The 57076-nt window shown below is 63.9% G+C and carries 53 protein-coding genes (1 of these 53 cut by a window edge); 24 read left to right on the top strand and 29 right to left on the bottom strand.

Going from position 1 to position 57076, the window contains the following annotated elements:
- From PQQ53_RS25630 to PQQ53_RS25615, 4 genes are all read left to right on the top strand, one after another.
- Positions 1-222: the 3' portion of a tetratricopeptide repeat protein gene (locus tag PQQ53_RS25630; RefSeq protein WP_408327232.1), read on the top strand. It extends 1248 nt beyond the left edge of the window; the window shows 222 of its 1470 coding nt (coding positions 1249-1470); its start codon lies off the left edge, out of view; the stop codon is at positions 220-222.
- 53 nt (positions 223-275) lie between these two features.
- A complete protein-coding gene (locus tag PQQ53_RS25625) occupies positions 276-758 on the top strand; it encodes a glycoside hydrolase family 108 protein (RefSeq protein WP_408327145.1) in 483 nt (160 codons plus the stop codon).
- A complete protein-coding gene (locus PQQ53_RS25620) occupies positions 758-1450 on the top strand; it encodes a hypothetical protein (protein WP_408147493.1) in 693 nt (230 codons plus the stop codon). Before PQQ53_RS25625 ends, PQQ53_RS25620 begins: the two co-directional genes overlap by 1 nt.
- A gap of 287 nt (positions 1451-1737) precedes the next feature.
- The gene (locus tag PQQ53_RS25615) at positions 1738-2055 is read left to right on the top strand and encodes a DUF4148 domain-containing protein (RefSeq protein WP_408147491.1); all 318 of its coding nucleotides are present in this window, start codon (positions 1738-1740) and stop codon (positions 2053-2055) included.
- A gap of 325 nt (positions 2056-2380) precedes the next feature.
- Here the strand turns inward: PQQ53_RS25615 and PQQ53_RS25610 are convergent, their stop codons facing one another.
- The 6 genes from PQQ53_RS25610 to PQQ53_RS25585 all read right to left on the bottom strand — a co-directional run bounded on the left by PQQ53_RS25610 (position 2381) and on the right by PQQ53_RS25585 (position 9400).
- Positions 2381-2629 carry a hypothetical protein gene (locus tag PQQ53_RS25610; RefSeq protein WP_408327143.1) on the bottom strand — a complete coding sequence of 83 codons (249 nt, stop codon included), beginning with the start codon at positions 2627-2629 and terminating at the stop codon, positions 2381-2383.
- 252 nt (positions 2630-2881) lie between these two features.
- On the bottom strand, positions 2882-3928 hold the full coding sequence (locus PQQ53_RS25605) for a phytoene/squalene synthase family protein (protein WP_408327141.1): 1047 nt from the start codon (positions 3926-3928) through the stop codon (positions 2882-2884).
- A gap of 194 nt (positions 3929-4122) precedes the next feature.
- Entirely contained in the window at positions 4123-5007 is an 885-nt protein-coding gene (locus PQQ53_RS25600; RefSeq protein WP_408151777.1) for an amidohydrolase family protein, read from the bottom strand.
- 41 nt (positions 5008-5048) lie between these two features.
- Positions 5049-6950, bottom strand: coding sequence for a feruloyl-CoA synthase (locus PQQ53_RS25595; protein WP_408327138.1), 1902 nt, complete (start codon positions 6948-6950; stop codon positions 5049-5051).
- A gap of 114 nt (positions 6951-7064) precedes the next feature.
- Positions 7065-8516 (bottom strand): aldehyde dehydrogenase, encoded by a 1452-nt coding sequence (locus tag PQQ53_RS25590; protein ID WP_408327136.1) that lies wholly within the window; start codon positions 8514-8516, stop codon positions 7065-7067.
- A gap of 56 nt (positions 8517-8572) precedes the next feature.
- Positions 8573-9400 carry a p-hydroxycinnamoyl CoA hydratase/lyase gene (locus PQQ53_RS25585; RefSeq protein ID WP_408147479.1) on the bottom strand — a complete coding sequence of 276 codons (828 nt, stop codon included), beginning with the start codon at positions 9398-9400 and terminating at the stop codon, positions 8573-8575.
- 137 nt (positions 9401-9537) lie between these two features.
- Between PQQ53_RS25585 and PQQ53_RS25580 the strand changes: the two genes are divergently transcribed.
- The 7 genes from PQQ53_RS25580 (at position 9538) to tehA (ending at position 18115) form a co-directional block, all read left to right on the top strand.
- The gene (locus tag PQQ53_RS25580; protein WP_408151775.1) at positions 9538-10038 is read left to right on the top strand and encodes a MarR family winged helix-turn-helix transcriptional regulator; all 501 of its coding nucleotides are present in this window, start codon (positions 9538-9540) and stop codon (positions 10036-10038) included.
- Between the two features lie 339 nt (positions 10039-10377).
- Positions 10378-11625 (top strand): 3-(3-hydroxy-phenyl)propionate transporter MhpT, encoded by a 1248-nt coding sequence (mhpT, locus tag PQQ53_RS25575; RefSeq protein ID WP_408327135.1) that lies wholly within the window; start codon positions 10378-10380, stop codon positions 11623-11625.
- A gap of 70 nt (positions 11626-11695) precedes the next feature.
- On the top strand, positions 11696-12838 hold the full coding sequence (locus PQQ53_RS25570; protein WP_408327132.1) for a porin: 1143 nt from the start codon (positions 11696-11698) through the stop codon (positions 12836-12838).
- Between the two features lie 16 nt (positions 12839-12854).
- Positions 12855-14594, top strand: a complete 1740-nt coding sequence (locus tag PQQ53_RS25565) for a tannase/feruloyl esterase family alpha/beta hydrolase (RefSeq protein WP_408327128.1) — start codon at positions 12855-12857, stop codon at positions 14592-14594.
- Between the two features lie 396 nt (positions 14595-14990).
- The gene (locus PQQ53_RS25560) at positions 14991-16508 is read left to right on the top strand and encodes an ATPase domain-containing protein (RefSeq protein ID WP_408327125.1); all 1518 of its coding nucleotides are present in this window, start codon (positions 14991-14993) and stop codon (positions 16506-16508) included.
- Between the two features lie 6 nt (positions 16509-16514).
- Entirely contained in the window at positions 16515-16865 is a 351-nt protein-coding gene (locus PQQ53_RS25555; protein WP_408147469.1) for a response regulator, read from the top strand.
- 236 nt (positions 16866-17101) lie between these two features.
- On the top strand, positions 17102-18115 hold the full coding sequence (tehA, locus tag PQQ53_RS25550; protein WP_408147467.1) for a dicarboxylate transporter/tellurite-resistance protein TehA: 1014 nt from the start codon (positions 17102-17104) through the stop codon (positions 18113-18115).
- A 98-nt stretch (positions 18116-18213) separates the two neighbouring features.
- On the opposite strand, the gene PQQ53_RS25545 is transcribed toward tehA, so the two are convergent.
- The gene (locus PQQ53_RS25545) at positions 18214-18705 is read right to left on the bottom strand and encodes a DUF4126 family protein (RefSeq protein WP_408147465.1); all 492 of its coding nucleotides are present in this window, start codon (positions 18703-18705) and stop codon (positions 18214-18216) included.
- 248 nt (positions 18706-18953) lie between these two features.
- Positions 18954-19898 carry a class A beta-lactamase gene (gene bla / locus PQQ53_RS25540; protein ID WP_408151770.1) on the bottom strand — a complete coding sequence of 315 codons (945 nt, stop codon included), beginning with the start codon at positions 19896-19898 and terminating at the stop codon, positions 18954-18956.
- A 99-nt stretch (positions 19899-19997) separates the two neighbouring features.
- On the opposite strand from bla, the gene PQQ53_RS25535 reads away from it, so the two are divergent.
- Positions 19998-20876 (top strand): LysR family transcriptional regulator, encoded by an 879-nt coding sequence (locus tag PQQ53_RS25535; protein WP_408327122.1) that lies wholly within the window; start codon positions 19998-20000, stop codon positions 20874-20876.
- Here the strand turns inward: PQQ53_RS25535 and PQQ53_RS25530 are convergent.
- Both PQQ53_RS25530 and PQQ53_RS25525 read right to left on the bottom strand, forming a co-directional pair.
- Positions 20873-21121, bottom strand: coding sequence for a hypothetical protein (locus PQQ53_RS25530; protein ID WP_408327119.1), 249 nt, complete (start codon positions 21119-21121; stop codon positions 20873-20875). The two genes, PQQ53_RS25535 and PQQ53_RS25530, sit on opposite strands and share 4 nt — an antisense overlap.
- A gap of 70 nt (positions 21122-21191) precedes the next feature.
- Complete coding sequence (locus PQQ53_RS25525; protein WP_408147457.1) at positions 21192-21695, bottom strand: lecithin retinol acyltransferase family protein; 504 nt, start codon at positions 21693-21695, stop codon at positions 21192-21194.
- Between the two features lie 471 nt (positions 21696-22166).
- Between PQQ53_RS25525 and PQQ53_RS25520 the strand changes: the two genes are divergently transcribed.
- Complete coding sequence (locus PQQ53_RS25520) at positions 22167-22454, top strand: hypothetical protein (RefSeq protein WP_168667506.1); 288 nt, start codon at positions 22167-22169, stop codon at positions 22452-22454.
- Positions 22455-22459: 5 nt separating this feature from the next.
- Entirely contained in the window at positions 22460-23230 is a 771-nt protein-coding gene (locus PQQ53_RS25515; RefSeq protein WP_408327116.1) for a PP2C family protein-serine/threonine phosphatase, read from the top strand.
- A 32-nt stretch (positions 23231-23262) separates the two neighbouring features.
- Here the strand turns inward: PQQ53_RS25515 and PQQ53_RS25510 are convergent, their stop codons facing one another.
- The 9 genes from PQQ53_RS25510 to PQQ53_RS25470 form a co-directional block, all read right to left on the bottom strand.
- A complete protein-coding gene (locus PQQ53_RS25510; RefSeq protein WP_408327113.1) occupies positions 23263-24627 on the bottom strand; it encodes a sigma-54 interaction domain-containing protein in 1365 nt (454 codons plus the stop codon).
- A complete protein-coding gene (locus PQQ53_RS25505) occupies positions 24627-27683 on the bottom strand; it encodes a peptidase domain-containing ABC transporter (RefSeq protein WP_408327110.1) in 3057 nt (1018 codons plus the stop codon). The genes PQQ53_RS25510 and PQQ53_RS25505 overlap by 1 nt, the downstream gene beginning before the upstream one ends.
- A gap of 101 nt (positions 27684-27784) precedes the next feature.
- Entirely contained in the window at positions 27785-28537 is a 753-nt protein-coding gene (locus PQQ53_RS25500) for a peptidylprolyl isomerase (RefSeq protein WP_408327108.1), read from the bottom strand.
- Positions 28538-28573: 36 nt separating this feature from the next.
- Positions 28574-29947 carry a beta-barrel domain-containing protein gene (locus PQQ53_RS25495; RefSeq protein ID WP_408147448.1) on the bottom strand — a complete coding sequence of 458 codons (1374 nt, stop codon included), beginning with the start codon at positions 29945-29947 and terminating at the stop codon, positions 28574-28576.
- On the bottom strand, positions 29925-32549 hold the full coding sequence (locus PQQ53_RS25490) for an FHA domain-containing protein (RefSeq protein WP_408327106.1): 2625 nt from the start codon (positions 32547-32549) through the stop codon (positions 29925-29927). The genes PQQ53_RS25495 and PQQ53_RS25490 overlap by 23 nt, the downstream gene beginning before the upstream one ends.
- A gap of 269 nt (positions 32550-32818) precedes the next feature.
- Complete coding sequence (locus tag PQQ53_RS25485) at positions 32819-34279, bottom strand: efflux transporter outer membrane subunit (protein WP_408147538.1); 1461 nt, start codon at positions 34277-34279, stop codon at positions 32819-32821.
- A 318-nt stretch (positions 34280-34597) separates the two neighbouring features.
- A complete protein-coding gene (locus tag PQQ53_RS25480; protein WP_408147445.1) occupies positions 34598-34876 on the bottom strand; it encodes a hypothetical protein in 279 nt (92 codons plus the stop codon).
- 283 nt (positions 34877-35159) lie between these two features.
- Positions 35160-35594, bottom strand: a complete 435-nt coding sequence (locus tag PQQ53_RS25475) for a DUF4399 domain-containing protein (protein WP_408327103.1) — start codon at positions 35592-35594, stop codon at positions 35160-35162.
- A gap of 46 nt (positions 35595-35640) precedes the next feature.
- Positions 35641-36033 carry a DUF4399 domain-containing protein gene (locus PQQ53_RS25470; RefSeq protein WP_408147536.1) on the bottom strand — a complete coding sequence of 131 codons (393 nt, stop codon included), beginning with the start codon at positions 36031-36033 and terminating at the stop codon, positions 35641-35643.
- A gap of 470 nt (positions 36034-36503) precedes the next feature.
- Here PQQ53_RS25470 and PQQ53_RS25465 point away from each other — a divergent pair, with 470 nt between their 5' ends.
- Positions 36504-38525, top strand: coding sequence for an SUMF1/EgtB/PvdO family nonheme iron enzyme (locus PQQ53_RS25465; RefSeq protein WP_408327099.1), 2022 nt, complete (start codon positions 36504-36506; stop codon positions 38523-38525).
- Between the two features lie 78 nt (positions 38526-38603).
- Here PQQ53_RS25465 and PQQ53_RS25460 read toward each other — a convergent pair whose 3' ends face one another.
- Positions 38604-40766 carry a serine/threonine protein kinase gene (locus tag PQQ53_RS25460; RefSeq protein ID WP_408327096.1) on the bottom strand — a complete coding sequence of 721 codons (2163 nt, stop codon included), beginning with the start codon at positions 40764-40766 and terminating at the stop codon, positions 38604-38606.
- A 424-nt stretch (positions 40767-41190) separates the two neighbouring features.
- On the opposite strand from PQQ53_RS25460, the gene PQQ53_RS25455 reads away from it, so the two are divergent.
- The 7 genes from PQQ53_RS25455 to PQQ53_RS25425 all read left to right on the top strand — a co-directional run bounded on the left by PQQ53_RS25455 (position 41191) and on the right by PQQ53_RS25425 (position 45842).
- The gene (locus PQQ53_RS25455; protein ID WP_121323659.1) at positions 41191-41463 is read left to right on the top strand and encodes a hypothetical protein; all 273 of its coding nucleotides are present in this window, start codon (positions 41191-41193) and stop codon (positions 41461-41463) included.
- Between the two features lie 88 nt (positions 41464-41551).
- Positions 41552-41830, top strand: coding sequence for a hypothetical protein (locus tag PQQ53_RS25450; protein WP_408147438.1), 279 nt, complete (start codon positions 41552-41554; stop codon positions 41828-41830).
- Between the two features lie 183 nt (positions 41831-42013).
- On the top strand, positions 42014-42232 hold the full coding sequence (locus tag PQQ53_RS25445; RefSeq protein ID WP_408147436.1) for a hypothetical protein: 219 nt from the start codon (positions 42014-42016) through the stop codon (positions 42230-42232).
- Between the two features lie 710 nt (positions 42233-42942).
- The gene (locus PQQ53_RS25440) at positions 42943-43227 is read left to right on the top strand and encodes a DUF3303 domain-containing protein (RefSeq protein ID WP_408147434.1); all 285 of its coding nucleotides are present in this window, start codon (positions 42943-42945) and stop codon (positions 43225-43227) included.
- Positions 43228-43570: 343 nt separating this feature from the next.
- Positions 43571-44197, top strand: a complete 627-nt coding sequence (locus tag PQQ53_RS25435; protein ID WP_408147432.1) for a TetR/AcrR family transcriptional regulator — start codon at positions 43571-43573, stop codon at positions 44195-44197.
- Between the two features lie 104 nt (positions 44198-44301).
- Complete coding sequence (locus PQQ53_RS25430) at positions 44302-45534, top strand: YbfB/YjiJ family MFS transporter (protein ID WP_408327093.1); 1233 nt, start codon at positions 44302-44304, stop codon at positions 45532-45534.
- Between the two features lie 152 nt (positions 45535-45686).
- Positions 45687-45842 (top strand): DUF3309 family protein, encoded by a 156-nt coding sequence (locus PQQ53_RS25425; protein ID WP_168668593.1) that lies wholly within the window; start codon positions 45687-45689, stop codon positions 45840-45842.
- Between the two features lie 247 nt (positions 45843-46089).
- Here PQQ53_RS25425 and PQQ53_RS25420 read toward each other — a convergent pair whose 3' ends face one another.
- From PQQ53_RS25420 to PQQ53_RS25400, 5 genes are all read right to left on the bottom strand, one after another.
- Positions 46090-47499: a four-carbon acid sugar kinase family protein gene (locus tag PQQ53_RS25420; protein WP_408327090.1), complete on the bottom strand. Its 1410-nt coding sequence runs from the start codon at positions 47497-47499 to the stop codon at positions 46090-46092.
- Between the two features lie 12 nt (positions 47500-47511).
- Complete coding sequence (locus PQQ53_RS25415) at positions 47512-48810, bottom strand: ribulose-bisphosphate carboxylase large subunit family protein (protein ID WP_408151757.1); 1299 nt, start codon at positions 48808-48810, stop codon at positions 47512-47514.
- Complete coding sequence (locus PQQ53_RS25410; RefSeq protein ID WP_007178289.1) at positions 48807-49346, bottom strand: VOC family protein; 540 nt, start codon at positions 49344-49346, stop codon at positions 48807-48809. The genes PQQ53_RS25415 and PQQ53_RS25410 overlap by 4 nt, the downstream gene beginning before the upstream one ends.
- A gap of 92 nt (positions 49347-49438) precedes the next feature.
- A complete protein-coding gene (locus tag PQQ53_RS25405; protein WP_408327086.1) occupies positions 49439-51328 on the bottom strand; it encodes a TRAP transporter large permease in 1890 nt (629 codons plus the stop codon).
- A 62-nt stretch (positions 51329-51390) separates the two neighbouring features.
- The gene (locus PQQ53_RS25400; protein ID WP_408147424.1) at positions 51391-52416 is read right to left on the bottom strand and encodes a TRAP transporter substrate-binding protein; all 1026 of its coding nucleotides are present in this window, start codon (positions 52414-52416) and stop codon (positions 51391-51393) included.
- Between the two features lie 197 nt (positions 52417-52613).
- On the opposite strand from PQQ53_RS25400, the gene PQQ53_RS25395 reads away from it, so the two are divergent.
- Positions 52614-53669, top strand: coding sequence for a LacI family DNA-binding transcriptional regulator (locus tag PQQ53_RS25395; RefSeq protein WP_408147422.1), 1056 nt, complete (start codon positions 52614-52616; stop codon positions 53667-53669).
- 331 nt (positions 53670-54000) lie between these two features.
- Here the strand turns inward: PQQ53_RS25395 and PQQ53_RS25390 are convergent, their stop codons facing one another.
- Positions 54001-54621, bottom strand: a complete 621-nt coding sequence (locus PQQ53_RS25390; RefSeq protein ID WP_408327083.1) for a LysE family translocator — start codon at positions 54619-54621, stop codon at positions 54001-54003.
- A 406-nt stretch (positions 54622-55027) separates the two neighbouring features.
- Between PQQ53_RS25390 and PQQ53_RS25385 the strand changes: the two genes are divergently transcribed.
- On the top strand, positions 55028-55501 hold the full coding sequence (locus tag PQQ53_RS25385; RefSeq protein WP_121323672.1) for an Lrp/AsnC family transcriptional regulator: 474 nt from the start codon (positions 55028-55030) through the stop codon (positions 55499-55501).
- A 72-nt stretch (positions 55502-55573) separates the two neighbouring features.
- Here PQQ53_RS25385 and PQQ53_RS25380 read toward each other — a convergent pair whose 3' ends face one another.
- From PQQ53_RS25380 to PQQ53_RS25370, 3 genes are all read right to left on the bottom strand, one after another.
- The gene (locus PQQ53_RS25380) at positions 55574-56353 is read right to left on the bottom strand and encodes an alpha/beta fold hydrolase (protein WP_408327080.1); all 780 of its coding nucleotides are present in this window, start codon (positions 56351-56353) and stop codon (positions 55574-55576) included.
- A gap of 81 nt (positions 56354-56434) precedes the next feature.
- Positions 56435-56788 (bottom strand): DUF4148 domain-containing protein, encoded by a 354-nt coding sequence (locus PQQ53_RS25375; RefSeq protein ID WP_408151752.1) that lies wholly within the window; start codon positions 56786-56788, stop codon positions 56435-56437.
- 105 nt (positions 56789-56893) lie between these two features.
- Positions 56894-57076: hypothetical protein (locus tag PQQ53_RS25370; RefSeq protein ID WP_408151751.1), on the bottom strand; the 183-nt coding region annotated here is incomplete at its 5' end.

The raw sequence follows: 57076 nt of genomic DNA, 5'->3' as shown, positions 1-57076 counted from the left end.
GATCTGCGTGGCGCCTCGCGCAAATATGCAGAAGCGCTGGAACGCGATGCGGGTACGTTGAGCGCCCACGAGACGCAACTGGCGCGACTCGCCAACGCAGTAGAGGGCGGCAGCGCACCGGGGGCGCCGAGTCCCAATACGCGCACCCGACCCGTTTCGAATCCACGCCCAGCAGTTCCGTTTCAAGCATCACTTGAAGTACCACCCAACGCCGAAGCGTAACCGCAGAAGCACCCCATGTTCCTGTCGTAGATACAGCTGAAGAGGAGAAGTCGATGGACAACTTTGAAGACGCATTCAGGGCTCTGATCGGAAACGAAGGCGGTTACTGCTTCAATCCGGCCGATCCCGGTGGCGAAACGATGTGGGGCGTGACTGCTCGCGTCGCGCGCAGCCAGGGCTACAACGGCGCGATGAAAGATCTGCCGCTGGAAACCGCGAAGGAAATTGCCAAGCAGAAGTACTGGGATCCGCTGCATCTCGACGAACTCGATCCGCGCGTGGCCTTCCAGATCTTCGATGCGAACTACAACGGCGGCCTCGTGGTGTTGTGGATGCAAAAAGCGTCCGGTGCGAAGGAAGACGGCAAGTTCGGTCCGGGCACCCTGAATGCGGTCAAAAGCACCGACGCGATGAAGTTCGTCATGCGCTTCGCCGCCTATCGCCTGCGCTACCTGCGCAACCTTCACACGTGGCCTCACTTCAGCCGTGGCTGGACCGAACGGATGGCCGCGAATCTTCTTCTGGGAGCAGCATGATGGACTGGTCAAAAGTAGCGTCGAACATTGGCAGCACCGCCCCGCTTCTCGCCGGGCTCGTAGGCGGCCCGGTCGGACTGGGCGTGACGGCTGCCGCGGCGATCATTTCGCATGCGCTCGGCACGCCGAGCGATCCGGCCTTCGTCGAACCGGCGTTGAACGATCCCAGCGCGCTCGAAAAGATCAGGCAGGCCGAGAGTGCGAACTCTCTGCAATTGCAGCAACTAGTCGTGACCGCGGCCCAGGCGAGACTCGCGCACGAAACCGACATGGCGCGTATCGAAGCCGACGATCGGGCCAATGCGCGCGCGATGGCGACCAGCAATCGCGACTGGGTGCCGAAGGTACTCGCGATGGCGGTCACCACGGGCTTCTTCGGCATTTTGATGTTGATGGCGTTCCAGCCGTTACCGGGGAGCAACAAGGACCTCGTCAACGTGATCGTCGGCGCGTTGGGCACTGCGTGGATCAGCATCATCGGCTACTACTTCGGCACCTCGGTTGGGTCGATGCGGAAAACCGAACTGCTCGCCAAGCCTAGTGTGCCCATCACGCCGGATAGCGCGCTCACACTGCGCGAACCGGCATCGACACCGGCCGCGCGTGCGCAAGGCGGCCCGGCCCCGGTGCCGCACGAAGTGCTCCAGCCATTCACGCCGGGCGGACAAGGTCCGATTTTCTCGGGCAGTTGATAAGCCGTTCGTCACTGAGGCAAAGCACGCGGGGAGATCGCAGCTCGCTGCGTGCTTTGCGGGTTTGACTGTGCGTGAGTTTCGGTGGAATGCCGTGGCATGACGGCGTCGCCGGACTCCGGCGCCCGCACCGCCCCACGAAGTTCCCCGTTTTTGTCTCAAAATTCGCAACAAACAATACCTGAAGCGGTGATTACTCTGTCCAGATCGCAAAACTACAATGTAATCACTGACTACGAACAAGAACGTTCGCAGCAAGACAAAATCCGAACTGGAGGTAGTTCATCATGAAATCGCTCATTCAAGCTGTTGTTATCGCCACTGTGCTGGCCGCTCCTGTTGCTTCGTTTGCGCAGTCCAACCAGCCCGTGACCCGCGCCCAGGTGCGCGCCGAACTGGTCCAACTCGAAAAGGCCGGCTATCAACCGGGTCACGCCGACCCGCACTACCCGGCTGACGTTCAAGCCGCGCAAGCTCGTGTCGATGCGCAAAACGGCACCGCGCAAGCAGCGGCAAGTGGCTTCGGCGGTGTGTCGAGCGGCTCCTCGCAGTCGGGCCACGCTGTGACGGCCAACGGTCAGAAGTCGATCTACTTCGGCCAGTAAGGCGCCATCAAGCGGACAGTAAGCAGCCGATAGACGGCTGTTAGCCGATCGGCGGCATGATTGACCGGTTGTGCCACGCCGTCGTGCGTCGATCTGCCGCTCAGCGCGTTGTTGAGACGCGCTCCCCGATTCAAATGAACTGGCCCGCGGCCGGGTATCCCCGAGCGCGGGCCAGTTTTGTATTCGTTACCTCCGTCATCGGGCTCCCGGTGACTTCGCCCGGACCTTCACGGTCTGGGCGCTTTTTCAGCGCTTTCGGCACGCCGCTTTTTATTCGGCGCCCTGATGGTGCGCCCTCGTCAATATGGCAACACGGGCGACCACGTCAATCGCGCGCGATGAGATCGCCCACCTGACCACGGCCAGTGACCAGACAGCTCGACAGAAAGTTTTCTCCCTGACTGCTGGCTGCAATGTCTCCAAACCCCTTCTTCAACGCGTTCGATTTGACCAGCTGCGCGCCCTGGTGGCACGTGATGGTCCCGAGCTCTCCCGCCTGCGCGCGCATCAAGGCCCTATCCGCCATCAGATATCCAAGCAACAGCACCACGGCAATATTGAACGCTTGTCTCATGGGTCGCCTCCTCTTTAGAAGAGACTAACGCGAACCGGAGACGCACGGTCCTAGGGGTTTCCCGATTGATCGCTATTCAATGATGCAGATTAAATCGGGTAGTACTACCAGAGTTACTAGCATGTGGGATACGGCATCCGGCTTTGCGCAGTAAAGTTGACCTGGCGCTGCGCTCCCAGCCTGCCTCGCGCCCTGCCCGACTGGCGGCTATGCCGCGCAAGGCCGCTCATCCAGCAACATCTTCAGCGGCATTTACAGCTGCGCTTCGATCTGCCCGATGCGTTTTTCGATCGCCTTGCGCACCAGTCCGTTCGACGGCACCAGTAGCAGCGACGATGCGATGATCCGATACACCGTATTGCGCCGCACCTTGGAAACCTTCTGCGGATCGAGCCACGCGTCGTTATCGACCAGCAGCAACAGCGTCTCGAGGCCGATCAGAATCGGCCACAAACACGCGAGACGCAAACGCACGGAAAACGCCGGAATCGCCAGGGTGTAGTCCAGAGCCTCACGGAAATGATCGAGCGTCTTGCGCAGAAGCTCGATCAGCAGCGGCCGCGCACGCAGCGAATTGGCCGGCACCAGCAGGTCTCGCGCAGCGAGACCGTATTCGTCGAGCATGCTCTGCGGCAGATAGCAGCGGCCGATCCGCAGGTCCTTGCCGCAATCGCGCAGCACGTTGGTCATTTGCAGCGCCTTGCCGAAGCGCACACCACGGTGCGCCATCGTGCCGGGCTGCTCCTTCAGCGTGCCCGGCATGTGCGCATAGGTCATCGTGGTCCAGAACTCGCCGACACACCCCGCCACCAGATACGTATAGCGGTCGAGATCGTCGTATCCCGAGAGCGCCGCGATCTGGCCGGAACGTTCGTCGGGAAAGGTGCGTAGATCGAACTCCATGCCCTCGGTCAGCGTCGTGACGATCTCGCGCACGGCCTTACGGTCCGCTTCGCTCAATTGCGACAACACGTCGAGAGCGGGACCGAGCGATTCGAGCAAAACCTTTTCATCCGACTGGATCTGCTGACTCGCCACTTCGTCGGCCATGCGTCGCAGCAGCGCTGCGTCGTCCGTGGCGCCGTTCACCTGATCGCGCAGCGACAGCAGCAGCGCGAGGCGTTGTTCGGGCGGGATCAGCGAGGTGTCGGCGATTGTATCGGCCGCGCGCGCCAGCAGGTACGCGAGGCCGATCGGATCGCGCATGCCGGCGGGCAGCACGCGCAGCGTGAGATAGAAGGAGCGTGAAACGCCTTTCAGGAGCGGGCCGAGAAGGAAGGCCCGGGTCGGATTCGGCATGGATCGGATAGGGTCGGTATGGGGCAGGTAATGGGCAAAAAAGCGGGCAAAAAACCGGCAAAAAACCGGCAAAAAAACCGGCAAAAAAACCGGCAAAAGTCAGGCGCAGCCGAATTGTATACGGCGCGCGCCTTTGCCATGCGCGAGCATTTCACGCTTGCCTCACATCGACCGCCGATCGGCCCCACTCCCCCTCAGGCCCGGTCGCCCAGCCCCAGCAGCCCGATCGCGTTCTGCTTGAGAATCAGCGGCTGCACTTCCTCCCTGAAACCGACCTGCCTGAAATCCTCCAGCCAGCGGTCAGGCTGAATCAGCGGGAAGTCGGAGCCGAACAGCATTTTCCGCTTCAGCACCGTGTTGGCATGACGGATCAATTCGGGCGAAAAGTACTTCGGCGACCAGCCGGACAGATCGATATACACATTGGGCTTATGCAATGCGATCGACAACGCCTGCTCCTGCCACGGCCACGACGGATGCGCGATCACGATATTCATATCGGGGAAATCCGCGGCGACGTCGTCGAGATGAATCGGCTCCGAGTACTTCAGCCTCAACCCGCCGCCGCCCCGCATGCCGGACCCCATGCCGGAATGACCGCTGTGGAAAACGGCCGTGAGCTTGTACTCGGCGATCAGTTCGTAAAGCGGATACGCCAGGCGGTCGTTGGCGAAAAACGCCTGCATGGTCGGGTGGAACTTGAAGCCGCGCACGCCATATTCTTCGATCAGCGTGCGCGCCTCCCGCACGCCCATCTTGCCCTTGTGCGGATCGATGCTCGCGAAGGCGATCATGATGTCGCTGTTCTTCTGCGCGAACTCGGCGATCTCCTCGTTCGGAATGCGCCGTCGGCCGAGATTCGCTTCGCAGTCGACGGTGAACATCACGAAGCCGATCTTGCGCTCGCGATAATGTTCGATGGTCTCGGGAATCGTCGGCCGCCTGCCGAGCTTCAGCACGGTGCCGAAGTACTTGTCGGCGGCATCGTCGAACTCCTTGCCGAACAGATCCGGCGGCTGGCAGCACGAGACTTCCGCGTGCACGTGCGTGTCGATTGCGACGAGTTGGTCGAGGTTCATCTACAGGTTGCCTGTCGGTGCCCGCGTTCGGGCGTCACGCATTACAGCGCGCCGCACGCGCTCGCGACGATCACTGCGGGATCGTGCTGCGCCGTGTCGTACATCGCCTCGACGAGCGCGGCCCGATGAGTCAATACCGCGCGCTGATTGATCGAGCCCTTGTCGGTGATCTCGCCGAGGTCGAGCGAAGGCACGACGTCCATCAGCCGCAAGCGCGCGATGGTGGTTGCGCTGCCGGTCGCGCCGCGATTGAGCGTGTCGAGCAACGACGCGAAGTGTGCCCGCACGGCGGGCGCATCGACCACCTCGCGCGAGCTCGTCGAGGCAGGCAGACCCGCGAGGCGCCTGCAATCGTCGAGTCGCGGAAACACCAGCAAACCGACGTCGTCGCGATTCATGCCCGCGACCACCACATCCTGCACGTACGGCGCGCCTTCGGAAATGACCCGCGCACGCATCGGCCCGACGCTGACGAAGGTGCCCGAACTCAGCTTGAAATCCTCGGCGACACGCCCGTCGAACAGCAGCCCCAACTCGGGCCGCGCGACGTCGACAAAGCGCACCGCGTCACCGCTGCAAAAATAGCCTTCCTCGTCGAACGCATTGGCCCGCTCCGTTTCGTTCGCGCGCCAGTAACCGGGCATCACATGAGGGCCGCGATAACGCGCTTCGAGCTTGTCGCCGACCGGCGCGAGCTTGACCTCGCAGCCATGCGCGGGCAGGCCCACGTATCCCGCGCTCATGATGGGCCCGGTGGTGAACAGGCACGATGGCGACGTCTCCGTCATCCCGAGTCCGGCCATGATGCGAATGCGCTCGCCACAGTACTTTTCGGTGACGCGTTCAAGCCGGTCCCAGGCCGCTTGCGACAACCCCGCGCCCGAGAAGAAATACACCTTCACGCGTGAGAAGAACGTCTCGCGCAACTGCGCGTCCTGTTCCAGCGCGATCGTCAGTTCTTCCCAGCCTTTGGGCACATTGAAGTAGATGGTCGGGGCGATGTCGCGCAGATTGCGCAGCGTGTCGCCGAACTTGCCGTTGACCGGCTTGCCGTCGTCGATATAAAGCGTGCCGCCGTTATAGAGCGCGATGCCCACGTTGTGGCTGCCGCCGAACGTATGGTTCCAGGGCAGCCAGTCGACCAGCACCGGCGGCTCCTTGGCGAACTCGGGAAACGTTTCGAGCAGCATCTGCTGGTTGCTGCACAGCATGCGGTGCGTGGTCGGCACCGCCTTCGGCAGTTTGGTCGAACCCGACGTGAACAGAAACTTGGCGATCGCGTCCGGGCTCACCGCCGCGTGAGCGGTATCGACCGTGGAGGGCGTGGTGCGCAACAGTTCGCTGAACGCCGTCACCTGGCGCCCGCTTTGCGACTCGCGCGGCAACGTTGCGGCGACGACCTCGACATCGGCCGGCACAACCGCGTCGATCGCCTTGGCGAACGTGTCATAGCCGCTCACGAAAACCAGGCCGGGCGTCAGCAGCTCGATCGTATGGCGCAGCTTGCCGTAGTCGCCGGATGCCAATGCATAGGCCGGAGAAATCGCCGCATACGGAATGCCGGCCCACATCGCGCCGAGCGCGAGTTGCAAATGGTCGAGATCATTGCCCGACAGAATCGCGACGGGACGTTCAGCGGACAGATTGCGCGCCAGCAACGCCTGGCCGATAGCGCGTGCGCTTTGCAACGCGTGCGCATAGCTCAGGCCGACCCATTGACCGTCGCTGCCGCGGCGCGCCGCCAGCCAGCGCTCGGGATGCGCCTGCGCGCCGCTCGCGAGCCGCTGCGTCAACCGCTGCGGATGCTCGCCGAGCGCTTCAGACGCTTGCAGATACCACGTATCTCCCTGCTGCCGCGTGCGCAACGACGAAGCGCCGATCGTCGTCGCCCGGTACCGCGTCGGCGCGCCGGCGGTGTTCGTTTGTGTCGGCTCGGAATGCAAAGCCTGTCTCCTGGAAAGGTGCCTGCGCGCCGTCTCGCGACGGCATCGGGCGCTCCGCCGATGCGGCGGAGCAACCTTCTCTACTGTGTCGATCAACCTGCGATGCGCGGACGATCAGATCGGATAGTGACGCGGTCCGGTCTGAATCGTGATCCAGCGCAGATCGGTGAACTCGGCAATCGACGCCTTGCTGCCAAAGCGCCCATAGCCGCTCTTCTTCACGCCGCCGAACGGCATCTGCGCTTCGTCGTGCACGGTCGGGCCGTTGATGTGGCAGATGCCCGATTCGATCCGCTTCGCCACGTTCAAGGCGCGCGACACGTCTCGGCTAAATACGGCGGCCGAAAGGCCGTACTCGCTATCGTTAGCAACCCGAATCGCTTCTTCGTCGCCGTCCACGCGCTGCACCGTGACCACCGGGCCGAAGGACTCATCCGCATACAGCTTCATGGCGGGCGTGATGCCGTCGACGATCACCGGTTGCATCACCGCACCCTCGACCGTGCAGCCGACCGGCAGTTGCGCGCCCTTGCCGCATGCGTCGTCGATCAACGCCTTGATGCGCCGCGCCGATGCCTCGCTTTCCAGCACGCCGAGCACCGAGTCCGCGTCTGCCGGGTCGCCCGCCTTCAAGGTACGCGCTTTGGCCGCGAGCTTCTCTACCAGCGCGTCGGCAATCTTGCGATCGACGATCACCCTCTCCGTCGACATACAGATTTGCCCCTGGTTGAAGAACGCACCGAACGCGATGCCGGCCACGGCCGCATCGAGATCGGCGTCGTCGAGCACGACCACGGGTGCTTTACCGCCCAGTTCGAGCAAAGCCGGTTTCAGATGCTGCGCCGCATGTTGCGCGACGATGCGCCCCACGCGCGTCGAGCCGGTGAAGTTGACGCGCCGCACCGCCGGATGCGCGATCAGGCGTTCGACGATAGCCGGCGCATCTTCAGCGGCATGCGTGACGACGTTCACGACGCCATCGCCGAGGCCGGCCTCGTGCAACACGCTGCCAATCAGCCGATGCACGCCCGGACAGCCTTCGGACGCCTTGAACACGACCGTGTTGCCGCAAGCGAGCGGCATCGCGAGCGCCCGCGTGCCGAGGATGACCGGCGCGTTCCACGGCGCCATGCCGAGCACCACGCCGCACGGCTGGCGCACGGCCATCGCGAGGCTGCCGGGCACGTCGGATGGAATCACATCGCCGTCGATCTGCGTGGTCATGGCGGCGGCTTCGCGCAGCATGTTCGCCGCGAGCATCACGTTGAAGCCGTACCAGTTCGGCATCGCGCCGGTTTCGGCCACGCCGGTTTCGATGAACTGCGCGGTACGCGCGTCCATCAGGTCGGCTGCGGCGAGCAGCCGCTTGCGGCGCTCGGTGGGCGCCAGCGCCGACCATGCCGGGAACGCACGCGCTGCGGCTTCGACCGCCGCGTCCGCATCGGCCAGCGTCGCGGCGGGCGCGCGCGAAGCGGCCTGGCCGCTCGCCGGATTGATCCGCTCGAACGTCTTGCCGTCCGATGCGCCGCGGCTCTCGCCGTCGATCAACAAAGTCACTTCATGCATAGGTGTCGTCTCCTCGCTTGTCTGTTTCGCTCGAACCCGGGGTGCTGCGCAAGCGCTCAGCGTTTATAGGCCTGCAGGCCCGGCTTGATCGCCTTGTCGTCGAGGAACTGCTTCAGGCCCTGTTCGCGGCCATGCTCGGGATCGCGCAGTTGCGCCTGGTCGAGCTTGGCGTACAGGTAATCTTCGTTCTGCTCCCACGTCAATTCGCGGCTGCGCTTGAAGCCGTGCTTGGCCGCGCGCAACACCACCGGGTTCTTCTCCAGCAGCTTGCCGGCAAGCGCGCGCGTCGCTTCACGCAATTCGGCGCGCGGCACGCTGCTGTTGACGAGGCCCATTTGCGCCGCCTGCTGGCCCGTGAAAGTCTCGCCCGTCATGATGTAATACAGCGCCTGACGATGCCCGACCGTATCGGCCATCGCCTTGCTCACCAGATTGCCCGGCGGAATGCCCCAGTTGATTTCGGAGAGGCCGAACACCGCTTCGTCCGCGGCGATGGCGAGATCGCACGCCACCAGCGGCGAGAAGCCGCCACCGAAACACCAGCCGTTGACCATCGCGATGGTCGGCTTCGAGTACATGCGCAGCAGTTGCCATTGCCAGCGCGACGCGTCGCGGCGAATCTTTTCCTGCAGGATTTCCGGACCCGCGTCAACCTCGCGGAAATATTCCTTCAGGTCCATGCCGGCGGTCCACGCATCGCCCTCGCCGCTCAGCACGAGAACCTGCGCTTCGGCGTCGAGCTCGACCGCCTCCAGCACCTCGATCATTTCCTTGTTCAGCGTCGGGCTCATCGCGTTGCGCTTCTCGGGACGGTTCAACGTCACCCATGCGATACCCTCGAGAACATCGACCTTGACGGTTTTCCAACGGCCTTCGTAATTCATCTGTTTTCTCCGTGAATGTCGACCGGCGTAGCGGCCTGATGGACACATTTAATATCAGGTTGCCTGATATGTAAAGCGGAAATTCGCGGGCTCGGTGCAAACCCCTAGCGACGGTTTCGGGGGTCCGGCGCGCTAAGATGCGGGATAGACCGAACCTCCTGTCCATCATGAGCAAAAATCAAAAGCCAGCCGCCGAACCCACCGCCGCACGCACCCGCCGTTCAAGCCTGCGCCTGACCTATGTGATCGGCAGCCTGGATCGCATTCTGCGGCGCCGCATGAGTGAAGCGCTCGCGCCGCTCGGTCTTACGCTCGCGCAATTCACGGCGCTTTCCGTGCTGGAGGCGAAGGGGCAGGCGTCCAATGCGCAAGTCGCCGAGCGCTCGTTCATCACGCCGCAATCGGCCAACGAAGTGATGAACGCGATGGCGAGCCGCAACTGGGTCAGCCGCGAGCCGGACCCGACGCACGGTCGCATCGTGCTGCTGCAATTGACGGACGAAGGGCGCGCCGTGCTGCGCGAATGCGAACTGGCCGTCAAGGCCATCGAGAAACAGATGATGGAAGGCATCGAGCTCGACGCGGCCGGCGCGCTTCAGACTCACCTCGAAACTTTCGTTCGGAATCTGCGCGGCTAGATTCTCCGCGCCGCTAGAGTGCTAGGTGTTTTCACCGAAGGATTTGCACTTGTTTTATCAGCCTACCTGATATTAAATCCACACCACGATGCGGCGTGTGGAGAGACGCCGCATTGCCGCGTAGCACACGCGCCATCACGCGGACATCGACCCGATGCGCCGCGCGCCGCGGTGTGGCGAGGCGTCCCATCACGCGCCTGATGCCGATCTGACTACCGTTTTGCCGAGGCCGTCCGTCAACCCGGACGGCTCGGGCCTGCACGCGCGTTGGCGCCGGGCCGGCATCTGCCGTACTTCATCGAAACCGGAAAACCACGCATTTTAATAAGGATCACTAACGTGAAAAGAACCGGAACATTGGCTCCGACGCAAGGCGTTTCGGCCCCGGCGGCATCCGGCCGATCGGGCGCCGCGATCACGCTCGGATTGTGTTTTGCGATTGCGCTGCTCGAAGGGCTCGACCTGCAGTCGGTCGGCGTGGCCGCACCGCGCATGGCGCGCGAGTTCGGCCTGTCGGTCGCACAGATGGGCCTCGCGTTCAGCGCCGGCACGTTCGGCTTGCTGCCGGGCGCCATGTTCGGCGGACGACTCGCCGACCGGATCGGCCGCAAGCGCGTGCTGGTGATTTCCGCGTGCCTGTTCGGCCTGCTCTCGATCATGACCGCGCTGGTCAGCGACTTTCACACGCTGGTGATCGTGCGCGTGCTGACGGGCATCGGGCTCGGCGGTGCGCTGCCGAACCTGATTGCTTTGTCGTCGGAAGCGGTCGAGCCGCGTTCGCGCAGCACCGCCGTCAGCGTGATGTATTGCGGCATTCCGTTCGGCGGCGTGATTGCGTCGGTGATCGGCGTGATGAGCGCGGGCGACGCCGAGTGGCGCCATATCTTCTATGTGGGCGGTGCGGGGCCTTTGCTGCTGGTGCCGCTGCTGCTCCTGTTTCTCGCGGATTCGAAGGCATTCACCCAGGCCTCGCACGAAGGACGGATCAAGCCCGCGCCAGTCGGCGAAATCCTGTTCGGCGGCACGCGTGGACTCTCCACCGTGCAGATCTGGGTCAGCTACTTCTGCACGCTGATCGTCCTCTACTTCCTGCTCAACTGGCTGCCTTCGCTGATGGCCGCAAGCGGTCTGTCGCGCGCGCAGGTCGGCTATGTGCAGATCTTCTTCAACGTGGGCGGCGGGATCGGCGCGCTGTGCATCGGCATGTTGATGGATCGGATGCGCTCGGGCGTCGTGGTGGCGGGCATGTACGTCGGCATCATCGCGTCGCTCGCTGCGCTCTCGATGGCACCCGGCTTCGGTGCGCTTGCGGCCGCCGCGTTCTTCGCGGGGATGTTCGTGATCGGCGGGCAATCGGTGTTGTACGCGCTGTCCGCCGCGTTCTACCCGACCGCGATGCGCGGCACCGGTGTCGGCGCGGCGGTGGCCGTGGGCCGCGTCGGCTCGGTGGTCGGGCCGCTGGCCGCCGGTCAATTGCTGGCGATGGGGCGCAGTTCGTCGACCGTGATCGGCGCAAGCATTCCCGTGACGGTGATCGCCGCCGCGGCCGCTTTGCTGCTGCTGCGCCGCCCGCGCGCCGACGACTGAGCGCAGCGCCGCAAGAAGACCCGACAACAACAACACGTACGTTCAATCAAACGGTTTGGAGACATCTTTCATGCAAGCATCCGCACGCCTTCTACTCTGCGGCGCCCTGTGCGCGGTCAGCGGCGCCGCCGCAGCGCAATCGAGCGTGACACTGTACGGCATCGTCGACACCGGCATCGAATACGTTTCGCACGCGAACGCAGCGGGCAAGAGCGTATTCCGCATGCCGGCCGTCACCGGCGAGTTTCCGTCACGCTGGGGACTGCGCGGCAACGAAGACCTCGGCGGCGGCTATAGCGCGGTCTTCACGCTGGAAAGCGGCTTCAACGTGCGCGCCGGCGATCTCGGCCAGGGCGGGCGGCTGTTCGGCCGTCAGGCGTTCGTCGGCATCAAGAGCCCGTACGGCACGCTCACGTTCGGGCGCCAGTACACGATGACCTATCTCGCGCTGATGGGCGCGGACCTGATCGGACCGGACATCTACGGGCTGGGCTCGCTCGACGCATATGTGCCGAACGCGCGCGCCGACAACTCCATGACCTACCTCGGCAGCTACGCGGGGGTGACGCTCGGCGCGAATTATTCGTTCGGCCGCGACGCCGCGGGCACCGGCAACTCGCCGGGCCAGGGCACCTGCACCGGTTCGGTTCCAGGTCATGCCACGGAATGCCGCGAATGGTCAGTCATGCTGAAGTATGACGCGCCCTTGTTCGGCGTCGCGGCTTCATACGAAGAACAGCGCGGCGGCAGCACCGCAGCAGCAAACTTTTTCGACGGCGTGGCGCCGACTCCGCTGATCAACGCGGCCGACAAGGACATCCGCACGCACGTGAGCGCCTACGCGAACCTCGGCAGCAAGGCCAAGCTCGGTGTGGGCTGGCTGAATCGCCGTGTCGACACGGCGTCCGCCGCGCTCGCCGATGTGCGCTCGAATCTGTTCTTCGTCGCCGCATCGTATTTCGTGACGCCCGCTTTCATCGTCGACGGCGAGGTCTATCACATCACCAATAGCGACCACGACACGCGTGCCACGATGGGCACGCTGCGCACCACCTATCTGCTGTCGAAGCGCACCGCCGTCTACGCGCAAGGCTCGTATCTCGCCAACAGCGCGAAGGCGCGCTACTCGGTCAGCGGCGGAGGCGGCGGCACGACCCCTTCCGCAGGCACCGGCCAGACCGGCGTGATGCTCGGCATTCGTCATTCGTTCTAGGAGATCCCGCATGAACATGAAGCGCACTTCTATCGCGCTCGCAGCGGCTGCCGCTCTCGGCCTCGCCGCATGCGGCGGCAATGACGCCGACAGTGCCAGCAACGGCGGCGGTAACAGCAGCGCCAATGCGTTGCCGCAACTGAGCGCGGCCACGCCCGGCACGCTCGCGGGCAATTGCGCGGCGCTTGCCGCGAAACTCGCGTTCGCCAACACGGTTTTCACCACCGTGACGGACGTGGCGGCCGGCACGCTGAAAGTGGCCGGCAAACCGATCGCCGAACACTGCCTGATCCAGGGCAACATGAACCAGCGCGTGAGCAGCGTCGACGGCAAGACGTATGCGATCGGCTTCGAGATGCGCTTGCCGCTGGCATGGAACGGCCGCTTCTTCTACCAGGCCAATGGCGGCCTGGACGGTAACGTGCTAACCGCCACCGGCGAGATCGGCGGCGGCGGTCCCACCAACGACGCGCTCAACATGGGCTTCGCGGTCATCAGCTCGGATGCGGGGCATAGTGCTTCGCAGAATCCACTGTTCGGGCTCGACCCGCAGGCGCGCATCGACTACGGCTACAACGCGGTCGCCTCGCTCACGCCGATGGCCAAACAGGTGATCAAGCTCGCCTACGGCAAAGCGCCGGACCGCAGCTATTTCGACGGCTGCTCCAACGGCGGCCGTCACGCGCTGGTCGCGGCAGCGCGTTCATCGGCCGAATACGACGGCGTCATTGCGGGCGATCCCGGCTTCCACCTGCCGAAGGCCGCGATCGGCGAGATGTGGAGCGCGCAACAACTGGCGAAGGTGGCGACCGCGACCACGGCCAATGGCCTGCCCGACATCACGACCGGTTTTACCGCCGCCGAACGTCAACTGGTCGCCTCGAAGATACTCGCCAAATGTGACGGCCTCGACGGCGCGAGTGACGGCCTCATTCAGGATATCAAGGCATGCCAGGCAAATTTCAGCCTGGCCAGCGACGTCCCCACCTGCGCGAACGACGCGCGCGACGGAAGCTGTCTGACGAGCGCGCAAAAAGACGCGATCGGCAACGTGTTCTCGGGCGCGCGCAACAGTGCGGGCACGGCGCTGTACGCAAGTTTTCCGTACGACGCAGGTCTCGGCCAAGGCTGGTCGGCATGGAAGCAGGCTAATTCGATCACGCTCGATCCGGCCGCGGCGGCGTTCACGTTCACCACGCCGCCGCAAAGCGCCGCCGTGTTGAGCCAGTTGTCCGCCTACGCGCTGAACTTCAGCATGGACACCGACGCACCGAAGATCTTCGCCACCAGCGGCGCGTACAGCGAGTCGGCCTGGTCGTTCATGACGCCGCCCGACGAAACCAATCTGGGCGCATTGAAGCAACGCGGCGCGAAGCTGATGGTTTATCACGGCACGAGCGACCCGGTGTTTTCATCGAACGACACGACCGACTGGTATCAGCGCCTGAGCGCGGCCAACGGCGGCGACGCGTCGAACTTCGCGCGGCTCTACACGATCGCCGGCATGAACCATTGCAGCGGCGGCCCGAGCACCGACCAGTTCGACCTGCTCACGCCGATGATCGCGTGGGTCGAACAGGGCAAGGCGCCGGACGGCGTGCTCGCGAGCGCACGCGACGCGAGCAGCGTCACGCCCAACGCGGACGTTCCCGCCGGCTGGGGCACGGGACGCACGCGGCCACTCTGCGCGTATCCGAAAGTGGCCCGCTACCAGGGCGGCGACGTCAACGCGGCGAGCAGCTTCGTGTGTAGCTGAGCCGCACGGAGCGCGCGGACCGGGACCCGGACCCGCCCGCGCTCTGCGTCGCTCGCCGCCCCGCGCGTGAGCAACGCCTGCGCCTCGCGCATGCATGTCGTTTTTGCATGCGCGAGGCGACATCGTTACATCGAGTTGAAGACAGACCCGCCCATCGCACGTCGATAAGCCTCGACCACCGCGTCTCCTCCCCGTCCGCCACATTCATGCAGAGCCCGGTCCACGCCAGCGTTTCATTCCCGAGGCGCCCGATGGCCGGATAGAATCACGGGCGTTCGATTCCGATGTGCGTCACCGCGCCAGCGGGAATGCGAATTGCTGGCCATGTTCAATTCGAGCACAAGACGGTTCCGGCAGGCACCGTCGCTTTTCCGCACTCTGGATGACAGATCGACAATGACTATCCCCGAATCTCAACCGTTCTCCCGGCCTGGCGCGACTCCTTCGAGCGCGATCTCTTCTCACGGCGTCCGGGCCAACGTGGAAACGGGTGTGCCCGGTTTCGACGAGATCCTGGGCGGGGGTCTGGTCCGCGGCGGCGTCTATCTGCTCGAAGGGATGGCCGGGGCCGGCAAGACGATCCTGTCGAGCCAGATCGGCTTTCATCGTGTAAGCCGGGGCGAGAAGGTGCTGTACATGACCCTGATCGCCGAGTCGCACGACAAGCTGCTGGGACACCTCAAAGGCCTGAGCTTCTTCGACGAGACCGCCGTCGCGCAGCAAATGCTGTTCGTCTCCGGCTATCACGAGCTGATGCAGGACGGTCTCGACGGCTTCCTCAAGCTGATTGCGTCGAGCATCTACGACTACCGGCCGAGCCTGATGATCATCGACGGTTTTCGCAGCGCGCGTGAGTTCAGCGAAACCGAGCTGTCGTTGTCGAAGTTCATTCACGAGCTCAATGCGCTGGTCGCGGCCATGGATTGCACCACGTTGCTGCTCGCGCCGCTCTCCGGCAACGAACCGCATCCCGAGCACACGCTGGTCGACGGTCTGATCGAGCTGAACCGCTACAACGACGGCATGCGCCGCGCCCGCGAAATCGAAGTGCACAAGATGCGCGCGCGCAATCATCTGATGGGCAAGCACTTCTTCCGCATCGCCGAAAGCGGGCTGCTGATGTACCCGCGCCTCGAAGCGCAATGCGCGATGAAGCCAGGTCCGGTGGATCTCTCCACGCGCCTCGGCTTCGGCTTGCGGCATCTGGACGATCTGCTCGGCGGCGGCTTCGCGCAAGGCTCGACGACCACGCTGATCGGGCCTTCGGGCGTCGGCAAGACCCTGCTTTGTTTGCAGTTCCTCGCGGCCGGCGTGGCGCGCGGCGAACGCTGCGTGTACCTCGGCTTTTACGAAGGACCGCAGCGGCTGATCGGCAAAGCCGAAGCGGTCTCGATCGCGCTGACCGAGGCGTACGAAGACGGCCGCCTCGTCGTCCAATGGCAACCGGCCATCGAACTGGCCGTTGACGAACTCGCCGCCAACGCGCTCGCCACCGTCAAGAGGATCGGCGCGTCGCGCATCGTGATCGACGGTGTGGAGGGCTTCCGCGATTCGGCGTTGCGCACCGAGCGCTTCGGCCTGTTCCTGAACGCGCTGCTGCATCAGCTTCGCGAAGTCGGTGTCACGACGCTGCTGACCGAAGAACTGCCGCTTTACGCCGACCCCGGTTACGCGAAGAGCGTGCGGGTCTCGGCGTTGACCGAGAACCTCGTGCTGCTGCGCTATGCGGAGTCCGAGACCGGTCTGCGGCGCATGATTTCCGTGGTCAAGCAGCGCGAAAGCGCGCATGACACTTCGCTGCGCGAACTGGTGATCTCGTCGCAAGGCCTCGACGTGATCGACAGCGGCGTGTCGGCCAACGCGTCCGCGGCGCAGGGCTTGTCGGCCACGCTGCAGCCGCGGCGCACGACGTAGCCGCTCATGAAAACCATTCTGGTCGTGGACGACGAGTTCGACATCCTCACGGTCTGGCGGCTGCTGCTGGAGCGGCACGGCTATACCGTGATGACGGCGTCGAACGGGGCCGCCGCGCTCGAACAGATACGCAGGGCGCGCCCCGACATCATCGTATCGGACTGCATGATGCCGGTCATGTCGGGACTGCAGTTGTGCGCGGCGCTGTATGCCGACCCCGCTCTACGCGACATTCCGATCATCCTGTGCAGCGCCGCGTCGGACATTCCGGTGCAGCCCAATCCCACCATCGCCTACGCGCGCAAGCCGCTTTCTTTCGACGCGTTGCTCGCGATGCTCGAACGCATGTCGGCCTGACGGCCGCCGTCGCGACCCGGCGGCGGGCGAATGCCGCGCCGCGTGCGTTCAACCCTCCATCCTTCGAGACACCCCTCGCCAACCGCCATGAAACGGCGGCCCGCGCAGATTGAGACGATCGCGCCATTTGTCGAGCTTTTGCCGCGTTCACCGGTTGGCCGCCGCCTTTTACAGTGAGCCATCGATCGCGCAACACCGGAACATCGGAGCGCGTCGCAACTTTCGGAGGCTCGGTGATGAACAGCAATCGTGGTGCGGTTCCAGTTGCTTTCTTCGGGATCGCGGTGGGCGCGCTGGCGTTCGCCAATTTGTGGCGTGTGGCGATCAGGGTGTGGCACCTGCCCGCCGTGGCGGGAACCCTGCTGACGATCGCGGCGCTCGCCGTGTGGCTAGTGGTTATGGTCGCGTACGGGCATAAGTGGCTGACGCGGGCCGCCGACGCCCGTGCGGAAATGCAGCATCCGGTGCAATCGTCGTTTGCGGCGCTCGGGCCGGTGTCCAGCCTGCTCGCCGCGCAGTTGCTGGAGCCGTATGCGCATACCCTGGCGCTCGGCCTGTTCGGCGTGGCCGCGCTCGCGCAACTGGCGCTCGGCGTGTATCTCCATGGACGGCTCTGGCAAGGCGGACGCAAGCCTGAACTGATCACGCCGGCCATTTATCTGCCGACCGTCGCGCCGAGCTTCGTCGCCGGGACGGCTGCCGCCGCCTTCGGGTTTCATCAGCTGGGCGAGCTGCTTTTCGGCGCCGGCGTGTTGTCATGGCTCGCACTCGAATCGCTGATCCTGCACCGCGCCGCCGTCCATGAGCCGCTGCCCGAAGCGCTGCGTCCGATCCTCGGCGTGCAGCTCGCGCCGCCGGTCGTCGGTGGCGTGACGTACCTGAGCCTGAGCAGCGGCACGCCTGATCTGTTCGCGCTGGCCCTGCTCGGTTACGGGCTGTATCAGGCTTTGCTGCTGTTGCGCCTGCTGCCGTGGATCCGCCAGCAAGCCTTCGTGCCGGGCTACTGGGCCTTCAGCTTCGGCGTGGCCGCGCTGCCGACGATGGTTCTGCGGATGCTCGAACGCGGCGCCGCCGGTCCGCTCGAATGGGCCGCACCGGTTCTGTTCATCGCGGCGAATGTGATCATCGGCGTTCTGGTGGTGAAGACGGTGGGCTTGCTGGTGCAAGGCAAGCTGCTGCCCGCAAGCGCCACCCCGGCGGCACCCGTCAGGCAAGCGCCCGCCGGTTCGCGGGTTCCGCAGGCGAGCTGATGGGTGAAAGCGGGGAGATGCGTCTCCCCGCTTTCACGTCAAAGCACCCAAGCCTCAATGCATCGACGCATCACGGCATCACGGCATCAACAGCGCCATCAAAACCCGTGCAACGACACCACGATCAACGCGGCCCCCGCCACCGCCACGACATCCTCGATCAGCGCCGCCGGCGCATCCCGTCCGAACGTGCGAGCCAATGCGCTGCGCACCTTCGCACCGGCGAGCGTGCCGATCACCGCGCCTGCCGCACCGACCACCGCACCGAGCACCCCCACGATCCAGCCGCCCGCCAAACCGCCGTGCGCGCCGCTGATCGCCGCGCCGCTCAACGCGCCCGCCACGATGCGCGCGCCGAATTGCAGCGGCACTTTGCGGCTGGGCGTTTCCGGCAGTTGATCCGTAATCAGTTCGACGACCGCCAGCAACGTGAAGATGTACGGCGTCGCGGTGAAGCCGAGAAACGCGAGCGGCGTGCCTTGCAGCGGCAGCCATCCGAGATGCGCCGCCCAGCTGACGGCGGCGGGAGCCGTCATCGCGCGAAGGCCGGCGACGACGCCGATGAGCAAGGCCAGGACGTACACGGACATAGTGGACTCCGAATCAGGGCAATGATGCACGGTTGGACAAGCCGACGGCTTACCTGGACGAACGTCGGCAGAATGTGTCGAGCATTTCACCTGGACAGTCAACTTCTCACCGCATCCATCGAGGCGATCCGCCGTTGCCGGCGCGGTTGCCCCCGGGGGTTGCCCCCTTTCGGTGTGACCCTAGTGTCGCACAATTCGACTGGCGAAAACGCGGGCGAGCGCCTGCGCCGGCATTGGCCTCGTTCGGGTCATGCGCGCCGGATAGACTGCGCCACCAGCGCGCCGACGTTCGCAATCGCCGCATTGCTGCGGGTCGCGTCGCCGTCCGTTTCGGTCAGATAGACGGTCACCAATACCGGTCCACGGCCGGGTGGCCACAGGATCGCGATGTCGTTGGCGGTGCCGCGCTCGCCGGTGCCGGTTTTATCGCCGACGCCCCAGTCCTCGGGCAGCTTCGCGCGCAGCCGTGAGCCGCCGGTCTGGTTGGCCGCGAGCCACGCCAGCAATTGCGCCCGCGATGCGGCCGAAAGATGCTCGCCCAGCACGAGTTCGCGCAGGTTGCCGAGCATCGCGTTGGGCGTGGTGGTGTCGCGCGGATCGCCGGGAATCGCTTCGTTCAGTGCGGGTTCGATACGGTCCAGCCGCGTCATGCCGTCGCCCAGGCTGCGCGCGAATGCGGTGACCGCCGCCGGGCCGCCGAAGCTCGCGAGCAGCAGATTGGCCGCCGTGTTGTCGCTGAGCGTGAGCGCCGCCTTGCACAATTCGCCGATGCTCATGCCCGCGTCGCCGGTCAGTTCGCGGGTATGCCGGCTCGTGCCCGGCGAGTTCGGCACGAGATCGCTGGCGGAGAACACCACGCGCCGCTGCAAATCCTCCTGCCCGCGGTCCACGCGCGTCAGCACCGCGCCCGCCGCCAGCAGCTTGAAGGTGCTGCACATCGGGAAGCGCTCGTCCGCGCGTAACCCGGCGTGCAAACTGGTGGTCGTGTCGACGATCGATACGCCCAAGCGCCCGCCGCTTGCCGCCTCGATCCGCGCGAGCCGCTCGCGGATCGCCTCGGCGTCGGCCAGCTCTCGCCCACGCGCGGGACCGCCTGCCTTCATCGTCTTTCCCAGCGCGCCCGTGCTGCCAAGCGCAACTCCAGCTATCGAAACACCCAGCACCGCACCCGCGAACTTCCGTCTCGTGATCATCGCCGCTCCTTGTGTGAAGCCGCCACTATCGGTTTTCCCCCCGGCGCTGACAAACGATGATAAGTTAGCCGACTCACAAGAAAATCTTATGCCTTCACCATGAGACCGCATCTTCCCCTGAACGCTTTGCGCGCGTTCGAATCGTCCGCGAGACACCTGAGCTTCACGCGCGCCGCGCTCGAACTGAACGTCACCCAGGCCGCCGTCAGCCAGCAGGTCCGCACGCTCGAGGAACGGCTGGGCACCGCGCTTTTCAAGCGTCTGCCGCGCGGCCTTGCGATGACCGACGAAGGCCTCGCGCTGCGCCCGGTTCTGAGCGACGCGTTCGACCGCATCGAAGCGGTGCTCAAGCAGTTCGAAGGCGGGCATTTTCATGAGGTGCTGACGGTCGGCGTGGTCGGCACGTTCGCGGTGGGCTGGCTGATGCCGCGCCTCAAATCGTTTCGCGAGGCGCATCCGTTCGTCGAACTGCGGCTGCTGACGAACAACAACCTCGTCGATCTCGCCACCGAAGGGCTCGACTTCGCGATCCGCTTCGGCGACGGCACGTGGCCCGGCTCGCTCGCCACCCGGCTGCTCGATGCGCCGCTCGCGCTGCTGTGCACGCCGGAGATCGCCGCGCGTCTGTCGAAGCCCGACGATCTGGCGGGAGAGACCCTGCTGCGTTCGTATCGCGCGGACGACTGGATGAACTGGTTCAACGCCGCCGGTATTCCGTCGCGGCCGGTTCGCGGGCCGGTGTTCGATTCGTCACGCCTGATGGTGGAAGCGGCGATGCAAGGCGCGGGAATCGCGCTCGCGCCGGCGCTGATGTTCGATCACGAGGTCAATACGGGGCGCCTCGTGCGCCCGTTCGATGTGGAAGTCCACGCCGGCAGCTATTGGTTGACCTATCTGAAGGGCAAGCCGATGACGCCGGCGATGCTGCTGTTCAGTCAATGGATCGTCAACGAAGCGGGACAGCGTTCGCCGGACTAGCACAGCGCGCTGCGGCGATGACCGTTCATCGCGGGCCGTTCGGCTTGCGGCGGGAATACGTTCCACGAACCGTCGTCGTGACGGAAGAAGAAGATCGATAGCAGGCCGCCGGGCCGCAGCGCTTCGACGCACACATAGCGTTGCGATGCGCGGTGGCAGAACCGCACGACGCGCGCGGGCATCGACGGGGTGGGTGCGAGCCATTTGTCGACGGCCCAGTGCAAGGTCTTTTCTGCGGCAACCATGATGTTCTCCTTGAATCCTGTCGCGTTTGAATCGTTAAACCGTTGAGTCGTTGACAGCGCCGTTGCGCTTTCACGCCAGTTGCGCGGCCACCTCGGCGCCCTTCGCACCGCTTTCGACGAAAGCCTTCACCAGACACACCAGCGCAAGCACGCCGGCACTCGGATGACGCAGGCAGCCATGCACCTGTTCGCTGCGGCTTTCGCCGAGCAGGCACCATGCGCAGAAGTGTTCGCAGTTGTTGGTCAGCAGGCGGTAGCGGTTTTCGCCGAGACGGGAGCGCGCGCGGCGCACGGCTTCGTCGCCGATGTAGCGGGCGCTCGGGGTCGAGCGGATCGACAGCGGCTGGCCGGCGGCGAAGCGCGCCAGTTCCACTTCCTCGACCGGGCCGCGATGCGCGGAACTCGCGAAGCCCGCGTAATGGACCACGCGGCCATTACCCACATAGATGCCGTGATGTTCGTAGCCGCGCCGTTGCGTGACGAGATGCGCGCCGATCGGCAGGTCGATGGTGGACGGTGCAGCCTGGCGCGCTTCGTTGCCGGTACTGTTCGTCTGAAGAAGAGGGGTGTTCATGGCTGGCCTCGTTTCGATTTCCAACACTGTTGCGAGGTCATGTGCATCATCCGGGCCATGCGCGCGAAAGCCTTTATTTAAGGCACTTTCGGGTTTTTGGGTGGGATACGGGACGGTCCGTGTGTCAGCGGTGAGCCGACAGAATTCGCCCCGATGTGTTGGTGCGCGACGCTCTTTACGGGGTTCCAGCCATGCCGCTTTCTGCTGTTGTTCCGTGCATCGGCGCGTGACCGCAAGCTGCCCGCATGTGTTGGGTCATACACCGCCGCGCGTGGGCGTTTGTTGGCTGCAAACCGACCGATCAGCGCCCGTGCAAGCCGACGCTGCGTGCGCAGGCGCGCGGAATCGCCGTGCAATCAACGCGTTACGACAATGCCGGGGATGGGGCCGCAAAGTGGCATGGCACTTGCACTATCACGTCCAGATCCTTTTAAACCGCGCGCGTAACCGGCGCGGCAACCGGAGAACGTCATGGCTTGCATCACAGTAAACGACCTCACGCTGAACCTCGCGCTCGACCGTAAAGCGATGGCGGCGATTCGCGGCGGCGGTGGCGCGCCATGGGTCTATGGCTGGATTCAGCCGTATGTGCGCAATACGCCGAGCATGGGACCTGTCGTGAACCTGTACGAGGTGTCCAACAACTTCTATGCTAACCAGATGATCAACCAGTTCCAGTCGGTCGACGTCTACAACACGGGCGCGAACTCGAACATCGCTGTCTCTCCCGACGCACGCAGCAGAAACGATACGGTGTAGCCGTTGTGACTTGTGCGAGCCAATTTCGCTGGACGTCGTGCGCGCGTTCCGACGCCGGACGCGTCCGCGAGATCAACGAAGATGCCTGCCTCGACCAGCCCGCCCCCGGGCGCTGGGCCGTCGCCGATGGCATGGGCGGGCACGCGGTCGGCGATCTGGCGAGCCGTCTCGTGATCGATGCGTTGAGCCGGCTCGCTGCGCCGCTCAGCATGAAAACGCTGATCGCCGATGCCCGCACCCGGCTGCAAACCGCCAATCGTCAACTACGCGACGAAGCCGCGCGCCGCCAGGTGCAGCGCATCGGCAGCACCGTCGTCGTGCTGCTCGCTTGCGACCGCTTCTGCGGCTATCTGTGGGCGGGCGACAGCCGTATCTATCTGTACCGCGCAGGACAGCTGCGGCAACTCACGCGCGATCACAGTCAGGTGGAAGAACTCAAGTCGCTCGGCGTAATCACCGACGAAGAGGCGCGGCATCATCCGGCGCAGCATATGATCACGCGCGCGGTGGGCGCGACGGATCGGCTCGAACTCGACGACGATGCGATCGAGGTCGCCGACGGCGACGTCTTCCTGCTCTGCAGCGACGGCCTGAGCAACGAGCTGAGCGACGACGAAATCATCTCGGTGCTGACCTCGGCGCAACGCGAGAACGCGTCCGAGGAACTGGTCGAACTGGCGCTCGCGCGCGGCGGTCGCGACAATATCACCGCAGTGGTCGTGCAGGCGGAAGACCCGAATGCGTCCGACAAAACCTTGCTGAATCCGTCGCCCTGAAGTCACCGCTTTGACGCCACGGTTGGCCGGCATCAAGTCTCGCCGTCTTCCTCGTCGCGCTCCCGCTCGTCCTCCGAGCCGTTCCTGCTGGCGGCCGGCGCATTGCGATTGCGGAAGTCCTTCGAGTGCAGACCATGCTTCTTCAGCAGCATCTGCAAATGCGAGCGGTTCATGTCGATCCGCCGCGCGAGTTCGGCCACGGTGCCGCTCACCTCGCGAAGGCCACGCTCCAGGAAGGCTTTCTCCGCGTCGTCGCTGGCGGCCCGTTTCGCGTCGCTCAGCGACATCAGATTCGCCACGCTGATCGGCTCCTGCCCGCTCGCGGGCGCACCGCTCGACACAGCCGCCGCCCCCGGCGCCGTCGGCCGCATGTCCTGCGGCAGATGATCGACGTCCGCCATATCGCTCGCGAGACACGACACGCGATACATCACGTTGCGCAACTCGCGAATATTTCCGGGGTACGCGTAGTTCAGCAGAAAGTCGCGCAAACGCGGCGTCAGTCTGACGGGCCTGCGTTTCAAGGTGCCGGCCGCTTCGTCGCCGAACCACGCTATCAGCAGCGGGATTTCATCGCGGCGCTCGCGCAACGGCGGCAGCGTCACGTGAATCACGCTGAGCCGGTAGAACAGATCCTCGCGGAATTTGCCCTCTTCGCTCAGTTGCCGCAGATTGCGATTGGTCGCCGCGACGATGCGCGTATCGACGGCGACGGTTTCATCGGAGCCCACGCGTTGAATCTCGTGCGCTTCGAGCACGCGCAGCAGTTTGACCTGGCCGGCGAGCGGCAACTCGCCGATCTCGTCGAGAAAGATCGTCCCCGTATGCGCGCTTTCGAATTTGCCCTTGCGATCATTCGACGCCCCGGTGAACGCGCCCTTGCGATGCCCGAACAATTCGGACTCCAGCAGGTTGTCCGGAATCGCGCCGCAGTTCACGGAGATGAACGGCTTGTCCGCGCGCGAGCCGTTCGCGTGAATCACTTTCGCCATCAGTTCCTTGCCGGTGCCGCTTTCGCCGTCGATCAGCACGGGCAAATCGGTGGGCGCCGCTTTCTCGGCGATTTCGAGCGATTCCAGCAGACGCGCATTGTCGCCGAAGGTCCCTTCGAAAATGAAGCTGCGTTCGAGCAACGCCTTTCTGCGCGCGCCGCGCGATTGATCGACCGGCGTCTGCGGCTCGGCGGCCACCGCCGCCTGCACGAAGCGCTCCTTGTGCGAAAGCTGCATCACTTCGTCTCGCAACGAGGTGGCTTGCCTGAGGAGCTTGTCGATATCCGCGCGTTCGAGGCGCGACGACCAGCGCAACGTCGAGCGCAAAATCTCGATCCGCTCGATCAGGCCCGCGTAGGAAATCGCGGGGCTGGCCTCTTCAATCTGGTCGAGTATCTTCATCATTACGCGCTCAACTGTTTCTGGACCAGTTGGTAATACATCCCGCCACGCTGAATCAGCTCATCGTGACGGCCCTGTTCGACAATCGCCCCTTCGTACAGCACGAGAATCTTGTCCGCGCGCATGATGGTGCTGAGCCGGTGCGCGATGATCACCGCCGTACGGCCCTTCAGAATGTCATGCATATTGCCGAGGATATTGCTTTCCGACTGCGAATCGAGCGCCGACGTCGCTTCGTCGAACACGAGCAGACGCGGGTCGTGATACAGCGCGCGGGCGATGCACAGCCGCTGGATCTGTCCGCCCGACAAACCGATCCCACGCTCGCCGACAATCTGTTCATAGCCGAGCGGCATCTTGCTGATGAACGCGTGCGCGTCGGCCATCTTGGCAACTTCCTCGATGCGGCGCCGGTCGGGCGCATCGTCGCCGCTCGCGATGTTCTCCGCGATCGTGCCGGAGAACAGCAGATTGCTTTGCATCACATAGCCGATCTGCGCGCGGTAATAGGCTTTGTCGACCACACCGAGATCGTAGCCGTCGATGCTCATTTTCCCGTCGGTAGGCGTGTAAAAGCCGACCAGCAACTTCGCGAGCGTGGTCTTGCCCGAGCCGCTGCGCCCGACTATCGCCACCAGCTCGCCGGGCTTGATGTCGAAGCTGATATTTTCGAGCACATAGGCCGAGTCGTTGTCTCCATAGCGGAAATAGACGCCGCTGAAACTGATCTCGCCTTGCAGTTCCGGCAGCATCACGCGCGAGGGCAAATCCTGCGGCTTCTGTTCCGGCTCGATGTCGAGCACGTCGCCGAGCCGTTCCATCGCGACGCCCGCGTCGTTCAACATGCTCCATAAACCGACGAGCCCCATCAGCGGACCCATTACGCTGCCCATGAACGCATTGAATGCGATCAACTGACCGATCGTCATTTCGCGCGCCAGCACCAGATTCGCGCCGACCCAGAGAATCGCAATGGTCGTCGCGGCGTTCAGCAACTGACTGCCGAATCCGACCAGAATGTTGAACGCGTGGGCGCGATACTGCACTTCGAGCGCCTTCGCGTACTTCTTCTCCCAGCGCAAACGCACCGGCCGCTCGATGCCCATGCCCTTGATGGTCTCCACGCCCGCAAGCGCCTCCATCAGAAACGACTTCGAATCGGTCGACGCGGTAAACACCTCGCGCGCGTAGCCTTTGATCTTCGGCGTGACGATCGCGGTCAATGCCATGATCGGAATCACGAACGCGATCAACACCAGCGTCATCTTCACGTTGTAGACGAACATGATCGTGAAGTAGATGAACACCATCAGCAGATTCAACGTGGTGGTGACGGTGGACTCGGTGAGGAACGCCCGGATAGTCTGGTTCTCCTGAAAGCGCGCGAAGATGTCGCCGGTCTTGCGCTTCGCGAAGAACGAGAACGGCAGCGACATGGTGTGCTTGAAGAACTGCGACATCATCGCGAAGTCCATGTTGCGCACCATGAAGTTGGCGAGATACGCGCGGATCGTCGACATCAACTGCGAAAACACGTTGGCGATGATCAACCCGCCTATCAGCAGATGCAGCAGGCTGACGTTCTGATGCACGATCACGCCGTCGAGAATGTTCTGGATGATCAGCGGTGGAATCACGCCCAACACCTGAATCACGAAGGTGGCAAGAAACAGATGGCCGAGTATCTTCTTGTACGGCTTCAAATAACCGACAAAACGTATCCACGGCGAACGCGCCGCCGACATTTGCACCAGATGCGGGCCGCCGGTGAACAGCAGACACGTGCCGCTCCAGCCGCGCTCGAAATCCTCGACGGTCAATTTCCGGAAGCCGAGCGCCGGGTCCGCGATCCACACGTAATCCTTCGAGAGCCCGTACACCACGACGTAGTGATAGCCCTCCCAGTGGATGATGAACGGCAGATCGAAACCGCGCAACGAATCGAACGTGCATTGCACACCGCGCGCCGTGAAGCCGAGCGATTCGCCGGCGCGCGCGAGGCTGTCGAGTGTCGCGCCCTGGGTCGTGACGTTGGCGAGTTCGCGCAATTTGCCGAGCGTCATCGGAATACTGTAGTGGCGGCACACCATCGCGAGACACGCGGCGCCGCAGTCCATCTCCTCCGCCTGTTCGACCAGCGCGAAGCGTTTGATGACCTTCTCGCCGAACTCGGGCTTGCTTTGCAAGTCGAGCATCAGCGGCAACTTGCGGCGCTGTTCGAGCCGCTTTTGCCGCTGCAATTCGCGGTCGCCGTAGCGGATGCGCTCGTCGAGCACTTCGCGCAGCTTCGGATTGCGTTCGAGGATGAAGTGAACCGTGCGCTCCGGAATCACCAGCAGCCGCGTATCGGTCGTCGCCACGACGGAGGCCATCTGCTCCTGGCGCATCAAACACGCTTTTTCGCCGAATATCTCGCCTTCGCCGAGGGTCGCGAGCGTATAGTCGTGGCCCTCCTCGTGCCGCACGATACGCACCTGGCCCTGCCGTACCACGTAGAGCCGCCGGTCGTCGCGCCCGTCCTGCTTGAGAATCTCCTTGCCCGCGACAACCCGTTTCACGCCGACGCTGCGCACATACTCTTCCAGCTCGGCCTTGTTCAGCTTGCCGCGCAGATCGAACAACTGCGCGACGAAGCCGCCCGCCGAGCTGATCGCCACGTAGCTCGCGACGAACGCCAGCGCGGCCGGATTGCCGGCCATCACCGGTTCAATCGCGGCGCGCGGAATGAACAGCAACTCGGTTTTCGCCGACGACCGCACCGACGCTTCGTGCATGTACGTGCGCAACATCGCGATGTCGGCGAAGATTTCGCCCGACTTGCGCACGCCCATGCTGGTTTCCTTGCCGTGCTCCTCCGTGAAAATGCGCACCGAACCCGAACGCACCACGTAGAGCCCGTCGGCCATCTCGCCCGCAGAGCAGACCGTTTCGCCAAACGAATAGAAGCGCGCTTGCGCGTAGTCGGCAAGACGCTCGATTTCATCGCGCGAGAACGGCGAGAGAATTTCCACCGAGGCGAGAAACTCGGCGGCGGAAGGCGCGGCCTGGGGTGCGTCCATGTACTACGGACCTCCGTTCGGCTGACTGCGTTGGGTTGGTTCGAGTGGTACAACTGCGCTATGGCGCGAATGAAGCAAAGCGCGCAAAGGGTACAGACCTGTTAGCGCGCTTCGATCACATGCTCCTGGGCGCGCGCGATCAGCCAGCTTTCGCGCAGCAGCCGCCTGACTTCGGCGGCCACGTCCGCATCCAGCGTCGCCGGATACTTGGCCGTCACCGCGAAAATCTCGAAGCACGAGCGATCCGCCGACGCAAACGGCCCCAGCAGATCGCCCACTGCCGCATTGAAAATCTTCGCTTCGATGTCCGGCTTCAACGAGCCGCGCAGCACCTTGCCGATCACGCCGCCCGCCTCACGCGTATCGGCAATCGAATGTTCGCGCGCCATGTCGGCGAAACTGTCGGGGTCGTCGTGCAGATACGAGATCATTTCCTTCGCCTTGCCCTCGCTGTCGAGCACGATATGGCTCACTTCGATCGCGTCGAACTTCGGCGAATTGAGTGCGAAGTAGTCGCGGATCGCAGCTTCGTTGCCGACCTCGTCGAGCATCTTCTCCTGGTACAGCCCGTCGGTAATGAACGCTTCGAACTCGTCGAGACTCACGTGCAGCACGTCGAGATATTGGTTCATGTCGGTCGCGCGATGCAGGCCGCGCACGCGGCGGAACTGATCGGCGCGCTGCTGGATCTCGTCGGCAGTCACCGCAACGCCGTGCTTTTTCGCTGCGTGCACCGTGAGCTTGTCGCGCACAATCTGTTCGATCAGGCTTTCGAACTGGCCGGTCAGTTTCAGAAGACGAATGAACTCGGACACGTCCACGACTTCATCATCGATACGCACTATCGCGGTCATTTCACTCGCTCCTTTGATTGGGGATATTCAGCATGCTCAACCCGCCACCTGCCTGAATGGATCGAGACCCAGATCGATCAGGCGGCGCTCACGCACCACAATCTCCGCGCTTGCCGTCATGCCGTAGCGCAACGGGTAACGGGTGTCGGCGATCTGGTAGTAGTTCTTGTCGAGCGTGACGCGGCCCTCGTAGACCGGCTGCTTGTCCTGCGCCGACGGTTTGGTGGCGGGCGAAATATAGGCGAGCGTGCCGCTGATCAGCCCATAACGCTGATACGGAAACGCATTGAATTTCAGCTTCACCGGCAGGCCTTCATGTAGAAACGCGCGGTCATGTTCGGCGATTTCGATCTTCAGCACGGGCCGTGCATCTTTCGGCGCGATGCCGCCGAGCGGCGCGTTCGCCTGGATCTTGTCGCCGCGCTGCGTCGACGTCACATCGGTAATGACGCCCGAGACCGGCGCGAGAATCAGCAGGAAGTTGTCCTTGTCGATGTTCTCGAAGCGGATTCGCGCGGCGGCCTCCGACACGAGACGGGCGCTCTGCAATTGCAGACGCACCTTGTCTTCCGCATCGGTGATATCGCGCACCGCCGAATCGTATTGGAGTTGCAGGTCGGTGGTCTGCTGGCCGCTGGTTTCGAGTTGCGCATTCGCCTGCGTGTATTCATGACTCAGGCGAAAGTCCAGTTCGGCGAGCTTCGATTGTGCGACGCGGTAGGCGTTGTCCGCTTCCAGCGCGGCCGTCCGTTTCTGCTCGACCTGCAATTCGGCAATGCCGCCGCCACCCGGCTGCGCAAACAGCTTCGAATAGCGGTCCAGTTCCTGACGCGCCGCCTCGCGCGTGCGGCGGGCGTTGTCGAGGATGCTGCGCGCTTCGTCGAGTTCCGCCTTCTGCCCTTCGGCGAGCTTGGTGGTGCCCTCCGACACCCGGTTTTCGTGCAGACGGGACTCCACTTCCATTTGAGCCTTCAGCGCCGCCGCTTTACGCTCCATGAACGCTTTCTTTTCCGGAAACTGCTTCGAGTCGCGCTCCGCATCTTCGAGTTTGAGTTGCGCTTGCAGCGCGTTGCTCGCCGCTTCGATCGCGCCGCGTGCATTCAGCCGCGCCAGCACGTCGCCCTTCGACACCGGCTGTCCCTCGGCGATATACAGGTCGGCCAGTTCGCCGTCGATCGGCGCATAAATGCGGCGCACTTCCGATTCGGGCGACAGCGTTCCCTGCGCGGTGACGATCACATCCGCGCGGCCGACGAACGACCACAGCAGGCCGGCCACCACCAGCGCGACCATTGCCCAGATCAGCGCACGCGCGATCCGCACGGGCTCGGCCGTCAGAATCGCAATGCCTTCGACACTGTGGTCCTCCAGCGCCTCGGACAACGGCCTAGGGTGATTGTCGCGCTTCACTCTGCTCGCCTCCGATCAATGCCAGCTTCGCCTTCAACAGTCCCGGGTCCAGCACCATGCGCAACTCCGTCAGCGAGCGGCGCTGCAAATCCGCTTCGGCTTCGATGTCCGCGAGGAGGCGGTCGAATTCAGCGGGATGATCGGCCTTCAATTGCGTGTAGATGCGCATGCCCTGTTGCGCCGCCGTTTGCGCGTCGGACAGCAAACGCGCCTCACTGCGAAAGCCCGACGAGATGCCCGCTTCGAGCCGTTGCGCGCCGCCGATCGAACCGCTCGCGCGATATTGCTTCCACACACTCTGCGCGCGCAGCAGCAGATCTTGCGCACGCGCGAGCGCTTTGTCGTGCAGCGCGGCGACGTCTTTTTCGATCGACTGCGCGAACCATGCGTCCGCCTGCGGATCGAGACTCGCGTAGAACGACAGCAGGCGCTGGTCGTAATCCTTGCCGCCGCGCGTCTTCTGCAAATCGGTGTACTGGTCGAGCAGCGCTTTCTTGTGCGCCGCTTCGGCCGCGAGCACGTCGGACCACGGGCCGGCGGGCATCGCCTGCAAACCGGCCAGCGCCTGCTGCGCGTCGCCGCGCAGCCACGCCGCATTCACCGCGTCGTGACGCTGGATCACGTCGGCGGACGGCAAACGGCTCGCCGCCAGTTGCTGAAACTGCGCCTGAAACGGCGGCGTGCCGAAATGCACCGACTTCAGCATCGCGAGCAATGGTGTCAGTTGGCGGCTCAGTGCGGCATTGAGCAACGCGGAGTACTGGCGCAAATCCTCGCGTACCCGGTCGAGGCCGGCGAGACGCGGATAGCGCTGCGCGTAATCGTCGAGCACGGGTGGCAGCGCGTCGGGTTTATCGCGCGCCAGCTCGGTGCGGATCACGCCATTGAGCCGGTCGATCGCGGCGACATACACCGAATCGTCGCTTTCCAGCTTGCGCAGATGACTCAGCGCCCTCGCGTAGGGCTCGGCAAATACCGGCACATAGGACGCGATCCGGTCGAGCGCGCGTTGATGGCTTTTTGCGTCGTCTTCCCAGCGTTGCAGCAGGTTGTTGATCGTCGACTCGTCCGCGTACATGCGGATCGGCGCATCCGCGCCGCCGCGCCCGGCCACGAAGCGCTCCAGATCGCCCACCCACTGCAGTTCGCCGGCCAGCGATGTGGCGTCCGCGTTGTTCGCGCTCAACGCTCTCATCTCCGTCAGCAGAGCGTCGGCCTGATCGAATTGAGCCTTCTGCAATGCGTTCAACCAGCCGGGCAGTGTCGCCTTCAGCAACGCTTCGCTGGCGAGCGCACTGACTTTGGTGTCCGCCGGATGGCTCGCCAGATAGCCTTTCGCCGCCGTGACCGCACTCGTGTAATCGCCGCTCGCCAGCAGGTCTTTCAATTCACGCTCCGACGAGCCATGCAGGTAAAGCGCCACCGCGATCGCCGCCAGAACGGCGACGCCCGCGCCGCCCCATCCCGCGATACGTTTGACGTTCGGACGGTCGTCGTCCGCAAAGGCCTTGCCGAGTTCGCTCGCGACGAGGCGCCAGCGCCGCGGCTTGCTCTTCGCGCTCGCCGCGGGGCCCGAGGCGTGGGCGCCGCGCGCACTAGCGCCGCTCTTCGCGCCATGCGCGCCGTTCGTTCCGTTCGTCCCGCTGATGCCATTCACGCCTTTTGCGCCGCTCTGCGCATCGCGCTTCGCCTGTGCCGACACGGCCGATGCCGCTTCGTTGACTTCGTCTTCACGTTGTAGGCCCGGGTCGACGCAAAAGATATCGAGGAACGAATGCGCGGCGCCGACGAACGTGGTCTTGTCGTTATCGGCCGCATCGTCGACGGCTGGATTGAGGAATAGCTGGGTCACGGTGGGCTCGACATCAGGGGCTTTCTGCAGCGACACCCTGTAGACGAAGTGGTCGCCGCCAAATGCAACGACGTCGCCTTCCACCAGCGGCAGCGCGGATTCGTCCAGGCGTTTTCCGCCAACGAAGGTGCCGTTGGTGCTGCCGAGGTCCTCGACGTAGAGGTCTCCGCTCTTCAGAAAAATGTGCGCGTGGCGCCGCGAGATGTAATTGACCTGATGTGGAAAGCGCTCTTTGTAGCGCGAAAAAACGTCGTCCGCCTTGCTGACGAGAAATGGGAACGCCTGCACCTCGATCGGCTGCAAGCCGAGGTCGTCGCGCTGCGGCACCAGCAGCAGGCCCGGCGGGGGCGGCGTGCCGGTGGCCGCCACGATGCGTGCGCGCGGCTCGATACTCACCCGGTAGCACAGCTCGCCGCCGAAGCACAATTCGTCGCCGGCCCGCACGCGCGCCGGCATTTGCCGCACAGCGATACCGTTCAGCGCCGTGCCGTTCTTACTGCCGAGATCGGCGACATAAACCGCGCCGTGCTCCGTGAAAATGCGCGCATGCCGGCGCGACAGACGCGAGGTTCGCTCGGGAGGATAGTCGGAGAATGGCGCTTCGCTGCGGCCGATCGCAAACAGGTTGTCGACAATCCGGATCGCGTCGAGCGGAGGACGTTGCGCGGACGCAACCGGTGACAACACCACGTCGAACGCAGCGTCCACTGTCGCGCGCATTTCAGCAATCGGAGCTTCGCCGGCGGCCATTTTATCTGGATCACTAAGCGTTTACCCGCTGCGCAGAGCGCGCAACGGAAACGGGACGATGGACAACGGCGAAACGATCTTGTTGTAATGAGCCGTATGAAATAGGGCCCCTCAACGATTGTAAGTCACGCATGGCGAGTGTCAATTTTCAGATCATCAGTTGTGAAGGCGGCGCGCGTCGTCGAGAGCCGAAACATCCGCGCGGCGCTCCGTCTTGCGATTAGCTCAGTGTTCCTTTACTTCTCTTTTATCTGCCACTTATTCTCTGCCTACTGGCTATTCACTTGCGCCTGCACGTCCACGCTCGGCCAGCCGCCGCCCAGCGCCTTGTACAGCAGAACCGTGTCGGACAGAATCAGTTGATGGTTGGCGAGAAGGCCTTGCTGCGCTTCGAGCAGGGTCCGTTCAGTTTCGAATACCTCCAGTTGCGACACCACGCCAAGGCGCAATTGCGACTGAATCTGATCGGCGACGATTTGCAGGCGCGACACCTCCTCCTGCAATTCCACGCGTTGCGCCTTATGGGAGTTCAGATTGACCAGCGCGTTCTCCACTTCCTCGAACGCACCCATCACGGCCACGCGGTATTGCTGCTCGGCTACCGTCGATTGCGCCTGGGTCGTCTTCACGTGAGCTCGCGTACCGGGGTCGAGCAACGGGATGTTGATGCTCGGCATCAAGCCGAACGTGAACGATTTCAGCAGGTTGTTCAGCGCGGCGCTCGCCGTGCCGCCGTGTGCCGTGAGACCGATGGTCGGCAATTGCGCGAGCTTGGCCTGGCCCACGAGGTCGTAAGCCTCCAGTACTCTGAACTCCGCCGCCACCACGTCGGGGCGCCGCGCAAGCAGCTGCGCGGGCAAGCCGTCCGGCACCGCGGGCAATTGCACGCGTTCCTGCAGATGGCCCTGCGGCAATTGAAACTCGCCTGCCGGTACGCCCATCAGTGTACAGAGCGCATTGTTGGCCAGCGCGCGCGAACGGCGCAAGTCGAGCAGCTCGTTGGTCAGCCGGTTGATTTCCGCCTGCTGGCGCAGCACCTGGGTTTGCGGTACGAGGCCGCTGCGCCGCTGGCCGTCGTAGATCGTGAGTATCTGTCTGTTCGTGACGAGCGTCCTCTGCTGCTGCTCGATCTGATCGTCGAATTGGAGAATCTGAAAGTAGGTGCTGGCGACGTTCGCCACCAGTTCGAGATAACCGGCGCGCCAATCCGCCTCGCTGGCGTGAAATTCCGCCTTCTGGGCCTGCACGCCCTTTTCGACCTTGCCCCAGATGTCGATATCCCAGTTCACCTGGGCCGCGACGTTGTACTGCTTCGCAAAGGTCTGGCCCGTGGTCTTTTCGAAATCGGCGCCGACGCCGAGGTCCATCGTGGGCAACGCGCCTGCTTTCGCCTCGGTAATCTGCGTCCCCGCGACATCGATACGCGCGGCCAGCACTCTGATATCGAAGTTGCCCGCAATCGCTTTGGCGATGAGCGTGTCGAGATACGGATCGTGGAAGCCTTTCCACCAGTCGGGCTCGATGGTCGCGGTGGCCGACACCGCCGCGCCCTTCTGATCCGACCATGACGCTTTGGCAGGCGTGTCGGGGCGCTTGTAGTCGGCCATGCGAAAGTCGACGCACGCACCGAGCGACAGCGCGCATGCCGTTGCCGCACATACGCCGCGCAACACGGCGCCGACGCGCCGCCCGCCGCTTGCGCGCACCGGCGTGCACCGTGCCGATGTCACGAGGAAGAAGCGCTGACAGATCAGTGAATCAAGCAACGCTGACACGATTGTCTCCGATGACGCCCGCTTCGCTGCACACACTGCACGACCGGAGCGCCCTTCAGGTAAAGCCTCTCCCACGCGGCTTCACCATCGAAGGAGCGGGCGGGCAGGTTGGCGCGGGGATCGGACGGTGACGCGAGGGGTGCGTGAAAAGAACGATTGAACTGGAAACCTTTTTGAGTCACTAGCCGATACGCGGCCAACGGGAGATCGATGCTCGACCAGGGGGGAGCGGGCCCCGCAGAGACCGGCAGGCCTCCGCGGGGGACGCGCCGCTCAGGACACGTAGATGTTGTTGGCCGAGCTCACATGCGGAGCGATCGTGGTCGTGGTGCCCGCGACGAACGCTGCGTTGTTGCCGTTCGCGCTCTGGATGTTCATCGTCGTGTTGATGAGCTGCGTAGCGTCGACGGTCTTGCTGTTGTTCGGCGCATACACCGGCGCATAGGTGAAATACGATGACGAGGGATAGCCGAAGCCACCGCGCACGGCGCTCATCGCCTTGCTGTCGAGTTGTTCGGTGATGGACAGGTCTTTGATCATCAGCGTGTTCATGGTAAATCTCCTGGAAAGGGAAGCTGCACAGTCCTGCGTTTGGGTTCGAGCAATTTGTCTGCTCGGGTGTCACTAATGCATGGGCTGTGCCAGAGTTAATTTCCGATCCTAATAAATATCCAGAAAGGCCGCAGATAAAGGGCTTTGGCGATGACTGGCGAGCCGGGGGGAAGTGCACGCGACGATACGGCGAGCAGAGGATGACGGATTGCAGCCAACAGACGGCGTAAGGTTGTTGGCTGCTTCGTGACACTGGCATGCACGAGCTGCGCCGAGCAAGATCTCAGCGCGCAATGACGGTGATCTTCTTCGAGTACACCGGCGGATTGTGCGGGACATGCATATCGTCGCCCATCAGCAACTGCAACGTGTGCTTGCCCGGCGGCAATTGAATCATCGTTTCCGTTTCGCCCGCGCCGAAATGCAGATGGTTGCGGTCCGAAGGAATTTCCTGGTCCATCGGCGGCAGATCGGTGTCGATCAGCAGATGATGGTGGCCCGTATTCGGATACTTGACGCCCTTGGGCGCCACGCCCATGAAGCGCAAGCCGAACCACACGCGAAACGGCTTGTTGGCGGGCACCACCTGGCCGTCGTTCGGATAGCCGATATAGGCGTACGCGCCGGGCGGCGCTGGTGTCGTGCCGGCCATGGCGAAGCCAGGCAGGGTCAATGCCGCCGATGTCACGAGCGCCGCGACCACAAAGATCTTGTACATGAGGTCTCTCCGTCCTGATGGACCCGCGTGAAACGAACGGATCGCGCTAGTCTTTTTGCACGGTAATGGTGATCTTCTTCGAATAGACGGGCGGCACGAACGGCACGTGATTCTGGTCGCCGAGAAGCAGTTGCAGCGTGTGCTTGCCCGGCGGCAACTCGATACGCGCGTCCGTCTCGCCCGCACCGAAGTGCAGGTGATTGCGGTCCGACGGAATTTCCTGGTCGAGCGCCGGCAGATCGGTATCGATCAATAGATGATGATGCCCGCAGTTCGGGCGCGCGACGCCCTTTGGACACACCCCCATGTTGCGCAGACCCATGCGCACCCAGAGCTTGCCGCCATGAATCACCGCGCCATCCGACGGCCAGATGATGTATTCCTCGGCGCCCGGCGGCGATGCGGTCTGTTCGGCCAGCGCGATATTGAAAGGCGCCATACAGCCGAGTGCGAAGAGAAGCGTGGCGCACGCTGCCGCGCGCCCCACGCCGACGCGTGTTTTCATTGCATGACGCCAATCGGAAACAACGGGGGTGAGGGTTCTTCTTCGCATAGCGCACTCTCCCGAAGAGGGGACATGGCCGTCTCGGCTGCGCAAAGCAGGCCGAGCGCTCCGGCTGGATATCGCGGGTGCGAGTGACGGGACGGCCGCCAAGTTAAAACGACTGTGCGGCGTTACTTTGTGAAATTAGCTTAGGACGTAACTTGCCAAAAAGATACGCCACACTCGTTAACCGTATGACGCATTGAGTTGTGGCGCGCAAAGCGCGTGCTATCGTTATTAACAGGTTGCAGACGGATGGTCGTCGAAAGCGGCATCGATGCTTCGCCGGAAGTACTGCAGCGAATGCAGCACGCAGCGCGGTCCTCGAATGCCTAGATTCTGTCCGGTACAAACAGGATACAAAGATGTGGCGAATATTCCTGCTGGTCTGCATGGCCGGAGCAATCCAGGCGCAGTGGAGTATGGCTCATGCCGCTATCTCGACATTGGCGAGCACTGCAATTCCTGCGCCCATTGCAACGGGTACGCATGCGGCGGCGATGACCGATACGGCGGTCTCGCCATTCACGTCAGTGCGCGAGCCTGCACTTTCTCCACGTATTGCGCTCGTCATCGGCAATGGCGCATACGGCGATCCCGCCGCCCCCATCCGCCCCAACGCGCCGCGCGACGCCGAAGCAATGCGCGATACGCTCCAGGCGCTCGGCTTCGCGGTCATCATGCGCACGAATGCGACGCCACTGGACATGCAGGAGGCGATCAGCGAATTCCAGCGGCGTTTGCAAGGGGGCGGCGTCGGCCTCTTCTATTTCGCGGGCCATGGCATGCAAATGGGCCGGCAGACGTTGCTCATGCCTGCCGGACTCGATGCACGCTTGCCGGTGTCGCTGGTGAATAGCGGCATCGATCTGAATAGCGTGTTGCGGGCGATGTCTGCACCGCGTGCGGGCCGGCTCAATGTCGTGATTCTCGATACGTGCCTGAACAATCCGTTCTCGCCGGGCGCGACGAGCAATACTCCAACGCCGGGTGCCGATACCGTGATCGCCTATGCCGCCGCCCCCGGCGGCTTTGCGGCGGACGGCGCGCGCCACGGCGTCTACACGAACGCTTTGCTGCACGCGCTGGAAAGCGCCTCGTCGACAACACTCGACGCGCTGTTCGAGCGCGTCGCCGCGCAAGTGCGCGATGCAACCGGTGGCGAGCAAAAGCCGTGGATTGCTACGACGCTGGCTTCCTCGCCTCAGTTGAACGAAACCGCTAGGCGCTATCGCGAGGCGTCTGTGCCGGTCATCGCGTGGGCGCGCCAGGAGGGTCCGCTCGTCGCGCTGCACAGCAGGGGCATTCTTCCGAAAGACAGCAGCGAGCAGTACGAAATCACGTTCTGGAATTCGATCAAGGACAGCAACTATCCCGCCGATTACGAGGCCTATTTGAAGGCCTATCCGAATGGCCGCTTCGCTACGCTCGCTCATGCGCGCATCGATCGTCTGCGCGCGGCGGCGAGTGCGCCTGCGCCTGCGCCGACACCTGCACCTGCGCCGCAAGCCGCTCACCCCGCCGCGCCAACGAGTGCCCCGGCGCCGGAGCACCCGCGCACAGCGTCGGCGCCAAATCCAACCCCCACGCCAAGCGCGGCCGCACCCGCCGCGCCGACTGCCCCACCCGCCGCCGCAGTCGCACAGAAACCCGTCACGCGTCCGCTCGCCGCCGGTGAAAGCCGCGACTGCGCCGCCTGCCCGATCATGGTCCCCGTCCCCCCCGGCTCATTCTCAATGGGCAGCAACTCGGACGATCCATCGGAGAAGCCGGTCCATCACGTGAGCATCGGTGTGCCGTTCGCGATCGGCAAATACGAGGTGACGGTCGAGCAATGGAACGCGTGCGTCGCCGCCAACGCCTGTCAGAAAGCGACGCCCGAAAGCAATACGAACAAGGCCGCACCGGCGCGCGACCTGAGTTGGGACGACGCGCAGCAGTACGTGAAATGGCTCACCAAAGTCACCGGCAAGCCCTACCGTCTGCCCACCGAAGCGGAATGGGAATTCGCGGACAGAGGCGGCACGACGACCGCCTACTGGTGGGGCGATCAGATGCGCAAGGGCACCGCCAATTGCAAGGATTGCGGCGACCCATGGCACAAGGAAGGCCCGGAGTCCGCCGGTTCGTTCGCGCCGAATCCGCTCGGCCTGTACGACATGAACGGCAGCGTATGGGAATGGACCGCCGACTGCTGGCACAACAACTATCAGGGCGCGCCCGCCGACGGCCACGCATGGGACAGCCCCGGCTGCGACATGCGCGTGATTCGCGGCGGTTCATGGCGCGAAGGCGGCAATTACATGCTCAGCGCGACGCGCTTCAAATACAGCGCGGGCGTACGCCAATCGCAGGATGGCTTTCGGGTCGTCAAAGATCTCAAATGAAGCGCGTGGTCTCGCTGCGAGATCACGAGCGGTTCATGCCGTCGAGTTCAGACATGGTGGTTGACGCCCGCACCGCATTCAAGGCGCGCGCGGCTTCGTCGTGATCGATGCGAAGTCGGCCACGATGTGGTCCTGGCCGTATTTGCCGCGGATCTGCGTGAGCCGCGTGTCGAGCGCGCGCAGATAGTCGGCGCGCGATTCGCTTTCCGGACGCGGCTTGTCGAATAGCGGCACCGGCGTAATCAGCAGCACCACCATCTCCGCGCCGAACGGTTTCGAAATGATCCAGTCGCCGCCGCTGCCGATTGTCGCGGCGTAGTGCGGCGGCGCCTGATTGTCCTTCGCGCGCGGGCTCGGCACCATATGCACGACGCTGCCGTCGAGCTGGAAGTAGTCGAGGTTCACATACGAGTCGAAGCCAGGCGTCGTCACGTCGACGACCAACGCGTCGCCCTCGCTCAACTGACCGCCGGGCGGCCGCACATGCAAAGCCGCGATGCGCCCCGCTTGCCAGTTGCGAACCCAGTAGGGAGCGAGCGCGTTGACGGTATCGCATTTGCCGTCGGCGATGGGTTCGACGTCGAGCGTCAACGTATCGACGCCCGGCAAGGCCGCCAATGTGTCCTTCAGATGCGCCGCGCCGTAGCGCTGCGAGACGAAGCCGCGCACCGTCAGCGAATGATCCTGGACGGCTGCGGAGAGCGCCGAACACGGCACTTGCGCCAACGTGGGGGCGATGGCGGCGAGCGTCAGTGCGGGCTTGGGCGCGGGCGGCGTGGCGATTGGCGCCGACACGGCCGCGGCGCTCGCAGCAGCCGGTGCGGAGTTTGATGCGGCGGATGCCGTCACGGTCGGCGGCACGGCCGCCACCACATTCGCCTCCGACGCTGCATCCGCCCGATCCGCCAATGCCTGCGACGCCCCCACCGCCGCCGGCGTACTGCCCTGCCGGCTCGGCCCCGAGCGCAGCGCAAACACGCCGACCGCCGCCGCGCACACCACGGCAAAGCTCGCGAGTCCGGCCTTCGCCAACGTACCCGACTTCTCCGCGCGCGCCTCGTTGTCGAACTCGGCAATGAAGCGCACGACGCTCGGCATGCGCGTGGCACGATCGAACGACAGCGCGGCACGCAACGCGCGCCACTGCTTCGAATCGAGATTCTGCGGCCGCTGCAGCTTGAAATCGGCATTGCGCGCCTGAGTCGCCGACAAACGGTCGAACGGATGGTGGCCGGTCAGCAACTCGTAGGTGATGCAGCCGAGCGCATAGATATCGTCGCGCGGATCGGGCTCGCGGTGCTCGATCATCTCCGGGCTCGCATACGCGGGCGTCATCGCACCGAGGCTGCCGGGATCGAACACCGTCGCGTCGCTCTCCTCTTCAGGGCGCTGAAACACGCGGGCAATGCCGAAGTCGATCACTTTCACTTCGGCGTTGGTGGTCAGAAACACGTTGGCCGGCTTGAAGTCGCAATGGACGAAGCCGCGCTCATGCGCGTAGGCGAGCGCGGCACACATGCCGCGCACGATCGGCAGCGCCGCGCGCACCGGCATGCCCTGATAGCCCGGCGTACGCAGCAACTGGCTGAGCGGTTTGCCGCTCAGATACTCCATCGTCAGATAGACGATCGGCCCGTCGCGGTCGAAGTCGTACACCGTGATGATGTTGCGATGCGCGAGAACCTGCGCCTTGCGCGCCTCGCGCTGCAAGGCGACGAGCGAATTCGGATTGCCGCGAAACTGGACGTTGAGCACCTTGATCGCGAGATAGGGCTTGCGATCGGATGCTTCGAGCTTGCGCAAGTCGAGCGCCTTGTACACCGTGCCCATGCCGCCCACGCCCAGACATTCCTCGAGGACGAAGCGGTTATTCAACGTGTCGCCGGTGCCTTTGCTCTGATCGTGTCCCGCGCCGTCCGGCGCGTTGCTGGCGTTGCTGGCGTTGCTCGCACTACCTGCACTGGCGGAACGCACCGATGGAATCTCCACCGTGGTCTGAATGCCGGTTTCCTCGCCGCCGGCCGCCACGTTCGACACGCGCAGCTGCTCGATGCGCCGGCGCACTTCGAGGTAGAGATCGTCGGGTAACGGGGTTTTATGATGCGCCGCGCCAAGCATCTCCAGCAGCTGCGTGGGACCGAGTCCTTCGGTCGTCAACGTACTGTCGAGTTGAGCGACGAACTCGTCACGCGACAGCTCGCCGCTCTGAAAGTCGTGAATCACACGTGCAAGGCTAGCCATTTGTGCGAAGCGCCGCCGCTGCCGTTGGGCCCGATCTCATGTGACCGAAGGCACTCGGGCTGATGGAAAACCTGTCGTAACCAGTTACATGTGCCGCTTCGATACTAGCTCCCGGTCCGTGCTTTCGCAAACCAGGATTGGCCCGCGCCGCGCTTCGCAAGCGTGGCGCGCGAGTGTCGTCCGGCAGCCGACAGCACGCGGCCGTGTGTCGGCCATACGCCACCGCTCCCGTATCGCCCGAGCAGGTCATGCCGCTGCGGCCGACCGGTAGGTGCATTGCGAAAGCCTTGTGCAGCAACGCTCCGTCAACTTTATTAGGAACCTTGAATAAAACTGGCACAGCCCATGCATTAGTGACACCCGAGCAGACAAATTGCTCGAACCCAATCGCAACACCGCGATACTTTTTTCCAGGAGACTCACCATGAACACGCTGATGATCAAAGACCTGTCCATCACCGAACAACTCGACAGCAAGGCGATGAGCGCCGTGCGCGGTGGCTTCGGCCCGTCGGTCTCGTACTACAACTTCAGCCCGGTCTACGCGCCGAACAACAGCAAGCACGTCGATGCAACGCAACTGATCAACACCCAGATGGACCTTCAGAACGCCAACGGCAACAACGTTGCGTTCGCGGCCGGCATCGCCTCGTCGTTCAGCCCGAGCATCTCGTCGAACAACAACATCCACGTGTAAAGCGTGACGAGGCGAAGCGCCCGCGACAGCGGGCCGCTTCGCCTCACGCCGATCACGCCCGTCTTCCGCGCACCTTTGGAGAATCACCATGTCATCCCTCTTGATTCGCGATCTATCCCGCACCCGCGAGCTCGACCGCCGCGCAATGTCGGCGGTGGCCGGCGGCACCGGCGCGCCCGGCCTGCCGTCTGTGGCCGGGCTCGGCGGCATTGCCAACGTCAATGTCTCGATCAACCAGAACCTCAACCAGCTGCAATACGTGAACGTCGCCGCGCTCAACAACGTCGGCGTGATCGGTGCCGGGTTCGTGCCGCTGCATCTGGACGTCAGCCCGTCGCTGTGGGGCGCCAACTACGCCGCTGCATAAGCACGGGAAGCAGCGCAGGAACGGGGGTTCATTCAGTGCCGCTTTATCGTTACCGACAGGCAAGCTGCAAACAGATTTCCTATACTGATAGTGCGACGAGACCTCTCTATATCGAACGACAGACAGTAGCGGCGGCCGGACCAGTTCATGGACCGGCCGCCCAATTTCTTTTCGGGAGCCGTCATGGCGAAACTCATCATCAAGGACCTTGCTGCCAGCGTCGAACTCGACCGCGAGGCGATGGCCGCCATCATCGGTGGTGCGCGCGTCGGCGCGCGAGCGAGTGTGGCCGCGCCGCTGGTGCCGGCTGCCACGCGCGTCGTCGAATATCCGCCCGGTTTTCCTGCCGCGCATCGGACGATTATCGAAGCGGCGCTGCCGCGTAATCGCCAGCGCGAATAGAATCGAGTTCGAACAGGCATCGCAACGGCATGCGGTACAACCGCATGCCGTTTGTTTTTTGGGCGCGGAGTGTGCCGCACTTTGCAGCGGAATGTGCGGCCAACGCGTCACACCGCTCGCCGCATGAATTCGCGCCGCAATCATCCACTGCTTTTTCGCGCCAAACCCGCACGCATGGCCATATCTGCGGCAAAAGCAAAGCCGCACACCGCATGGTGCGCGCTCGCCTGCTTCAGTAAGGATTGCCACGAAATCCTCTGTCATGATCATGAGACCTGCCGCGTCGCGCGGATCATGCACATCACGAAGCGCCGCTCACTGCCGAACAGGTGAAGACACGGCGCGCGGCGAACCGGCGTCGGCGACTCCGCAATCGTCGAACGCCCTTTGGAAGGGGCCTATTTGTAGGACGCGCGAGATATCCGCAATTGGAAACGCGGCGTCCGGTTAGCGCTCTCGCCGCAACGACGGCGCCGGTTCAATTGACCTGGCGAATGTCTGCTCACGGCGACATCGGCGGTCGTGCGCTCTCCTATGATGCTTAGGACGCCACGTGGTTTTTCGCCTGCCGCCCGCCAATAGCCTGTGCTATCCGGACGGCTCGATGGCGCAGCGGCGTGCGTGGCGCACGGCAGACGAAGCGCCGCCACCCAGACGACGAGCGCGGCGCGCCACGAGCCGGCATCGCCAATCCAGATTGGAGACACGCAATGAAATTCATCGTGGAATGGAATGGTCAGCCGACCGCCGAGAATGCCGTCATTGAACGCTTCATGAAAACCGGCGGCCGCCCGCCCGATGGCATCACCATGCTGGGGCGCTGGCATGCGATCGGCGGCCTGCATGGCTTCGCGGTCGTCGAGGCCGCCGATACCGGGAGCATAGCGGCGCTGTCGCTCGAATGGGGTGACCTGCTGACGATCACCATCTTCCCCGCGCTAACCGACGAAGATCTGGGAGCCGCGCTCGGAAAACTGATGGCGGCCCGGCAATAGGGCGTTCCTGACCGCTTGCGGCGTCAGGCAAGTTCAAACGTACCCGACGGGCCCGTGCTGTCATGCGCGAAAGGGTCTCCCCAGCGGGTTCACATCGGCACGCTGATCGCCGGCCGCCGCAGCGCTGATCGGCTCTCCGCCGGGGGCTCGTACGACCCGCGACGCACGGCGGATTGCGCGTCGGGGCTCCCGGCGCGGGCCGGTTTCCGCCCGCCAGGCCTCTCTTCACATCCCCCGCCGTCGCCCCAAACTTCCCCTTGCATTCTGTATCGATCGATATATAATCGCGTTCTATATCGACCGATATAGAACGGTCATCGATCACGCAAGAAGGACATTCACCATGGCACGACCCCGCGGATTCGACGAGCACGCCGTGCTCGAAGCGGCCAGCGCAGCGTTCTGGAGCAAGGGCTACGAAGCGACCTCCACGCGCGATCTGGTCAAATCGACCGGTCTCACGCAGCCCAGCCTCTACAACGCGTTCGGTGACAAGCGCGGCCTCTATCTGCGGGCGCTCGAACATTATCTGGAGCACATCCTGCACGAGCGGATCGAGCGGCTTGAGAAAACCGCGTCGCCAGCGCAGAGCATCACCTTGTTCTTCCACGAAGTGATCGAGCGCGCGATTGCCGATCCCGACATGCGCGGCTGCATGCTGGTCAACTCGGCGCTCGAAGTTTCATCGGACGACGAAGCATTTCGCGCCATGGTCGCGGCGGAAATGGCGGAGATCCGCGCGTTTTTCCATCGAGGCCTGGTCGCAGCGCAGCAAAGCGGTGAAATCACCGTCGCCGTGCCACTCGAAGACGCCGCCTCTCATCTGCTCGCCACGCTGATCGGCATTCGCGTTCTCGCGCGAGTCACGCCGCAATACGTGCTGCTATGCGGCTCGGTGTCGCCGGCTTTGACGCTGCTCGGCTTGCCTGCGCTGCCGCCGCCGTCGGCGCCACCCGCTTCACCTGCGTAAGACGGCCGCGTCCGATCCGCGCGTCCGACCGGGCGCATTGCCTGGCTTTCTCACCGACATCCGGCAGCGCCCCCATAGGCATGCGCACCGGTAAAGGAATCGTCATGTCCGCAGCACCGTCTTCTTTAAGCTCCGCACCACCCGCCTCGCTCGATGCCCGCGCGCTCTTTGCGACCTTCGCTGGGCTGTGCGGCAGTCTCGTCGCCATTGGTCTCGCGCGTTTTGCCTATACGCCGCTGATTCCTTCGCTGATCCAGGCGCACTGGTTCACGTCGTCGCAAGCAGTGACCCTCGGCGCGGCGAATTTCGCCGGCTATCTGATCGGCGCGCTGATCGGCCGTCCGCTTGCGTCGGCAATGTCGAACCGCAGCGCGTTGCGTCTGCTGATGGCGGTCGTGACCGCAGCGTTCTTCGCCTGCGCGTATCCGCTGTCGATCAGCTGGTTCTTTGCATGGCGCCTGCTGTCCGGTGTCTCGGGCGGCGCCATCATGGTGCTGGTAGCGACGTCGATTCTTCCGCACATCCCGCCGCCGCGCCGCGGCTTCGTCAGCGGGATGATCTTTCTCGGACTCGGTCTCGGCATCGCGGCCTCCGGCACACTGATTCCCCAGCTGCTGCGCTTCGGTTTGCAAACCACCTGGATCGGTCTCGGCGTGGTCGCGCTGGTCCTGAGCGCGGCGAGCTGGTTCGGCTGGCCGTCGACGAATCCGCCCGCTCCGGTGACACCCGCCGGCACGCATCACGCCACGCATACTCATAACCTGAAGCTGCGCCTGCTGTATGCGCAATACGCGGCGAACGCACTCGGCCTCGTGCCCGCGATGGTGCTGCTCGTCGACTACGTGGCGCGCGGCCTGGGACACGGCGCGGCAATCGGCGCCGAATACTGGGTGCTGTACGGCCTCGCGGCGATTGCGGGTCCGCTCATCTGCGGCAACGTGGCCGATCGCATCGGCTTTGGCAACGCGTATCGGATCGCGCTGTTTCTGCAGTCCGCGGCGGTGGCAATGCTGGCGCTCTCGGGCAGCACGCTGGCGGTGGCGACGGCGACCGTGATTCTCGGCATCTTCACGCCGGGCATCGTGCCGCTCGCGCTCGGCCGCATCCACGAACTCGTGCCGCACGATCACATCGAACAGCGGGCCGCATGGAGCCGCGCGACCACGGCATTCGCACTCTTCCAGGCACTAGGCGGCTATGGGTATTCGTTTCTGTTCTCCCATACGCATAACAACTACGCGCTGATTTTCATCTGCGGCGCGACCGCGCTCGCCATTGCGTTCCTCGCCGATATCGTGGTTGCGCGAATCGGCACGGCGCGTGGGGTGACGGCGTGATCGGAGGAATACGGCTAAAGCGGTTCGATTCTCCGCGTTGGGCATGCGGCTTGCTCAATAGAAACACCGTCGCTGTCTTGGCACGGCAGCCGCGAAGTTAGCGCGGCCGTCGTGCCAAGGCAGGTCCTTATCAACCAGCGGAGGTCATTGATATGTTGGGAACTATTCTTCTGATCGTGCTGATTCTGCTCCTCATCGGCGCGTTTCCGTCCTGGCCGCACAGCCGTTCGTGGGGCTATGGTCCTACCGGAGGACTCGGTGTCGTCCTGATCGTGGTGATCGTGCTGCTGGTTGCCGGCGTCATATAGCCCATGTGCGCAAACGCGAACCGACTCGATCCACGCGGATGAGAGAACGCTCGTCGTAACGAAGTTCGAACGAAGGCGGCCGCCGGATAGCAATATCCGGCGGCCTTGTCATGTCGATGGTCGGGAAAGTCTCGCTGGTCGAAGCTCGTTCGCTCATTGTCATCCGGGACTGGACGATGGAAAAGTTACTCGCCTGGCTGGGGTCGAACGATCTCGCTGAATGGCGCTAACGGTGCACCGATCGGCCTTAGCGCTGGATGTCCTGACCGACTGCATAGCCATCGACCAGTTGCTCGAACAGTCCCGCATCGCCCATCTGACCGCCCTTGAGCATGATTTCCATGCCGTCGAGTTCCGCGCGGTCCGCATGAAGACGACACACGGTCACGCCCGCCGATAGCGGCGCGAGATACGACAGACCCCACGCGTCGAGCGCACGCACGGCGAAGCTCGACGTGTCGCCGCCTGCTATGCCGATGCGTTGCAATCGCACCGCGTCGAGCACCTGCCGCAGCAGCGTTGCGCAAGCATGCGCGAGTGACGGCAGCGCCGTGTCCGCTGCGTTCGTCGCGCTTGCGGCGTTCACCGCACGGCGCGCGGTAAAGGCAAGCACGTTGCGGCCATCTCGCAACGGCCCCGCAATCGCCGCCACGCGTTCCGCCAGATAGACGGACGCGGCATCGCCGGTCATTCGCTGCGGGTCCAGCTCCACCCGCAGATACGAATGCGCGGCGCCAATCTGCACCTCGGTCAACGGCGACAGACTGCCGGCCAGCACGAACACCGGGCCTCGCGCGCGAGTCAGCGGTACAGCCTCATTCCCCGCCGACGAATCAGCCCGTTCCTCAAGCGCCGACGCATAAGCCTGAGCAACACTGCTCGCGCCGACCGCAAGCAGCGGCGCCACCGCCGCGCGCCGCACGAGCACCCGGCCGATCGCTTGCAGATGCGCGTCGTCGAGCACGTCGAACAGCAACGCATCCGGCTGCGCTTCGAGCCGGCGCCGCACTTCGGATTGCAGCGCGGCGTCGCCCGCCGCGTAGCATCGCCAATCGATCGATTGCACATGCTCGACGCCCTGGCGTTGCAGATGCACACGCAAGTCCGCTTCGTTCATCGGCGTGACCGGATGACGGCTCATCGTCGGATGACGGTCGATCCGATAGACCGCCTGTCGATGATCGTCCGCCCCGGCCGCGGCGAACAGTTGACCGAACACGCAGTAGCGCCGCAAATTCGGCTGACCGCCGATCACCGCGACCAGCTCGTTCGCGCAATGCTCGCGCAACGTGCGAATCGCCACGCCGATGCTGCCGGTTTGCGGCGCGCTATCGAAAGTCGAGCACACCTTGTAGTGCATCACGCGCACACCGAGCGCGGCGAACGCGGCGCCGACCCGCACGAGTTCCTGCTGCTGCGCGAGCGGCTCCATGGTCCGCGCGGCGCCTGCTACGCCGAGCGCGTCGAGTTGGCCGAGCGTCGCAAGACGCGCGGCATCCGGGGGCGCGAACAACAGCATCGTGCGCAAGCCGGCGCGCGCGAGATGCGCGAGCGTATCGGTCGCGCCGGTGAAGTCGTCGCCGTAGAACGCGTACGCGGGACGCGTGTCGCGCGATTCGCCTATGCCTCGGCGGCTGGGATCGTCCATGTCGCTCATGTCCCGATTCGCTCAGGCGCGTTGGCCGAAAAACGCCAGCGCGCGCCGCAACTCCGGCATCTGCGCGGCGTACACCGGCAACGGCGTGCCGGCCTGCACGGCCGCCCATGCCTGGCGCACGCTCGTCACACCCGCGCACGGACCATCCGGATGCGCGAGAATGCCGCCGCCGGACATGAACAGCAGATCGGTGGAGCGCACCGCGTCGAAGGTCGCTGGCGCGGTGCCGGCCCACTGCCCCGACGAAAATGCCGGCAGCACGGTGTCGTCGCAACCGGACGCGAGCGGTGTCGCGCAATCGTGCGCCGATTCGACGACTTCCACATCGCTCTGCGCGAATTTGCCGCCGAGGCCGTGTACGTGCATATGATCGACGCCGGTCAAACGCCATAACGTTTGATACGCCTGGAACGACATGCCGAGCGCCGGATCGCGCGACATCATCCCGTAGCCGTTGCGATGCGCGTGCAGCACGAGCGGTGTCGCGCGGCGCAGTGTCTGGATGGCGGAGAAGCCGCACCAGTTGATGCTCGCCATCACGCAGTGGCCGCCTTCGTGCTCGACCAGTTCAGCATGACGGCGCATCGCGTCGAGGTCGTCGGTGATGTTGAACGCGACCATCACGGAACGGCCGCTGCGTTCGCGGTAGCCGCGCACTTCGGACATGACCGCCCGCACGCGTTCGGCAAGCGGCGCATGCGCGGGATTCGCGCATACTTCGTCATCCTTGATGAAATCGACGCCCGCTTCGCACAGCTCGCGCACCAGCGCCGCCGTTTCCGTCGCGCTCAGACCGACGTTCGGCTTGATGATGGTGCCGATCAGCGGACGGTCCGCTACTTGCGTCAACACGCGCGTGCCCGCCACGCCATGACGCGGCAATTCGAAACGCGCGCGATAGGAAGCCGGCAAGCGCAACGACAGCAACCGCATGCCGGTGACTTCGCCGAGATCGTACAGATTGCCCGCGACGGTGGCGGCCAGCGTCGGCAGATTCGCGCCGATGTTGGCGAGCGGAAACGACAGCGTGACGCGCGCGCGCCGCCACGGCCCCGGCATGCCTTGCCGGATGAGCCACGCGCTCGGCAGACTGGGCTGCGCCACGGCTTCGAGTTCCGCGATACGCAGCACGCTCGCGCGGCTGCGTGCGCGCAGCGCATCGGTCTCGTTAGCGACGCGCACGAACGTGCCGCTCGACTGCTCGCCGGCCATCACCTCGGCGACCTGGGCGGGATCGAGCGGCGTCTCGATCAGATAGTCGGCTTCGAGCGTGTCGTCGTTGGCCGCTTGCGCCTGCTGCATCGCGCTCATAGCGTGCCCAGATCGGGAAAGCGGCGCACCGGCTCGCGGCCGTCCCAATCGCGCGACGCCGCGTAGATCATGTCGAACAGCTTGCCCTTGGGGCCCGCGATCTCCGAGAGTTCGATCACGGTGCCCGGATGATTTTCCGTATCGAAATAGACGAAGCGCCCGTTGCGCCCCACCTCGCCGCTCATCGCCACCTTGAAGCCCTGCTCCTGAAGACGCGCGAGGTCCGCGTCGAACGAGGTGGTCCAGTAGGCGTTGTGCTGCAAGCCGGTATGGCCCGCGGCCAGGAAGTCGCGATACATCGACGGTGCGTCGTTGCGCGTCTGGATCAATTCGACCTGCAGCGGCCCCGAGTTCGCCAGCGCGACCGAGTTGTGCACTTCATACGTTTGCCCGCGATACGTGTAGTTTTCGATCGGCACGCGTTCGTTGTAGAACCACGGACCCACGCCGAGCACGCGGCTCCAGTAGTCCATCGCGGCTTCGATATCACGCACCACATAGCCTGCCTGCCGGATTTCGCCAAAGAAACGACTCATGAAACTCTCCCGATACTGCGGGTTTTGAAGGACGAGCGACGCCCCGGCGCGGCAGGAATGCAGCGCCCGAAGGTCGAACCTGTGAAGAAAACTTAGAGGAAGCCGATCGAAATCCAGGGAATCGCCGCGACCAGCAGCAGGCCCACGATCAGCGCGCCCATATACCCGACGATCGGACGAATGCCCGCATCGGGATTCACTTTGCTGATCGCGCACGCCGAGTAGTAGCCGACGCCGAACGGCGGCGAGAAGAGCCCGACGCCCATCGACAGGATCACGACGATCGCGTAATGCACTTCATGCACGCCCGCGAGCCGCGCAATCGGAAACAGCAGCGGTCCGAACAGCACGATCGCGGGAATGCCTTCGAGCACGCTGCCGAGCATCACGAACACGACGATCGACACGGCGAGAAAGCCGTACGCGCCGCCGGGCATCGAGCCCATCAATTGCGCGAGATCCTGCGAAAAGCCGGATTGCGTGAGCGCCCAGGCCATCGCGGTCGCGCAGCCGATGATGAACAGGATCGCGCCCGACAGAGTCGCCGCATCCACCAGCATGCGGCCGAGCCGCCGCCATTCGAAGCGGCGATACACCAGCAGGCCGATCAGCATCGAATACGCGATGCCGATGGTCGACACTTCGGTCGCCGTCGCCACGCCCTCGACCACCGCCATGCGAATCACGAACGGCAACGCCAGGGCCGGAAGCGACACGATGAACAGCCGGCCGATCTGCCGCCTGGTAAACCGCTGCGTGCCGCTCAGGTCTTCCTTGCGATACCGCCACCACACCACCACGCACAGAATCAGCGCAAGCACCGCGCCCGGCAACATCCCGGCGGTAAACAGCGCGGAAATCGACAGCCCCGTGACCGAGCCGATCGTGATCAGCACGATGCTCGGCGGAATGGTTTCGCTTTGCGCGCCCGTTGTGGCGAGCAGCGCGACCAGATCGCCTTCGGACGCACCGCGCTTTTTCATCTCGGGAAACAGCACCGGGGCGATCGCCGCCATATCCGCGACTTTCGAGCCGGAAATGCCCGATACCAGATACATCGCGCCGATCAGCACGAACGACAGGCCGCCATGCACGTGACCGACGAGGCTCGCGAGAAACTCGATCATCGCGCGCGCCATGCCGGTCATTTCGATCAGCAAGCCGAGAAAGACGAACAGCGGCACGGCGAGCAGCACGAGATGCGACATGCCCTCGTCCATCCGTCCGACCACTACTTCGAGTGGCGTGAAAGTGGAGAGGCCTAGATAGCCGAACGTCGCGAGTGCGAAAGAGAAGCCGATGGGCACGCCCGAAAAGATGCCGATAGCCACCACGCCGACAAAGAAGATCACCAGGTTGAGCTTGCCGAGCGTCTGGAACCACGGCCCGGCGAATACGCACACCACGCCGAGCAGCGCGGCGACGGCGAGCACGATGACGACGTCGCGCACGCGGCTCACCTGAGCGAGCCGGATCAGGCCGACCAGCAGCATCAGCGCGGCGCCGATCGGCAGCGCGAGCGCGCGCCAGGCGTTGCTGATCTGCAGCGCGGGCGTGACGATCGCCGCCTCGCCGGCCGCATAGTCGTACGCGGGCGCGATCAACAACGCGAGCAAGGCGATCGACGCGGCAATCGCGAGCGTGTCGACGAAGGCGCGCCGTTGCGGCGACAACCGGCTGACGAGCGCCGTCATCCGCATATGTTCGCCGCGTCGTAGCGCAAGCACCGCGCCGAGCATCGCGAGCCACAGGAACAGAATGCCGGCCAGTTCATCCGACCACACGAGCGGCTGATGCAGCACGTAACGCGACACCACCCCCGCCAGCATCACGACGATCTCCACCGCCAGCAGCGCCGCCGCGCACACTTCGACCAGTGCAATCAGGCCGCGGTCCAAGGTTCGCAGCCAGCGGCGCGGCGTGCTGGCCGCGTGCAACGGCACGGCCGCCGCCTCTGCCGGATTCAATGCGTGATTCGACATCCTGCGGTCTCCTCGCGGCTCTTCGCCGCGCGTCTTCTGATGCTCACCGGACTGCCGCACGCTCAGGCCAGCTTGCCGACCGATTGTTCGAGCAGATCCCACGCTTCGTTGCCGAACTTGCTCTTCCACGCGCCATAGAAGCCCGCTTGACGCAGCGCGACGCGGAACGTGTCCGGCGCGGGCCGGTTGATCGTGAGCCCCTTGCTTTGCAGATCGGCGACGGCTGCGTCGTTGAGCTTGCGCACATCCTCACGCTGCTTGAGCGCCGACTGATTGAACGCGTCGCTGGCAATGCCTTGCAGGTCTTTCGGCAGACGCTGCCACGCGCGCGGGTTCAGCACGAACCAGTAGCCGTCCCACATGTGATTGGTCAGCGAGCAGTACTTCTGCACTTCGTAGAGCTTCGCGACCTGCACGATCGGCAGCGGGTTCTCCTGCGCATCGACGATATGCGTTTGCAGCGACGAATAGACTTCGCTGAATTGCAGGCTGGTCGGCGCGGCGCCGAGGCCCTTGAACATGTCGATGCTGAGCGGACTCACCGGCACGCGAATCTTCAGACCGCGCATGTTCTGCGCGCTCGTGATCGGCCCGTTGCTGGTGGTGGTCTGACGAAAACCGTTGTCCCACATCCTTTCGAACGATTCGAGCCCGGCCTTCTGCATGGCCGCGCGCACATAGGCGCCGAGCTTGCCGTCCATCGCGCCCCACACCTGGTTGTAATCGCTGAACGCAAAGCCGACCGCATTGATCGCCACCGACGGCGCAAGCGTCGACACCACCAGCGCCGACGGCGTGAACATTTCGATGCCGCCGCTGCGCACCTGCGCGAGCATGTCGGTGTCGCCGCCCAACTGGTTGTTAGGGAATATCCGGATCTCCATGCGCCCCTTCGACGCCTCGCGAATCTGGTTGGCCGCCTCCTGCGAACGCACGTTCAGCGGATGCGTGAGCGGCAGATTGTTGCCGTACTTGAACACGAACTCCGGGCCGGACGCCGCGCGTACGATCGCCGGAAAGCCCAGCGTACTGGCCACCGGCACGGCGGCCGCGGCACGCAGCAACGTGCGTCTCGCGAGGTTGGTCATTTGAGCGTCTCCTTGCTTATAATTGATGTGACTGTCGAATCCATCAAAATCCATCATCACCCGATTCAACGCGTTGATTTTCCGGTCATCACAGTTGAGTCGCCGCGCGATAGCTGCAAGACTAGGCGTGCGCGGCAACTGCGTCAAACCGCGGACTTGATGTTTTTTGATGGATTTCCAATCTGTGAAGGACGGCCATGTCCGAACCGGTTCACCTCACCGCCGCCGCGCGCGCACGCATTCCGGACATAGCGCGCGTCGCCGGCGTGTCGACCGCTACGGTGGATCGCGTGCTCAATGCGCGCGAAGGCGTGCGCGCCGTCACCGCACAACGCGTGCTGCAAGCGGCCGCGCAACTGGGCTATCTGCTCACGCCCGCCGCGCCTGCGGCGAGCGCGTCGAAGCCGATGCGCGTCGCGTTTCTGCTGCCGGCCGGCACCAATCGCTACCTGCACATGCTCGGCGACTACATCGACTTCGCACACGATCAATGGAGTGCGTTGGACATGAAGTGCCGCGTCCATTACGTCGAGAGTTTCAACCCGAAAGAACTGGCCGACCGTCTGTTGCATTACGGACAGCGTGCGGACGGCGTCGTGTTCATGGCGCTGGAGCATCCCGTGGTGCGCGACGCCGTCAATGCGCTGGCCGACCAGGGCGTGCCGGCCATCACGCTGATTTCGGATCTGTCGAATGCGCGGCGGCTGGCTTATGTGGGTATCGACAATCGTTCGGCCGGGCGCACGGCTGCCTTGTTGCTGGGGCGCTTCATGGGACCGCGGCCCAGCGGCAAGATCGCGATGCTCGCGGGTAGTCTGAACTATCGCGGACACGAGGAGCGCGAGATCGGCTTTCTGCATCTGATCGAATCGACGTTTCCGCAAGTGCGCGTGATCGGACTGCGCGAGGGTCACGACGACAGCGAGCGCAACTATATGCAAACCCGCAAACTGCTGGAGCAACATCCCGACCTCGCAGGCATTTATAACAGCGGCGGCGGATCGGATGGCGTCGCCCGCGCGATTGTCGAGGCGCGCTCGGAGCAGAAGATTCTGTTCGTCGGGCATGGCTTGACGCCCGACACGCGCGCGCTGCTGATCGACGGGACGATGGATGCGCTGATTACTCAAACGCCGCAAGCGATGGTGGGCAACTGTCTGCGGATTTTCCGCAACGTACGCGAGAAACGCGACGCGATGAGCGATGTGAAACCTGTGCAGTTCAGTATCGTGCTGCGGGAAAATTTGCCTTGAATAAAGGCTGTTTTGTGCGCGGCAAGTGCCCGCGAATAACGCTGCAGCTTCCATTCAGGCCTGTGTCTGGCGCACCGTAGGCGCCGCTGTCCACCACTGCGATCCGGGTCAGGCACGGCGGATGCTCGATCACTTTCGTATTCGCACTTCACCACGAAAGGAGATCACATCATGCCTTATCTACTTGGTTGGCTGCTCGGCGTCCCGTTGATCGTACTGGTCATCCTGTACCTGATCTTCCATTGATCCTTTGCAACAAGACAGGCGGCGTCCAGAACTGGGCGCCGCCTTCGCGCGTCGGTGCAGCGCGCGCATCGACGCTTCGGCGGAATCAGCGCACGGCCGCCATCAATGCGCCCATGCCGACCAGCAGGCTGCCCATCATCCGGTTCATGACGCGTAGTCGTTTCGGCCGTTGCAAGACGGTGCGCAAGCGATGCGAAAAAATCGCCGTCGACGCGACGCCCAACGCAAACACCACTGCAAACGTAGCGGCCAGCAACATGTATTGCTGATTCGCAGACCAGTGGGCTTCATTCGAAGACGTGCTGATGAACTGCGGAAAGAACGACGGAAAGAACAGCAAGGTTTTTGGATTGAGTCCCGAAGTAGCGAAGCCGCGCCAGAACATGCTGCGTTGCTGCGAGCTGTCGGTGGAAACCGCGAGACTGCCGCTGCGCCACTGCTTCCAGCCGAGATAAACCAGATAGATTGCGCCGGCCCAACGCAGCGCGACCAACGCACGCTCGTCGATCAGCAACAGCGAGTTCAGACACAGCGCGGTGAACGCCAGTTGCAGAAGCACGGCGCATGTGCCGCCCCAGACGCATGGCAACGCGGCACGCCAGCCGGCGCTGAGCGCCTGACTCATAGTCAGCACATTGACCGGACCGGGGGAATAGACGAGAACTAGAGCAGCAAGAAGAAACGACACGTACAGCTGGATCGACATCGGCGGGCAAGTGGGCAAGGAGGCAAGGGTTGCTGCATGGCCGGTGCATGACGTCTCAAGGCACGCAGTCGCAGCCCCGGCAACACGGACGATCATGCTGGCAAGCATCGGTCAGGAACATGCCTCCATGCCCGGCGAGCGCGCTTTCCAGCGCGGGTGGCGCCGGAATTCGCCCGCGTGCCGCCTTCCTGTGAAAGCGGCGAGACACCGGATGGCGGCTTGTGGCCGCATAAGACCGCGAGGCGCGAGGCCTGCGGGCCGGACGGTTGTCCCGGGCATGAATGCATGGTGAAAATATACCCGGACGCAGGCTGGATAGGCTTCTTAAAGGCATGGCCTTGTCGACCTCATAAGGGACAATATTCCGGTAAAATCCATTCATACAGAACAACCTTCCCATCCCCTCATGACCGCCCGCAACCGCCCGCTCGACAATCAGGATCGCAAGATCATGCGCGAACTGCAAAAGAACGCCCGGCTGAGCAATGCCGAGTTGGCCGAACTGGTCGGCATGTCGACCACCGCGTGCTGGAATCGCACGCGTCAATTGGAAACCGAAGGGTATATCCGCGGCTATGTCGCGTTGCTCGATCAGCAGAAGCTCGGTTTCGCCGACGTGGTATTGCTCGAAGTCACGCTCGACCGGCACGACGACGACGCGCTCGCCCGCTTCGGCGCCGAACTCGCGACCCTGTCCGAGGTGCTCGAAGCCTATCTGGTGTCGGGCGACTACGACTATCTGGTGAAGGTGGCGGTCGACGGCACCGCGGGTTACGAGCGTTTCCTGCGCGAGAAGCTCTACAAGATCGCCGGCATTCGTCACAGCCGGTCGATGTTCGCGCTGCGATGCATGAAGAGCATTCCGTCCATCGCTATCTAGCGGGCCGGCGCGATCAGCGCACTGTTGCGGCGGACCGTCGTCGCATGACCGGGCCGCCGCTCACATCCAGTGTTACTGCACAGCGCGCGAGGCGGCGATGATCGCATCGGCCACCGCCTTCGGCTGGCTCACCATCGCAACGTGACTCGCGTTGACGCGCGTCACTGTTGCGTCGATGTTCCTGGCCATCGTCTGCTGCAAATTCGGATCGATCATGCGGTCCTGACCGGTCACCACAAAGTACGAAGGCTTGTCATGCCAGGCCGCCTTCGTCACCTTTTCGTCGAGGCAGCCGGAAGCCCACGGCCCTTGCGTCGCCGCGATCAACCGTCTCTCGGGCAGCGGCACGTCCTGAGCGAAATCCTCGAGCACCGCTTTCGTCGAAAGCGTCAGGTAGCCCGCGTCGTCCTTGCGCAGCTCGCTCGCCCAGACCGGCGCCGGTGCGCCCTTCGTTATGTCCGCAATGGACTGGCTGCTGTCGGGCGCGAACGCCGCCACATAGACGAGACTCTTGACCTTGTCGTCGTTGCCCGCTTCGCTGATCACGACGCCGCCCCACGAATGGCCGACCAGAATCACCGGGCCCTTCTGTTGATCGATCACCCGTTTGGTCGCCGACACGTCATCGGCCAGCGAACTCAGCGGGTTCTGGACCGCCACCACGTGAAGCCCGCGCGCTTCGAGCAGCGGAATCACTTTGTCCCAGCTGGAACCGTCGGCGAATGCGCCATGCACGAGCACGACGTTCTTACCCTTCAGGTCCTGCGGGGGAGCAGCATGCGCGGCCTGCAACGCGAACAGTCCGCCGAGCAGCAATGCTGATCCGAGGCACTTCTTGAGAAACGTGGTCATTGTTTATGTCTTGATAGGTAGGAATGCAGATGGGATGACCGTCCGCGCGACAACACGCGGACGGTCATGGCGTTGCGTCGATCACGAATGCGCGTAGATCGGGCCGAGGCCGATGACTTCCGACTCGGTCGCCGGCGCATGGCTCATCGGTGCGTGACTCTTCGGCGCGCGCGAGCCCGAAGCCGCACGGGTCTGCACGACGCCGCCGTATGCCGCCGCAGCCGAACCGTTATCGGCCTGGACGCGTGCCAACGCGGCCTCGATGTTCTGCGGGTATTGCGTGTTGTCGCTGGACGGGTTGTAGCCGGCCTTCTGAAGCTGGACCAACTCCGCGCGCACTGCGGCGCGGGTCAGCGGTTGTTGCTGCGACTGTGCGAACGATGCGACGGGAACGGCGATCAACGCGGCGACGATGAGGGATTGAACGAGTTTCATGAGTATTCTCCAGATATCAAAGGCATTCAAAGGTTGGGTGGAACGCGACGCCGTTGCTGCATGCAAACCGCCATGTCCCGCCTGATTCAAACGCACTGTTGTGAATCAACCTTGCGTGTAGGTATTAAAACGCGCCGACGTATCTGGAATGTTTTCGTTGAGCCGCTTAATGCAAGCTTGTTTGTCTGAGTACGGTGTAGATACGTTGCGATACAAAAAAGCCGCTCCCGGGATGCGGAGCGGCTCGTCTGTCGCCGGCGTGCGCCGACGTGTCATGCAAGGCGGGTC

It is taken from the genome of Paraburkholderia strydomiana (assembly GCF_046030495.1).
Classification (GTDB): Bacteria; Pseudomonadota; Gammaproteobacteria; order Burkholderiales; family Burkholderiaceae; genus Paraburkholderia; species Paraburkholderia strydomiana_A.
This window is presented reverse-complemented; position numbering and strand designations above follow the sequence as displayed.

Bases quoted from the DNA above. Each gene is read 5' to 3' on its own strand.
- tehA (WP_408147467.1), top strand. From the start codon at position 17,102: ATGAACAGCAATCGTGGTGCGGTTCCAGTTGCTTTCTTCGGGATCGCG.
- PQQ53_RS25380 (WP_408327080.1), bottom strand. From the start codon at position 56,353: ATGACCACGTTTCTCAAGAAGTGCCTCGGATCAGCATTGCTGCTCGGC.
- PQQ53_RS25375 (WP_408151752.1), bottom strand. From the start codon at position 56,788: ATGAAACTCGTTCAATCCCTCATCGTCGCCGCGTTGATCGCCGTTCCC.
- PQQ53_RS25570 (WP_408327132.1), top strand. From the start codon at position 11,696: ATGCAAGCATCCGCACGCCTTCTACTCTGCGGCGCCCTGTGCGCGGTC.
- PQQ53_RS25410 (WP_007178289.1), bottom strand. From the start codon at position 49,346: ATGAGTCGTTTCTTTGGCGAAATCCGGCAGGCAGGCTATGTGGTGCGT.
- PQQ53_RS25560 (WP_408327125.1), top strand. From the start codon at position 14,991: ATGACTATCCCCGAATCTCAACCGTTCTCCCGGCCTGGCGCGACTCCT.
- PQQ53_RS25625 (WP_408327145.1), top strand. From the start codon at position 276: ATGGACAACTTTGAAGACGCATTCAGGGCTCTGATCGGAAACGAAGGC.
- PQQ53_RS25415 (WP_408151757.1), bottom strand. From the start codon at position 48,810: ATGAGCGCGATGCAGCAGGCGCAAGCGGCCAACGACGACACGCTCGAA.
- PQQ53_RS25590 (WP_408327136.1), bottom strand. From the start codon at position 8,516: ATGCATGAAGTGACTTTGTTGATCGACGGCGAGAGCCGCGGCGCATCG.
- PQQ53_RS25445 (WP_408147436.1), top strand. From the start codon at position 42,014: ATGGCGAAACTCATCATCAAGGACCTTGCTGCCAGCGTCGAACTCGAC.
- PQQ53_RS25400 (WP_408147424.1), bottom strand. From the start codon at position 52,416: ATGACCAACCTCGCGAGACGCACGTTGCTGCGTGCCGCGGCCGCCGTG.
- PQQ53_RS25405 (WP_408327086.1), bottom strand. From the start codon at position 51,328: ATGTCGAATCACGCATTGAATCCGGCAGAGGCGGCGGCCGTGCCGTTG.
- PQQ53_RS25505 (WP_408327110.1), bottom strand. From the start codon at position 27,683: ATGGACGCACCCCAGGCCGCGCCTTCCGCCGCCGAGTTTCTCGCCTCG.
- PQQ53_RS25520 (WP_168667506.1), top strand. From the start codon at position 22,167: ATGGCTTGCATCACAGTAAACGACCTCACGCTGAACCTCGCGCTCGAC.
- PQQ53_RS25500 (WP_408327108.1), bottom strand. From the start codon at position 28,537: ATGACCGCGATAGTGCGTATCGATGATGAAGTCGTGGACGTGTCCGAG.
- PQQ53_RS25565 (WP_408327128.1), top strand. From the start codon at position 12,855: ATGAAGCGCACTTCTATCGCGCTCGCAGCGGCTGCCGCTCTCGGCCTC.
- PQQ53_RS25530 (WP_408327119.1), bottom strand. From the start codon at position 21,121: ATGGTTGCCGCAGAAAAGACCTTGCACTGGGCCGTCGACAAATGGCTC.
- PQQ53_RS25425 (WP_168668593.1), top strand. From the start codon at position 45,687: ATGTTGGGAACTATTCTTCTGATCGTGCTGATTCTGCTCCTCATCGGC.
- PQQ53_RS25465 (WP_408327099.1), top strand. From the start codon at position 36,504: ATGTGGCGAATATTCCTGCTGGTCTGCATGGCCGGAGCAATCCAGGCG.
- PQQ53_RS25545 (WP_408147465.1), bottom strand. From the start codon at position 18,705: ATGTCCGTGTACGTCCTGGCCTTGCTCATCGGCGTCGTCGCCGGCCTT.
- PQQ53_RS25390 (WP_408327083.1), bottom strand. From the start codon at position 54,621: ATGTCGATCCAGCTGTACGTGTCGTTTCTTCTTGCTGCTCTAGTTCTC.
- PQQ53_RS25435 (WP_408147432.1), top strand. From the start codon at position 43,571: ATGGCACGACCCCGCGGATTCGACGAGCACGCCGTGCTCGAAGCGGCC.
- PQQ53_RS25620 (WP_408147493.1), top strand. From the start codon at position 758: ATGGACTGGTCAAAAGTAGCGTCGAACATTGGCAGCACCGCCCCGCTT.
- PQQ53_RS25600 (WP_408151777.1), bottom strand. From the start codon at position 5,007: ATGAACCTCGACCAACTCGTCGCAATCGACACGCACGTGCACGCGGAA.
- PQQ53_RS25490 (WP_408327106.1), bottom strand. From the start codon at position 32,549: ATGGCCGCCGGCGAAGCTCCGATTGCTGAAATGCGCGCGACAGTGGAC.
- PQQ53_RS25580 (WP_408151775.1), top strand. From the start codon at position 9,538: ATGCGGGATAGACCGAACCTCCTGTCCATCATGAGCAAAAATCAAAAG.
- PQQ53_RS25475 (WP_408327103.1), bottom strand. From the start codon at position 35,594: ATGTACAAGATCTTTGTGGTCGCGGCGCTCGTGACATCGGCGGCATTG.
- PQQ53_RS25615 (WP_408147491.1), top strand. From the start codon at position 1,738: ATGAAATCGCTCATTCAAGCTGTTGTTATCGCCACTGTGCTGGCCGCT.
- PQQ53_RS25460 (WP_408327096.1), bottom strand. From the start codon at position 40,766: ATGGCTAGCCTTGCACGTGTGATTCACGACTTTCAGAGCGGCGAGCTG.
- PQQ53_RS25525 (WP_408147457.1), bottom strand. From the start codon at position 21,695: ATGAACACCCCTCTTCTTCAGACGAACAGTACCGGCAACGAAGCGCGC.
- PQQ53_RS25470 (WP_408147536.1), bottom strand. From the start codon at position 36,033: ATGGCGCCTTTCAATATCGCGCTGGCCGAACAGACCGCATCGCCGCCG.
- PQQ53_RS25440 (WP_408147434.1), top strand. From the start codon at position 42,943: ATGAAATTCATCGTGGAATGGAATGGTCAGCCGACCGCCGAGAATGCC.
- PQQ53_RS25605 (WP_408327141.1), bottom strand. From the start codon at position 3,928: ATGCCGAATCCGACCCGGGCCTTCCTTCTCGGCCCGCTCCTGAAAGGC.
- PQQ53_RS25385 (WP_121323672.1), top strand. From the start codon at position 55,028: ATGACCGCCCGCAACCGCCCGCTCGACAATCAGGATCGCAAGATCATG.
- PQQ53_RS25455 (WP_121323659.1), top strand. From the start codon at position 41,191: ATGAACACGCTGATGATCAAAGACCTGTCCATCACCGAACAACTCGAC.
- PQQ53_RS25535 (WP_408327122.1), top strand. From the start codon at position 19,998: ATGAGACCGCATCTTCCCCTGAACGCTTTGCGCGCGTTCGAATCGTCC.
- PQQ53_RS25395 (WP_408147422.1), top strand. From the start codon at position 52,614: ATGTCCGAACCGGTTCACCTCACCGCCGCCGCGCGCGCACGCATTCCG.
- PQQ53_RS25585 (WP_408147479.1), bottom strand. From the start codon at position 9,400: ATGAATTACGAAGGCCGTTGGAAAACCGTCAAGGTCGATGTTCTCGAG.
- PQQ53_RS25555 (WP_408147469.1), top strand. From the start codon at position 16,515: ATGAAAACCATTCTGGTCGTGGACGACGAGTTCGACATCCTCACGGTC.
- PQQ53_RS25510 (WP_408327113.1), bottom strand. From the start codon at position 24,627: ATGATGAAGATACTCGACCAGATTGAAGAGGCCAGCCCCGCGATTTCC.
- bla (WP_408151770.1), bottom strand. From the start codon at position 19,898: ATGATCACGAGACGGAAGTTCGCGGGTGCGGTGCTGGGTGTTTCGATA.
- PQQ53_RS25430 (WP_408327093.1), top strand. From the start codon at position 44,302: ATGTCCGCAGCACCGTCTTCTTTAAGCTCCGCACCACCCGCCTCGCTC.
- PQQ53_RS25420 (WP_408327090.1), bottom strand. From the start codon at position 47,499: ATGAGCGACATGGACGATCCCAGCCGCCGAGGCATAGGCGAATCGCGC.
- PQQ53_RS25610 (WP_408327143.1), bottom strand. From the start codon at position 2,629: ATGAGACAAGCGTTCAATATTGCCGTGGTGCTGTTGCTTGGATATCTG.
- PQQ53_RS25480 (WP_408147445.1), bottom strand. From the start codon at position 34,876: ATGAACACGCTGATGATCAAAGACCTGTCCATCACCGAACAACTCGAC.
- PQQ53_RS25450 (WP_408147438.1), top strand. From the start codon at position 41,552: ATGTCATCCCTCTTGATTCGCGATCTATCCCGCACCCGCGAGCTCGAC.